General features: G+C 70.4%; 50 protein-coding genes and 1 pseudogene (2 of these 51 cut by a window edge). 23 read left to right on the forward strand and 28 right to left on the reverse strand.

Annotated elements, in window-relative coordinates:
- Positions 1–135: the 5' portion of a M64 family metallopeptidase gene (locus WMF45_RS18900; RefSeq protein WP_437718272.1), read on the reverse strand. Its footprint begins 1,290 nt before the window's first position; 135 of the gene's 1,425 nt are visible here — the first part of the coding sequence; the start codon lies at positions 133–135; the stop codon falls past the left edge of the window.
- A 142-nt stretch (positions 136–277) separates the two neighbouring features.
- On the opposite strand from WMF45_RS18900, the gene WMF45_RS18905 reads away from it, so the two are divergent.
- Positions 278–403, forward strand: a complete 126-nt coding sequence (locus tag WMF45_RS18905; protein WP_437718273.1) for a hypothetical protein — start codon at positions 278–280, stop codon at positions 401–403.
- 60 nt (positions 404–463) lie between these two features.
- Here the strand turns inward: WMF45_RS18905 and WMF45_RS18910 are convergent, their stop codons facing one another.
- Complete coding sequence (locus WMF45_RS18910) at positions 464–1,900, reverse strand: DUF1552 domain-containing protein (protein ID WP_437718274.1); 1,437 nt, start codon at positions 1,898–1,900, stop codon at positions 464–466.
- Positions 1,897–3,588 (reverse strand): DUF1592 domain-containing protein, encoded by a 1,692-nt coding sequence (locus tag WMF45_RS18915; RefSeq protein ID WP_437718275.1) that lies wholly within the window; start codon positions 3,586–3,588, stop codon positions 1,897–1,899. The genes WMF45_RS18910 and WMF45_RS18915 overlap by 4 nt, the downstream gene beginning before the upstream one ends.
- 876 nt (positions 3,589–4,464) lie before the next feature.
- Between WMF45_RS18915 and WMF45_RS18920 the strand changes: the two genes are divergently transcribed.
- Together WMF45_RS18920 and WMF45_RS18925 are read left to right on the forward strand one after the other, a co-directional pair.
- On the forward strand, positions 4,465–5,517 hold the full coding sequence (locus WMF45_RS18920; RefSeq protein WP_437718276.1) for a LacI family DNA-binding transcriptional regulator: 1,053 nt from the start codon (positions 4,465–4,467) through the stop codon (positions 5,515–5,517).
- 341 nt (positions 5,518–5,858) lie between these two features.
- A complete protein-coding gene (locus tag WMF45_RS18925) occupies positions 5,859–7,070 on the forward strand; it encodes an endo-1,4-beta-xylanase (protein WP_437718277.1) in 1,212 nt (403 codons plus the stop codon).
- A 235-nt stretch (positions 7,071–7,305) separates the two neighbouring features.
- Here the strand turns inward: WMF45_RS18925 and WMF45_RS18930 are convergent, their stop codons facing one another.
- Both WMF45_RS18930 and WMF45_RS18935 read right to left on the reverse strand, forming a co-directional pair.
- Positions 7,306–8,535 (reverse strand): vWA domain-containing protein, encoded by a 1,230-nt coding sequence (locus WMF45_RS18930; RefSeq protein ID WP_437718278.1) that lies wholly within the window; start codon positions 8,533–8,535, stop codon positions 7,306–7,308.
- A gap of 680 nt (positions 8,536–9,215) precedes the next feature.
- Positions 9,216–10,637, reverse strand: a complete 1,422-nt coding sequence (locus tag WMF45_RS18935) for an ADP-ribosylglycohydrolase family protein (protein WP_437718279.1) — start codon at positions 10,635–10,637, stop codon at positions 9,216–9,218.
- A 121-nt stretch (positions 10,638–10,758) separates the two neighbouring features.
- On the opposite strand from WMF45_RS18935, the gene WMF45_RS18940 reads away from it, so the two are divergent.
- The 4 genes from WMF45_RS18940 (at position 10,759) to WMF45_RS18955 (ending at position 17,265) form a co-directional block, all read left to right on the forward strand.
- Complete coding sequence (locus tag WMF45_RS18940) at positions 10,759–13,530, forward strand: DUF2961 domain-containing protein (RefSeq protein ID WP_437718280.1); 2,772 nt, start codon at positions 10,759–10,761, stop codon at positions 13,528–13,530.
- A gap of 240 nt (positions 13,531–13,770) precedes the next feature.
- Positions 13,771–14,793: an ABC transporter substrate-binding protein gene (locus WMF45_RS18945; protein ID WP_437718281.1), complete on the forward strand. Its 1,023-nt coding sequence runs from the start codon at positions 13,771–13,773 to the stop codon at positions 14,791–14,793.
- A 7-nt stretch (positions 14,794–14,800) separates the two neighbouring features.
- A complete protein-coding gene (locus WMF45_RS18950) occupies positions 14,801–16,327 on the forward strand; it encodes a sugar ABC transporter ATP-binding protein (RefSeq protein WP_437718282.1) in 1,527 nt (508 codons plus the stop codon).
- On the forward strand, positions 16,324–17,265 hold the full coding sequence (locus tag WMF45_RS18955) for an ABC transporter permease (protein ID WP_437718283.1): 942 nt from the start codon (positions 16,324–16,326) through the stop codon (positions 17,263–17,265). Before WMF45_RS18950 ends, WMF45_RS18955 begins: the two co-directional genes overlap by 4 nt.
- A 204-nt stretch (positions 17,266–17,469) precedes the next feature.
- Here WMF45_RS18955 and WMF45_RS18960 read toward each other — a convergent pair whose 3' ends face one another.
- Positions 17,470–17,922: a hypothetical protein gene (locus tag WMF45_RS18960; RefSeq protein ID WP_437718284.1), complete on the reverse strand. Its 453-nt coding sequence runs from the start codon at positions 17,920–17,922 to the stop codon at positions 17,470–17,472.
- 259 nt (positions 17,923–18,181) lie between these two features.
- Here WMF45_RS18960 and WMF45_RS18965 point away from each other — a divergent pair, with 259 nt between their 5' ends.
- The 3 genes from WMF45_RS18965 (at position 18,182) to WMF45_RS18975 (ending at position 23,736) form a co-directional block, all read left to right on the forward strand.
- The gene (locus WMF45_RS18965; protein ID WP_437718285.1) at positions 18,182–19,351 is read left to right on the forward strand and encodes a hypothetical protein; all 1,170 of its coding nucleotides are present in this window, start codon (positions 18,182–18,184) and stop codon (positions 19,349–19,351) included.
- Between the two features lie 139 nt (positions 19,352–19,490).
- A complete protein-coding gene (locus WMF45_RS18970) occupies positions 19,491–22,703 on the forward strand; it encodes a tetratricopeptide repeat protein (RefSeq protein ID WP_437718286.1) in 3,213 nt (1,070 codons plus the stop codon).
- A 91-nt stretch (positions 22,704–22,794) separates the two neighbouring features.
- Positions 22,795–23,736 carry a hypothetical protein gene (locus WMF45_RS18975; protein WP_437718287.1) on the forward strand — a complete coding sequence of 314 codons (942 nt, stop codon included), beginning with the start codon at positions 22,795–22,797 and terminating at the stop codon, positions 23,734–23,736.
- Positions 23,737–23,752: 16 nt separating this feature from the next.
- On the opposite strand, the gene WMF45_RS18980 is transcribed toward WMF45_RS18975, so the two are convergent.
- The 4 genes from WMF45_RS18980 to WMF45_RS18995 form a co-directional block, all read right to left on the reverse strand.
- Positions 23,753–24,337 (reverse strand): hypothetical protein, encoded by a 585-nt coding sequence (locus tag WMF45_RS18980; protein ID WP_437718288.1) that lies wholly within the window; start codon positions 24,335–24,337, stop codon positions 23,753–23,755.
- Positions 24,338–24,405: 68 nt separating this feature from the next.
- Entirely contained in the window at positions 24,406–25,416 is a 1,011-nt protein-coding gene (locus tag WMF45_RS18985; protein WP_437718289.1) for an anion permease, read from the reverse strand.
- Between the two features lie 10 nt (positions 25,417–25,426).
- Positions 25,427–26,077, reverse strand: a complete 651-nt coding sequence (locus tag WMF45_RS18990; RefSeq protein ID WP_437718290.1) for a DUF47 domain-containing protein — start codon at positions 26,075–26,077, stop codon at positions 25,427–25,429.
- A gap of 242 nt (positions 26,078–26,319) precedes the next feature.
- Positions 26,320–27,360, reverse strand: coding sequence for an AraC family transcriptional regulator (locus tag WMF45_RS18995; RefSeq protein ID WP_437718291.1), 1,041 nt, complete (start codon positions 27,358–27,360; stop codon positions 26,320–26,322).
- 276 nt (positions 27,361–27,636) lie between these two features.
- Here WMF45_RS18995 and WMF45_RS19000 point away from each other — a divergent pair, with 276 nt between their 5' ends.
- On the forward strand, positions 27,637–28,401 hold the full coding sequence (locus WMF45_RS19000; protein ID WP_437553398.1) for a zinc-dependent peptidase: 765 nt from the start codon (positions 27,637–27,639) through the stop codon (positions 28,399–28,401).
- Positions 28,402–28,484: 83 nt separating this feature from the next.
- A complete protein-coding gene (locus tag WMF45_RS19005) occupies positions 28,485–29,225 on the forward strand; it encodes a hypothetical protein (protein ID WP_437718292.1) in 741 nt (246 codons plus the stop codon).
- Between the two features lie 150 nt (positions 29,226–29,375).
- Here WMF45_RS19005 and WMF45_RS19010 read toward each other — a convergent pair whose 3' ends face one another.
- Genes WMF45_RS19010 through WMF45_RS19020 form a run of 3 tightly spaced genes read right to left on the reverse strand, consistent with a single transcriptional unit; the run spans position 29,376 to position 32,572 of the window.
- Entirely contained in the window at positions 29,376–29,969 is a 594-nt protein-coding gene (locus WMF45_RS19010) for a hypothetical protein (protein WP_437718293.1), read from the reverse strand.
- 9 nt (positions 29,970–29,978) lie between these two features.
- Positions 29,979–32,114: a molybdopterin cofactor-binding domain-containing protein gene (locus WMF45_RS19015; protein ID WP_437718294.1), complete on the reverse strand. Its 2,136-nt coding sequence runs from the start codon at positions 32,112–32,114 to the stop codon at positions 29,979–29,981.
- Positions 32,111–32,572: a (2Fe-2S)-binding protein gene (locus tag WMF45_RS19020; RefSeq protein WP_437718295.1), complete on the reverse strand. Its 462-nt coding sequence runs from the start codon at positions 32,570–32,572 to the stop codon at positions 32,111–32,113. The genes WMF45_RS19015 and WMF45_RS19020 overlap by 4 nt, the downstream gene beginning before the upstream one ends.
- A gap of 235 nt (positions 32,573–32,807) precedes the next feature.
- Between WMF45_RS19020 and WMF45_RS19025 the strand changes: the two genes are divergently transcribed.
- Entirely contained in the window at positions 32,808–34,472 is a 1,665-nt protein-coding gene (locus WMF45_RS19025) for an NTP transferase domain-containing protein (protein WP_437718296.1), read from the forward strand.
- Here the strand turns inward: WMF45_RS19025 and WMF45_RS19030 are convergent, their stop codons facing one another.
- On the reverse strand, positions 34,473–35,198 hold the full coding sequence (locus tag WMF45_RS19030; RefSeq protein ID WP_437718297.1) for a hypothetical protein: 726 nt from the start codon (positions 35,196–35,198) through the stop codon (positions 34,473–34,475).
- 369 nt (positions 35,199–35,567) lie between these two features.
- Here WMF45_RS19030 and WMF45_RS19035 point away from each other — a divergent pair, with 369 nt between their 5' ends.
- Positions 35,568–36,137: an SgcJ/EcaC family oxidoreductase gene (locus tag WMF45_RS19035; protein ID WP_437718298.1), complete on the forward strand. Its 570-nt coding sequence runs from the start codon at positions 35,568–35,570 to the stop codon at positions 36,135–36,137.
- A gap of 33 nt (positions 36,138–36,170) precedes the next feature.
- On the opposite strand, the gene WMF45_RS19040 is transcribed toward WMF45_RS19035, so the two are convergent.
- Together WMF45_RS19040 and WMF45_RS19045 are read right to left on the reverse strand one after the other, a co-directional pair.
- Complete coding sequence (locus WMF45_RS19040) at positions 36,171–37,415, reverse strand: glutathionylspermidine synthase family protein (RefSeq protein WP_437718299.1); 1,245 nt, start codon at positions 37,413–37,415, stop codon at positions 36,171–36,173.
- On the reverse strand, positions 37,412–38,263 hold the full coding sequence (locus tag WMF45_RS19045) for a DUF350 domain-containing protein (protein WP_437718300.1): 852 nt from the start codon (positions 38,261–38,263) through the stop codon (positions 37,412–37,414). Before WMF45_RS19045 ends, WMF45_RS19040 begins: the two co-directional genes overlap by 4 nt.
- Positions 38,264–38,422: 159 nt before the next feature.
- On the opposite strand from WMF45_RS19045, the gene WMF45_RS19050 reads away from it, so the two are divergent.
- The 3 genes from WMF45_RS19050 to WMF45_RS19060 are packed head-to-tail and all read left to right on the forward strand — an operon-like array spanning position 38,423 to position 41,276.
- On the forward strand, positions 38,423–39,346 hold the full coding sequence (locus WMF45_RS19050; protein WP_437718301.1) for a hypothetical protein: 924 nt from the start codon (positions 38,423–38,425) through the stop codon (positions 39,344–39,346).
- A 5-nt stretch (positions 39,347–39,351) separates the two neighbouring features.
- Positions 39,352–40,701, forward strand: coding sequence for a hypothetical protein (locus WMF45_RS19055; RefSeq protein WP_437719553.1), 1,350 nt, complete (start codon positions 39,352–39,354; stop codon positions 40,699–40,701).
- 2 nt (positions 40,702–40,703) lie between these two features.
- Positions 40,704–41,276 carry a hypothetical protein gene (locus tag WMF45_RS19060; RefSeq protein ID WP_437718302.1) on the forward strand — a complete coding sequence of 191 codons (573 nt, stop codon included), beginning with the start codon at positions 40,704–40,706 and terminating at the stop codon, positions 41,274–41,276.
- Between the two features lie 130 nt (positions 41,277–41,406).
- Here WMF45_RS19060 and WMF45_RS19065 read toward each other — a convergent pair whose 3' ends face one another.
- Both WMF45_RS19065 and WMF45_RS19070 read right to left on the reverse strand, forming a co-directional pair.
- Complete coding sequence (locus WMF45_RS19065) at positions 41,407–41,859, reverse strand: hypothetical protein (RefSeq protein WP_437718303.1); 453 nt, start codon at positions 41,857–41,859, stop codon at positions 41,407–41,409.
- Positions 41,860–41,870: 11 nt separating this feature from the next.
- Positions 41,871–42,671: a TPM domain-containing protein gene (locus WMF45_RS19070; protein WP_437718304.1), complete on the reverse strand. Its 801-nt coding sequence runs from the start codon at positions 42,669–42,671 to the stop codon at positions 41,871–41,873.
- Between the two features lie 139 nt (positions 42,672–42,810).
- On the opposite strand from WMF45_RS19070, the gene WMF45_RS19075 reads away from it, so the two are divergent.
- On the forward strand, positions 42,811–43,293 hold the full coding sequence (locus WMF45_RS19075; protein WP_437718305.1) for a hypothetical protein: 483 nt from the start codon (positions 42,811–42,813) through the stop codon (positions 43,291–43,293).
- Positions 43,294–43,349: 56 nt separating this feature from the next.
- Here WMF45_RS19075 and WMF45_RS19080 read toward each other — a convergent pair whose 3' ends face one another.
- On the reverse strand, positions 43,350–44,219 hold the full coding sequence (locus WMF45_RS19080) for a sterol desaturase family protein (RefSeq protein ID WP_437718306.1): 870 nt from the start codon (positions 44,217–44,219) through the stop codon (positions 43,350–43,352).
- A gap of 63 nt (positions 44,220–44,282) precedes the next feature.
- On the opposite strand from WMF45_RS19080, the gene WMF45_RS19085 reads away from it, so the two are divergent.
- The gene (locus tag WMF45_RS19085; RefSeq protein ID WP_437718307.1) at positions 44,283–44,939 is read left to right on the forward strand and encodes a TetR/AcrR family transcriptional regulator; all 657 of its coding nucleotides are present in this window, start codon (positions 44,283–44,285) and stop codon (positions 44,937–44,939) included.
- Positions 44,940–45,027: 88 nt separating this feature from the next.
- Here the strand turns inward: WMF45_RS19085 and WMF45_RS19090 are convergent, their stop codons facing one another.
- On the reverse strand, positions 45,028–45,174 hold the full coding sequence (locus WMF45_RS19090) for a hypothetical protein (protein WP_437718308.1): 147 nt from the start codon (positions 45,172–45,174) through the stop codon (positions 45,028–45,030).
- On the opposite strand from WMF45_RS19090, the gene WMF45_RS19095 reads away from it, so the two are divergent.
- On the forward strand, positions 45,167–45,565 hold the full coding sequence (locus tag WMF45_RS19095) for a LysR substrate-binding domain-containing protein (RefSeq protein WP_437718309.1): 399 nt from the start codon (positions 45,167–45,169) through the stop codon (positions 45,563–45,565). The two genes, WMF45_RS19090 and WMF45_RS19095, sit on opposite strands and share 8 nt — an antisense overlap.
- A 116-nt stretch (positions 45,566–45,681) precedes the next feature.
- Here the strand turns inward: WMF45_RS19095 and WMF45_RS19100 are convergent, their stop codons facing one another.
- The 4 genes and pseudogenes from WMF45_RS19100 to WMF45_RS19115 all read right to left on the reverse strand — a co-directional run bounded on the left by WMF45_RS19100 (position 45,682) and on the right by WMF45_RS19115 (position 48,925).
- Positions 45,682–46,527, reverse strand: coding sequence for a hypothetical protein (locus WMF45_RS19100; RefSeq protein ID WP_437718310.1), 846 nt, complete (start codon positions 46,525–46,527; stop codon positions 45,682–45,684).
- A gap of 423 nt (positions 46,528–46,950) precedes the next feature.
- Complete coding sequence (locus tag WMF45_RS19105) at positions 46,951–47,346, reverse strand: four-helix bundle copper-binding protein (protein WP_437718311.1); 396 nt, start codon at positions 47,344–47,346, stop codon at positions 46,951–46,953.
- Between the two features lie 417 nt (positions 47,347–47,763).
- Positions 47,764–47,967: pseudogene (locus WMF45_RS19110) on the reverse strand (cupredoxin domain-containing protein); the annotation flags it as partial.
- 181 nt (positions 47,968–48,148) lie between these two features.
- Positions 48,149–48,925 (reverse strand): hypothetical protein, encoded by a 777-nt coding sequence (locus WMF45_RS19115; protein ID WP_437718312.1) that lies wholly within the window; start codon positions 48,923–48,925, stop codon positions 48,149–48,151.
- A gap of 179 nt (positions 48,926–49,104) precedes the next feature.
- Between WMF45_RS19115 and minC the strand changes: the two genes are divergently transcribed.
- Positions 49,105–49,950 carry a septum site-determining protein MinC gene (gene minC, locus WMF45_RS19120; RefSeq protein WP_437718313.1) on the forward strand — a complete coding sequence of 282 codons (846 nt, stop codon included), beginning with the start codon at positions 49,105–49,107 and terminating at the stop codon, positions 49,948–49,950.
- Between the two features lie 169 nt (positions 49,951–50,119).
- Here minC and WMF45_RS19125 read toward each other — a convergent pair whose 3' ends face one another.
- Positions 50,120–51,859, reverse strand: a complete 1,740-nt coding sequence (locus WMF45_RS19125; protein WP_437719554.1) for an ABC transporter substrate-binding protein — start codon at positions 51,857–51,859, stop codon at positions 50,120–50,122.
- Positions 51,860–52,179: 320 nt separating this feature from the next.
- On the opposite strand from WMF45_RS19125, the gene WMF45_RS19130 reads away from it, so the two are divergent.
- A complete protein-coding gene (locus WMF45_RS19130; RefSeq protein WP_437718314.1) occupies positions 52,180–52,677 on the forward strand; it encodes a cyclase family protein in 498 nt (165 codons plus the stop codon).
- On the opposite strand, the gene WMF45_RS19135 is transcribed toward WMF45_RS19130, so the two are convergent.
- Entirely contained in the window at positions 52,581–53,546 is a 966-nt protein-coding gene (locus tag WMF45_RS19135; RefSeq protein ID WP_437718315.1) for a DUF4423 domain-containing protein, read from the reverse strand. The two genes, WMF45_RS19130 and WMF45_RS19135, sit on opposite strands and share 97 nt — an antisense overlap.
- 109 nt (positions 53,547–53,655) lie before the next feature.
- Here WMF45_RS19135 and WMF45_RS19140 point away from each other — a divergent pair, with 109 nt between their 5' ends.
- Positions 53,656–54,345, forward strand: a complete 690-nt coding sequence (locus WMF45_RS19140; protein WP_437718316.1) for a hypothetical protein — start codon at positions 53,656–53,658, stop codon at positions 54,343–54,345.
- Between the two features lie 378 nt (positions 54,346–54,723).
- On the opposite strand, the gene WMF45_RS19145 is transcribed toward WMF45_RS19140, so the two are convergent.
- Complete coding sequence (locus WMF45_RS19145) at positions 54,724–55,161, reverse strand: NADAR family protein (RefSeq protein WP_437718317.1); 438 nt, start codon at positions 55,159–55,161, stop codon at positions 54,724–54,726.
- A gap of 88 nt (positions 55,162–55,249) precedes the next feature.
- Positions 55,250–56,138, reverse strand: partial view of a sugar ABC transporter substrate-binding protein gene (locus WMF45_RS19150; protein WP_437718318.1) — the 3' portion only. It continues 275 nt past the right edge of the window; the window shows 889 of its 1,164 coding nt (coding positions 276–1,164); the start codon falls outside the window, past its right edge; its stop codon occupies positions 55,250–55,252.

Here is a 56,138-nt window from a genome sequence, read left to right on the forward strand (position 1 = left end):
GCCGCCGGACGAGGAGGTGCTGCCCTCCGACGGGCCCCCGCCGTCGGTCGTCGCCGCGGGGCTGTCCGGCGCCTCTCCGCAGGCGCAGAGCGCCACGACGCTCAAGAGGTGCAGGTGGAAGCTCGACTTCATCATGTTCACCTCACGACCTTTCGCAGGCGACGTCCACGCCGAGCTCCACCGTATCGCATCCCCGAGGCTCCCCACGCGTCAACCAAGCCCCTTCCGTCACGCAGGGCACGAAACCCGCCCCCTTCACCCACCATCGTTCACCAACGTGAACGTTTACGTTAACGTGGTCGTGGTCGTTAACGTGGTCGTGGTCGTTAACGTGGTCGTGGTCGTGGTCGTTCACGGCCAACCGTTGACGACCACGTTCACGTTCACGTTCACGTTCACGTGAACGTTGGGATGGGGGAGTGCTCTGCGCGAGGCTTGGTTGACGGCTACGTGGGGCCCACGGTCACCCGAACAGCCCCTCGATCGGGGTCGTGTGCAGGTCGTTGTCCCCCATCACGAGATCCGGGACCCCAAAGGAGCCCGCGATCGCCATCCACAGGTCGTTGGTGGAGCGGCCGCCGCGGTTGCCGTTGGTCCACACCTGCCCGCCGCGCAGCTTGGTGCCCTCGCCGCCGAACAGCACCCACGCCATCTTGTCCCAGTTGTGATGCCGCGTGCCGACCTCCGTGATGTACGGGACCAGCGTGGTGTCGAGCAGCGCCCCGCCGGCCACGTCCTTCGTCTCCGCGAGCTCCTTCAGGAAGCCGGCGACGTAGCCGGCGTAGAACTCTTCCACCCGCGTGAGGAACTCGAGGGTGTCGGGCGTATCGGGATCGTGGCTCGTGGTGTGGTGCACCTTGAAGATGGCGGAGTTGGGCGGCCACAGCTCGCCGAAGCTCACGTGGTTCGTGCCAGGGGACCACTGGAACGTGACCACGCGCGTCAGGTCGCAGCGGAACGCGGCCTTGATCACGGCGAAGTGCAGGGCGCCGATGCGCGCGTGCTTCACGTCGTCGCGCTCGTTCACGACGTGCGAGCTGCCGTAGGGATCGATGTGCCCGCTCACCTGGATGACCTCGGGCTCCTGCGGCACCCCGCAGGACGCGGGATCCCTCGGGTCGGCGTCGAACTCCTTCTCCACCTCCCGGATGGCGGCGGCGTGCCCCTCCAGCGCCTCTCGCTGCGAGCTCGGCGCGAGGCTCTGAAGGCGGTTCAGGTCCTTCAGCGCGAAGTCCAGCACGCTCTTCTTCTGCAGGCGCGCTCGCGCCAGGGCGTCCAGGTTGTCGTCCGTCGGGCCGCCCGGCATGAGCGTGCCGAACACCCGCCGGTACACCTCTTGCGGCTGGTAGTAGGGCTTCATCGGCGCGCGTGCGCCCGAGTAGGACATGTGGCGGGTCGACACCTCGGGCGTGTCGGCGCGGTTGTCGCAGGAGACCTGGAGGGACGCGATGGGCGTGCCCTGGAGCTCGGCCGCCTGCTTCACGAGCAGCTGGTCGATGCTGGGCGCCTCGGCCATCGGATCGTCGCCGCCGTTGCCCGGGTACAGCTGCTTGGTTCGCGTCCCCGTGCACATCAGCACCGTCCCGCGCTCGTGGCCGCCGCCGACAGACCCCTCGTGCGGCAGCTTCAAGTCGCGCATCACGACCATCCGAGACTTCATGGCCTCGAACGGGGTCAGGATGCGGGAGAGCGTGAAGTTGGTCCCGTTGCCTTGCGGCCAGTAGTTCTCGTACACGGTGCCCACCGGGCGCTGCACGATCAACAGGCGCCTCGGGGGCGCCGCGCCCTCGGCGGCCGACTCGAGGCCCTTGAGCACCGTCATGAGACCCGCGGCGGCGCCGATGCCTTGCAGGAAGCGGCGGCGAGACCATCCGTAAGAAAGGTTGTAGCCCACGGTCATTCCTCCCTGGCGCGCTCGGTCAGCGCGGGCGACGCCACGATGGCTTTCACGACGTTGGTCAGCGTCCGCTGGCCCTCAGGCAGCGCCTCGATCACGCGCTCGACCTGACAGTCACGGGTCTGGAGCGCCTCATCGTCCGTGCCGTAGGTCAACAGATGCCGGGTGATGCAGGCGGCGAACCCGTCGTTCTGCGCGACGGCCTCGGCGAACTCGACGGCGCTCGAGTAGCTCCCCGCGACCTCGGCGATGTTGCCCAGGTTGACGCGCGCGTCGATCGGCTCCCCGTCGAGGGTGTCGCGGTACCGGCCGACCGGATCGTAGTTCTCGAGCAGCAGGCCGAACGCGTCGAACTGGGCGTGGCACCCGGCGCAGGTGGAGTTCGCGGCGCGCGCGTCGGCGCGCTCGCGCTCGGTCATGTCGGCCTCGAGCAGCTCCTTGATGGCGTCCGAGAGCTCCTCCGGGGGCGACGGGATCTTCCCGAGGCAGAGCAGCGCGCCGCGCACGAAGAGCCCTCGCGCCACGACGCTCGTGTTGTCGGTCCGGGCCAGCGCCGCGAGCAGGCCGGGCTGCGTGAGGATCCCGGCGCGCTCGTCGGCCGGCAGCTCGACCTTCGTGAACTCCTCCGGGCTCGCGCCCGTGTGCTCCACGCCGTAGACCTCCGCGAGCACGCGGTTCACGAACGTCTCCCTCGTGGTCAGCAGGGCCGACACGTCGGCTTCGCGGCTCCACAGCAGGTCCTCCAGGAGCAGCTCGGTCTCGTGGAACATGCTCCCCTGGAGCGCGGGGGTGTACTCGGGGAAGAGCCCTGGATCCTTCTCCGTGCCGAAGAGGTTGCTGAGCCCCCACGCCGCGATCAGCGTGGTGTTCAGGCTGCTGCGCGTCTCGGGCTTCTCGAGCAGCCGCTCGGCCTGGCGCGTCAGCTCCTCCGGATCGTTCAGGGCGCCGGAGTCGGCGGCGGCGGCGAGCTCCGCGTCCGGCAGGCTGTCCGTCAAGAAGAACGAGAGCTCGCTCGCGACCTCGTGCGCGGCGAGCTTCACCACGTCACCGTCCGCGGCGCCGCCGAGCTCGGTGCGGTAGGAGAAGGAGGGGGACGCGATGAGCGCCTCGAGCGCGAGCGAGACGCCCCGCTCGTAGCTCTGCTCCTTCCCGAGCGCGTAGACCGACCACAGGTTGTCAAGCTCCGTCTGGTCCACGGGCCGGCGGAACGCCCGTTGCGCGAACTTCGTCAGGAACGTCTTGGCGCAGGCGTCGTCTCCGTCGGGGGCGCACCCCGTCACCTGCTCGAAGCGCCCCGAGATGCTCTCGGCCGCGTAGGCAGCCCTCGCGAGCCGCGTATGCACAAGGGAGGTCCCCACGACAAGGCCCTTCTTGGCAAACGGCTTCGTCCGCGCGTCCGGCGCCTGTTCCGCCTCGATGGCCTCGTCCCCCAGGAGATCCCGGATGGCGTTCATGAACTGCAGGTCGGCGAGCAGCACGACCCGCCGTTCGAGCCGCGGGTTGCACACGGCGTCTCCGCCGCCCGAGGAGCTCGTACCGCCGCCCGTCGGGTTCGCGCCGGCGCCCGAGCCCGAGGAGGAGCTCGAGTTGCCGGCGCCGATATCGCCCACGCACCCTGCGACGAGGAGCGAAGTGCACGCGGCCGCTCGCAGCAGCCGGGAGGCGACCCCGCTGTGAATGGATGTTTCCACCTCCCATCGATCACATGCGGTGTCAGGACCGCTATCGTGGGAAGATTTCATGGCTCCGGCTGCGCGACCTCGGCCATCGAGCCACCTCGGCGCTTTGCGGGGCGCGCGCCTCAAGGCGGCAGCCAATAAAGAAGATAATTTCACACGATCCCTCCTGTGAGTCCGCCCTGCTGTGTGAAAAAAGTGCCTTCGTGACGTCCGGGGCTTCGGTAGATGAGCTGGCGCCGCGCCGCGTAACACCTACACGAGCCGCCGCTGCCGCGCGGCCGACCCCAATGGGTCGGTGGCGCGGGAGGCGAGCGCACCGCGCAGCAGGTCAGACCCGCCGCCTCTCCTCGCGCTGACATCGATGACGACTGCCCCGGTGGGTATGACGTACGACGACGACCTGACCGGCGCAATGCCTAAGGATGTTTCCCAGATTGTGAACGTTCACATATCGAATGTCAACTAGAATCGACCGAAGCCCAACGATTTCTGAACCGGTTGAGTACGAGGGCCAGCGGCGCTCCTCCTAACTAAGCGCCGACCTCGAGGGGAGGAGAGGCCTGGCCGCGGACCTGGTCGACGTGGCCGACGTGGCCGACGTGGCCGACGTGGCCAGACCCGCCGGCAACCGTCGGCATGCCGTTCGCATAGGCCAAATGTGACAGCCGGCGTGAAATCTGCGGGATCGATCGCGGCTTCACCGGGAATGGCATCTACGACGAACGACCAGCGTCGGTGCCGCGCGCGATCCCGATGGCGACGATCCCCGGGCGCACCCGCCAAGTGACGCGAAAGCCGAGTGAAATGAAGAACTCCGACCAGTTTGTGAACGCTCACATTGAAGAACTCCGTTCCAATCGAGCGGCCCGCGACTATCCTCCCGCGCCGATGGCTGAGAAATCTCTTCCGGAGCGCCGCGTCAAAAGGGGCGGCGGGCGGCGGGCCGCGGTCATGGTCGACGTGGCCAAGCTCGCTGGCGTCTCGTATCAGACGGTCTCGCGGGTCCTGCACGACAGCCCGCACGTGCGCCGCGACACGAGGGAGCGGGTGCTGGATGCGATCCGCCAGCTCGACTACCGGCCCAGCTCGGTTGCGCAGGCGCTCGTCACCGGGCGGTCGCGGACGCTCGGTGTGGTCAGCTTCGACACGACGCTCTACGGTCCGGCGTCGACGCTCCTGGGGATCGAGGAGGCGGCGCACGACGCGGGTTATGGCGTGAGTATCTCCAGCCTGAAATCGTTCAGCCGCGCGCCGGTGCTCGAGGCCGTGCAGCGGCTGCGGGACCAGGGGGCCGACGGCATCGTCGTGATCGCCCCGCAGCGGTCGGCGGTGGACGCGCTGCGCCACGTCACCTCCGATGTGCCGGTGGTCGCGGTCGAGGGCGGTCCGGACGACTCGGTGCCGGTGGTCGCGGTCGACCAGCTCGGGGGCGCCGTGTCCGCGACCCGCCACCTCCTCGATCTGGGCCACAAGACCGTGTGGCACATCGCCGGCCCGACCGACTGGCTCGAGGCCGACCAGCGCATCGACGGCTGGCGCTCGGCGCTGCAGGCGGCCGGCGCCGAGATCCCGCCGCTCCTGCGGGGGGACTGGAGCGCGCGCTCCGGCTACGAGCTCGCCCCGCAACTGACGCGGACGCCGGGCGTCACCGCCGTGTTCGTCGCCAACGACCAGATGGCGCTCGGCCTCCTCCGCTTCCTTCACGAGAGCGGGCGCGAGACACCGCGGGACATCAGCGTCGTCGGCTTCGACGACATCCCGGAGGCGGCCTACTTCACGCCGCCGCTCACCACGGTGCGCCAGGACTTCTCCGAGCTCGGGCGCCGGTGCCTCCACGTCCTGCTCGGGCAGATCGAGAGCGGCCAGCGCTCGTGGTCGCGGGTCGTGGTCGAGACCGAGCTCGTCGTGCGCAAGAGCACGGCCGTCCCCCGGCGCCGGTGAGACCGTGCGCGCTCTACCGTACCGGCTCCGTGATGTGTTCACGGACCGGGACTTTAGCGGTTAAGCCAGGCGTGCCGAGCTGGGCTGCCGCTTGGATCGAAAAGTTACCTCGAAATTGCAACATGCGCTGTCGATGCAAGTTTCCTATCAACTAGGAACTTGAAATGTAGGAGGCTTCGCGCGCGTGTCGTGATCACTTCCAGATGTGGCGGGAATCATCCGTCGCGAGTTGCACGGCGTGCGTATCGCTGAGTGTGGGCGCCGCCGTTCGTGCCGCTGCCCCCCGGCTTTCTCGCCCCCAGCTTCATCAACGACAATCGTCCGACTTCTGGAAGTCCAACATGAACAAGAAGCGTTCTTCTCCATTGCTGTGCAGCACGGCGTGGATCGCGCTCGGAATGGCGACCCTCTTTGGATGTGGCGATGGGGGCGACGGGGTTGACGACGGTGTGGGCGGCTCGGGCGGGGCAGGGAGCACCGGAACCAGCGCCAGCACGAGCTCCAGCAACGGCACGAACAGCAGCTCCAGCGCCAGCACGACCGCCGGCGTCGGCCCCGCCACCAGCAGCGGCTCGGGCGATCCGGGGGCGACCAGCTCCAGCTCCAGCTCCGGCGCCGCGACCACGGGGGTCGGCGGCGGGGACGCTTCGACAAGCGCGTCGACCGGAGCCGGCGGAACCGAGCCCGAGGGGAAGTTCGTCGGCAACATCACGACGAGCGGCGCCGTGCGCGACGGCTTCGCGAAGTACTGGAACCAGATCACGCCCGAGAACGAGGGCAAGTGGGGCTCTGTCGAGAGCTCCCGCGGGAACAAGAACTGGAGCTCGCTCGACAGGACCTACAAGTACGCGCAGGACAACAAGATCATCTTCAAGCACCACGTCTTCGTGTGGGGCAGCCAGCAACCCTCCTGGGTCGGGAGCCTCTCGCCGGATGAGCAGAAGAAGGCCGTTCGGAGCTGGATGGAGGAGTTCTGCAAGCGCTACCCGGACACGAAGTACATCGACGTCGTCAACGAGCCGCCGCCCCACACCACGCCTTCGTACACGGCCGGCCTCGGCGGCAACGGCGCGAGCGGCTGGGACTGGATCGTCAACTCCTTCAAGTGGGCTCGCGAGTTCTGCCCGAACGCCGTTCTGATCCTCAACGACTACAACAACATCGAGTACGAGAACGAGCACAGGCACTTCAAGGATATCGCGAAGAAGGTGATCGAGGCGGGCGCCCCGGTCGACGCCCTCGGCGCGCAGGCGCACGACGCCTTCAAGATCAACACCAACACGGTCAAGGGGTACATCGACTCGCTCGCCGAGCTGGGCAAGCCCGTGTACATCACCGAGTACGACATCGGCGAAGCGGACGACAACCGGCAGAAGCAGATCATGGAGGAGCAGTTCACCATGTTCTGGAATCACCCCAAGATCCCGGGGATCACCCTGTGGGGTTACATCGTCGGCAAGACGTGGAGGAACGGCACCGGCCTCCAGCAGGAGAACGGCACCCTGCGGCCGGCGATGCAGTGGCTGATGGACTTCCTGGACCGTGGTGGCTGATGCGGAGCCGGCGCGCTGAGCTGGACGAGCTCCCTCGACCGGAGGAGCTCGGGCGCGCCCGCATCTCGTACGGAGGCCGGCGCGCTAACTCCAGGTCTGCGTCGGTCTCTCTGGCCTGAGCCGGGTTCACGATCCGATCCTGGATCGTGAACCCGCTCGCTGGCTGCGTATCGGAGGCGAGCAGCTGGCCGGCGCCCCCTCGTGAAGACCCGTGTCGGCCAGCGAGCGTCGTCGATCACTGGGGCACTTGGATCACGTCCTCGCAGGTGAAATCGACGCCCAGCGAGACCTCGACGTCGGCCTGGACCACGGCGCAGGTATCGTCGCAGAGGACGATCGCCGTCGGGTTCGCAGGTTCGTCGTAGCGCCATGTCCCCGCGGCCGCGCAGGCCTGGTCATACGTGAGGGTGGTCGGCGTGTTGCTCGTGGCGCTCGTGTAGGTCACGTTGACCTTTTGCTTGTCGAAGCTCCTCCCGTCGGGCGGCGGCGGGATCGGGATCGTGCACGAGACGGCGGCGCCGCGGATCTTCTCGATGGCCGTCTTGAACGCGGCGATCGTCTCGTCTGGGTTGCCGGTGTTCAGCATGGATGCCTCTCCCGTGCCGCCCGCCTCGGCGATCTGGTGCAGGTTGGTGAGGCTAGGCGGCGCGTCTGCTTCCCCCTGCGGACTGTCGACCCCGATCACGAAGGTCGGGATGTTGGCGGCGCGCGCCGCGTTGACCTGCGTCACGACGGCCTCGAGCGTGTCCGCCGCGCCCCCGCACAGCTGCGGATAGCCATCGGTCACGAGCACGATCGCATATTTCCCGGGGTTCTGCTGGCGCTGCGCTTCGATGAAGGCGACGGTGCCTTCGACCGCGAATGCCGTCGGCGTGGTGGTGCGCCACGTTCTCGAGCTGCTGATCTCCGGCTCGATGGCATCGATCGCCATGCCGAACGCCGGGGAGGGCAGCGGCGTCATCGGGACATGCGGGGTCAAGTAGATGTCGGCCTGGCACGCCTGACGCGCCGCTTGCGCGCCTGGGAAGAACGTGAGCGACGCCTGGAACCCGGCGGACGAGGGATCCACGAAGAACTGCTTCGTCGCGATCGCGACGGGATCCCACTTGAGATCCTTCCTGCGCCACTCCACGTCGCTCGCTGTCATGCTGGCCGATACGTCGAACGCGAACGCGAGGTACACCTGTTGAAATCCGGCCTGGGACGACTGGGTGGCGCACGCTTCGCCCGCGCCCGTCGAGCTCCCGTTGCTGCTTCCGGTCGCGCCGGAGCCCCCGCCCGAGCCCGCGCCGCTTCCGTTGCCGAAGGTGTCGTCATAGCCGGTGCTGGTGCTGGTGCTATTGCCGGAGCCAGAGCCGGAACCGGAGCCGGAGCCGGAGCCGGAGCCGGTGCTGCTCTGCGAGCCGGCGCTGTCCCCGTTGTCGTCGTTGGCCCCGCCGCACCCCGCGCCGATCAAAGCCACCATTGGCAATGCAATGGCTATCCTAGGCAATCTCATGAGCCGACTCCTTCTGGAACGCGTGCCAGCGCGGTCCGCGGGCACGAAGTTAGTTCGCGACGAGAGGTCTCCAGAGGCGGAATTTTCCAGTGCATGCCTCGCCGGAGCCCCGGGATCGATGACGAGTATAATCGATGACGCTGATCTTTGCGCGGGATACGGTCTGGCGGAGCTCCTTGCGGTAAACGTCTTCATCGTGCAGCGACGCTGCACGCGTTGGTCGTCAAGAGCAGCTCGCGTGCGCCGGTCGCTTTCTGGAAAATCGACCCCACGCAAAGATTCATCCACGTGTTGAATTGCCCCGGCGGCGCTGCGGCGCGCCGGGAGAGAACAGATGCGATTCGGGTTCGCAAAGTACACCGAGAATACCGAGGAGGTACCGATCGGAGAGGGCCTCTGGAAGACCGCTGGACCGATTAAGCTGCGCCGGTACCTCGTCGACACCGAGCAATGTGGAACGATGTCCGCGGCCAAGGCGTACTTCGACGTCTTCAGCGACAAGCCGGTGGAGCCGCCGTTCGGCGAGGGCTGCGAGCGCCTGGAAGGCGTCCAGGCGACCGCTCCGTGCCCCGTCGGGATCCCGGACGGCGTCACCATCGGCAACCGGCGCTACCTCGCGAATGGCCCGAGGCGCCTTGAGCGCCAGGTCATCTCACCGGGCGAGGAGCGCGGGGCCGCGGCTCGGAACCGGGTGCGGCGCGCGCGCCGGGTGCTGTGCCGTCGCGGCGGCGAGGCGGGACGACCCATCGGGTCGGCTCGACCTGGCCGCCTCCCTCCCGCACGGCGAGGTCGACCAGCGTGGCCATCCTCGTCGCTACATCCGTGAAGGTGTCCTCGGCCTCGCGATCCTGTGGAAGCCGGTCCGGTAGGGTGGGGCGCGTGCGGTGGATACGATATCGGTCGGACAGGCGCGCGCCGGGGAAGGCGCGGCGCAGTTCCTCCATCCCGCCGATGAGCGCAACGAGCGAGCCCATGGTCGCCGTGCCGTTGTCGGAGTCCCAGCCGGACAGGGTGCCGATCTGTACGGTGCGCCGGAAGCTCCCCTCACCGAACAGGAGGGCCAGCGTCGCGGTCGCCAGGTTGATCGCGGATTCCGTGAACCCCCGATAGACGAAGCCATGCGCCGAGGCCCGCTCCTGGTAGCGATCCGCAATGGCGTCGCGGGCGCGCTCCCAGTCGTCGCGATCGGCGGTCGAACGATAGGCGGACAGCACGAAGTCGATGACGTCGGCGGCCTTGGACTCCGCCGGCAGGTAGCTCCTGGCCTCACGGACGATGCGCACGATCTCCTGTCGCCGCGGCTTCTCCAGATCGACGGTCGCCGCGAGCGAGAAGAGGAGAACATGGAACTCTGCGGCGTGCGCGGCGTGATCGCGCGCGGTGGTCCGGATGGGGAGGTCGGCGATCCGCAGCGCCAGCTCCGGCATGCCGGGCGCGAGGGCGCCGAAGATCTCCGTGGTGAGCTGGGCGTCGATCTGGAGCGCGTCCGGGTTGAGCGCCGGATCGCTCGTCGCGGGGGGCAGCACGCCGCGCTCGAGGAGATCGCGCGCCCTCCGGTTGGAGACCCAGATGAAGTCGTTGATGTGCGCGCGCCATCCGTCCCGGATCCGCTCGGGGGAGAGGAAGAGCGTCCCCGCCTCGGTCATGAGGTGGAGGTAGACATACTCGATGTCGGTGTCATCGTCGGCCGGGCAGGGGTCGAGGAGGACGAAGTCGATCGGCGCCCCGTCGCGCCCCAGGGGCTTTCCCCAGTCAGCGTCGGTGAAGAAGGGGCGCTCGATGCGGACGCCCTCCGTGCGAAGCCCTGTCCAGTTGGCGATGCACGCGCCAATCCACATCGCGCGGAGCCGCTCGGCGTAGGCTGCGCGATCGAGCTGGAGCCGCTGCCTCGGGGACATTCCCGGGGCGTCCCGCTGCTCCACGGGAGCAGCGAGCGCGCGGCGCGGCGCGTCGCCGGCCCCCGCGAGCGGCGAGAGAGAGAGGAGCGCGAGCAGGAGGCCACGCGCGCATGCGCGGGGTCCGATGCTGGGCGAGCCTTCGACAGCGCGGCCATCGCGGCGGGTGCGCATGAATTACCCCCCTCGAGTGCGCGATCGGTGCGTCGCGCATGTCCTCGCTTCGCGGCGGTGCAAGCGTGGTGCCTCGCCGAGCCCGCTCCCCTGGCGTCGTTCGCGCCATTAGGTTCCGATCATGAACGCCGGAAGTCTCGATGGGCGCGGCGCGCGCGCGCTCCTGGACCGCCTTGTCTCGATCGCGGCCCGCCATGTCCTCGGCGCGTCCCTCGCCATTGCGCCCGGCGCCGCGTCCATCACGCCGGTGCTGGAGGATCTCCTCTCCTTTCATCCCGGGTGGATGACACGGAGCGTGACAACGCATGACCCCGCAGGGGGCAACGATGATGGATATCGCCCGGGGATCGCGCTCGAGGGGGACCACCGGGTCCTGTTCCATGCCCGCGGGGAGGGGAGAATCGCGCGGATCTGGATGACCGCCCCCCGCGCGGAGCTCGAGAGGCCGGACCAGGAGATCTGGATCGAGATCGACGGACACACCGCGTTCCGCGGGTCGCCCGGCGATTTCTTCGGGGGTAGGGGCCCCTGGAGATCACCTCTCGTGCTCGACGTGGACGCGAGCTCGGGCGCGTACACAAGCTACGTCCCCTTCGCCTGGTCGAGCGAGGCCAAGGTCCTTTTCCGGGGCGTTCCCATCTATTACCAGATCACCTACCGCGAGGGCCCCGGGGCCGCGTCGGGACCGACGCCCGAGGAGCTGTCGCGATTCATGACGGAGGACTGGACAGCCCCCCTGCCTGCCCCGTCGCGCCGGGAGAGCCTGAGCGCCAGCGCGCCGCTCGTCCTGGCGACTGGCCCCGCGACCGTATCAGGGATCGACGTTCACATCCCGGCGGGGGGCTTGAACGACCTGTCGGTGAGGATCGGCGGACAGCCGCCCATACCAGCGTCGTTCTTCTTCGGCCTCGCCAGCTCGGGCACCGACGCCGACGGCGGATGGACGACCTTCAGGAGCGCGCTGCACGCCGCCTGGACGCCAGACGCCGCAGGGGCGGGCAGGCTCGCGACGCGCCTGCCGATCCCGCTGGCCGAAGGCGAGGTGCTCTCGCTCGAGGCCGCGCCCGGGCAGGAGATCGCGGGTGTCGAGGCGGCCGTCGATCTCGCGCCCGCCCGCCGAGGCGTGCGGCTGATCGCGCAATACCGCGATCAGATGGCCCCCGGACGCGAGACGACGATGCCCCTCTTCGAGAGCGATGAGCCGCTCCAGCTCGTCGCGCTTCTCGAGGAGATCAGCGGCGGCCGGCCGAACGATCGGACGTACCTCGAGGGCGACGAGATGATCCGGACCGACGGGATGTCGCACCCGCTGCAGATAGGGACCGGCACCGAGGACTACTTCAATGGAGGCTTCTATTTCCTGGGCGCGCACCATAACCCCTTCAGCGGCCTGCTCCGCTTCCTCGTCGTGGATACCGAAGATGGATGGAAGAACGCCACGTTCGTCCATTCCCTGTACCGCCTGCACCTGGCCGATCCCATCGTGAGCCGCTCCGGTCTGCGCTTCGGCATCGAGGCCGGGCCGACCGGCGCCTACACGCCGCTGCGGGTGCGCTCGCTGGGCCTCTCCTACGCATTCTCGGAAGTTCAGGTGATCGGTGAGCAGGAGGTCCGTGCGGCCGGGCGGCGGCGGCTCGTGCATTCGGCCGTCGACGCCGAGCGGATCGAGCTCCGGCGGCGATCCTGGTCCAGCGAGGGCCGCGGGATCACCCGGATCGAGGTCGCATGCCCGTCCGATGCGCGCGGCCTGCTGCTGCTCCGCGCGTACTCCGCGGCGAACGCCCCGCAGACGGCGCGGGTGAGGCTCGACGGGCGAGAGGTCGGCGTGCTCCACGAGATGCAGGCGAACCCTGTCCGGTCGCTCGCCGAGGACGCGCTCTGGATCGACCTCCTCCCCGAACAGTGCGGCGCAGGCAGGCGCCCGGTCCTCGAGATCGACGCGACACACTCCCCGGCGCCCTGGAGCGAGCGGGGTTACACGCTGCGGTTCTTCTCCGGACCTCCCACGCCTCAGCTCACGCAGGGGCCCGCGGTGAAGATCTTCGATTCGGAGAGCCTCCCCGGAGGGCCGTTCTATGTGAACGATCACTCGATGATCCAGCTCGCCGACGGCCGCTGGATCCTCACCGGGATCTTTCACCTCGAGCCTTATCGACCGGACGCCGAGCGTGAGTTCGTCCTCGCCACCGCGCCTGGCCCCGGGCCGGTGAGCTGGGTGGAATCCGTCTCACCGAGCCTCACGCTGGCGCCGGTGCGCTTCTCGATTCGCGCCCTCTCCGACGAGCGCTGGATCTGGGCCCCGCACATCGTCAGGGACCGGGACGGAAGCCTGGTCATGATCTTTCACGTGGGCACGCACGATCCCGATCGATCCGGCTTCCGGATCGCGCGATCGCGCGACGGGTTTACCTGGAGCCGCGAGGGAGGGACGCTGTTCGAGGACATCTGCGTCGCCCGCGATCCGATGCTCGCCCGGCTCGGCGATCTGTGGGTGGTGTACTATACGCGCTGCGCGTCGATCGAGTCGCCCCTGAGCGGCGTCGCCTACCGCACGTCGCTGGATCTCTTCCACTGGAGCCCGCCGGCCATGGCGCTCACGCTCGGGCCGGAGACGGCGATGCGCAACAGCGGTTATACCGAGTCGCCGTTCGTGTTCGAGCGGAAAGGGTGGTTTTACCTGACGCTCACCAGCTATCCTGTCGACTACGACGCCACGTTCGTCTACCGCTCGCGCTCGCCGTTCGCGTTCCCGCCGCGCGCCGTCGCCAGGCTGCGCGCTCACGCGGCCGAGTGGGTCGCGGAGCGCGGCGATTTCACGTCGGGGCGCCTGTTCTTCACGCACGCAGGGGCCGGGAAGGGCGGCGTGTTTCTCCAGGAGCTCCTCGGCCTCTGAGGCGAAGGCGGCGCCGCCGAGCTGACTGAGCGGCGCCGTCCGACCCGGGTCGACCTGCGCGCGCGCTCGCCGGTTCGACCCGGGTGAATGACGAGCTGCAGGCGAGCGTGGCGCCGGGATGAGCTTGCCTGCGCCGGGTGCAGCCGAGGACTCCCATGGTGCTTGTCGGACGGATCTCCGCCGGCGACATGCTCGCCCGCGCGAGCGTGGCGGCGATCCGTCGACTATCCTCTCGCGCCCATGAGCGTCCATGTCGTCGTGTGCGCGTTCGCGATTGCCCTCCTCGCCGCGTGCTCCAAGACGTCGTCATCGGCGACGACGTCGACGGACGCGGGCGCGGGCGCGACGCGCGGCGCGCGCCTCCGCATCGCCGTCGTGCCGAAGGGCACGACACACGAGTTCTGGAAGAGCGTGCACGCAGGCGCGGTGAAGGCCTCGCGCGAGCTCGACGTCGACGTCGTGTGGAAAGGGCCGCTGCGGGAGGACGACCTCAAGGCGCAGGTCGATGTCGTCTCGAGCTTCGTCGCGCAGGGCGTGTCCGGCATCGTGCTCGCGCCGCTCGACGCCGCGGCGCTGAGGGCGCCGGTGAGGGCGGCGAGGCAGGCGAAGATCCCGGTGGTCGTGTTCGACTCCGATCTCGCCAGCGACGATCACGTGAGCTTCGTGGCGACCGACAACGAGGCGGCCGGGAGGCTCGCCGGTGAGCACCTCGGCAAGGCGATCGGCGAGAACGGCAAGGTCGTCGTGCTCCGTTACCAGGAGGGCTCGGCGAGCACGCAGCACCGCGAGAAGGGGTTCCTCGACGCGATCCGCGCGATTCCCGGCGTCACCGTCGCGAGCGAGAACCAGTATGGCGGCGCCACCACGGAGTCGGCGTTCCACAAGAGCGAGAGCCTGCTCCTCGCGCAGAGGGCGGAGGAAGGGGCCATCGCCGGGGTCTTCACGCCGAACGAGTCGACGACGTTCGGGATGCTCCAGGCGCTCCGCAAGACGAACGTCGCGAGGAAGGTGACGTTCGTCGGCTTCGACGCGTCGGAGAAGCTCCTCGGCGCGCTGCGCGAGGGCGACATCGAGGCGCTCGTCGTGCAGAACCCGTTCAACATGGGGTACGTCGCGGTCAAGACGATGGTGGCGCACCTCCACGGAGAGAAGGTCGAGGCGCGCATCGACACGGGCTCGCGCGTCGTCGCGAGGCAGGACCTCGACGACCCGGCGGTGCAGGAGATCGTGAGACCCGACCTCGCCAGGTGGCTCGGGGAGTGAGCGGCCCGTGGGCGGAGAGCGCGCGCCCCTCCTCGAGGTGACCGGCCTCGCGAAGGCGTTCGGCCCGAACCCGGTGCTGCGCGACGTCTCGCTGCGGGTAGCGCCCGCGAGCCTCCACGCGCTCCTCGGCGAGAACGGCGCGGGCAAGAGCACGCTGGCGCGCGTCCTGCTCGGCATGGAGCGCGCGGACGCAGGCGCGATCCTGCTCGGAGGCGCGCGGTACGCGCCGGCGTCGGCCGAGGAGGCGCGCCGCGCGGGCGTCGTCCTGGTGCCGCAGGAGCGGACGCTCTGCGCCCACCTCACGGTCGTCGACAACGTGGTGCTCGGGATCGAGCCGCTCGCGCGCGCGCGGCTAGGGCTAGGGATCCGGGATCGCTCGCGCGCGCGCGCCGTCGCGCGGGCGGCGATCGCGCTCGTCACCGCCGATCCGGGCCGCGTGCCGCTCGACGCGCGAGCCGGGGAGCTCGGCGTCGCCGATCAGCAGCTCGTCGAGATCGCGCGGGCGCTCGCGCAGGGCGGCCTCCGCGAGGACGGGCGGCTCGCGGCGCGGCTCCTCGTCCTCGACGAGCCGACGTCGAGCCTGGGCCAGTCGGACGCCGCGCGCCTGTTCGAGCGCGTCGGCGCCCTGCGAGGCGCCGGCCTCGCGGTGCTGCTCGTGACCCACTTCCTCTCTGACGTGCGCGCGCACGCCGATCGCTACACGGTGCTCCGCGACGGCCGCGTCGCGGGAGAGGGCGATCCGCGCGAGATCGAGCCGGCGCAGATCGTCCGCGAGATGCTGGGCCGCGCGCTCGATAACGCGCGCGCGAGCGCCGACACGCGCGTGACCGCGGTGTCCGAGGCGGCGCGCCCGGACGGCGGTGAGGTGGTGCTCGAGGCCGAAGGCATCTCCGGCGTGAAGCGGCCGAAGCGCGCGTCGCTGAGGCTGCGCCGGGGGGAGATCCTGGGCATCGCCGGCCTCGTGGGCTCGGGGCGGACGGAGCTGCTCCGCATCCTCGCGGGGCTCGATCCGAGGCGCGGCGGGACGGTCGCGCTGCGCGCTCCTCGCGGGATCGGCCTGCTGAGCGAGGATCGCGGCGGGGAAGGGTTGATGCTCGGCCGCTCGCTCGCCGAGAACGTCTGGCTCTCGCCGCGCGCCCCGCGCTTCGCCAGGCCGAGGTCGCTCCTCTCGGAGGGGGCGCGCTGGATCGAGAAGCTCGCGATCCGCGCACGCGGGCCGGAGCAGCGCGCCGGCGAGCTCTCGGGCGGCAACCAGCAGAAGGTCCAGATCGCGCGGCTGCTCCGCGAGGACTTCGACGTGCTCCTCGTCGACGAGCCGACGCGCGGCATCGACGTGGCGAGCAAGGCGCAGGTGCTGGCGCTGCTCCGCGATCTGGCGCGCGCCGGCAAGGCGATCGTGCTCGTGTCGAGCCAGCTCGACGAGCTCGTCACGACCTGCGATCGCATCGCGGTCCTCCGCAGGGGGACCCTCGACCCGCCGCGGCCCGCGTCGTCATGGACCGAGGCGTCGCTCCTCCTGGAGGTATCCTCGTGAAGAAGCGTCCGCCGTGGGTGGGGCCGCTCGTCGCGCTGCTGCTCGTCTATGCGCTCTTCGCGGCGCTGACGCCCGACACGTTCCTGCGCAGCCAGAACCTGCTCACGATGGCGCGGCAGACGGTGGTGGTCGGCATCTGCGCCGTCGGCATGACGCTCGTCATCGCGACCGGCGGGATCGACCTCTCCACGGGCTCGCTCGTCGCGTTCACGACGGTCGTGCTCGCGAAGCTCCTGCGCGCCGGGGTGCCGGCGCTCCCGGCGGCGCTCGTCGCCGCGGCGGCGGCGGGCCTCGTGGGCGCCCTCGTCGGGACGCTCGTGGGGCGGGCGCGGATGGTGCCCTTCGTGGTGACGCTGGGCACGATGAGCGCGCTGCGCGGCGCCGCGAAGGGGCTCGCGTCCGAGCAGAAGATCGACGCGGATCCGCGCGGTCTCGACGCGCTGCTGTCGTCCGATCTCACCGCGCCCGGGCTGTGGATGACGGCGGCGCTGGCGATCCTGGTCTTCGCCGTGCTCATGTTCACGCGCTTCGGGCGGCACGTGTTCGCGGTCGGCAGCAACGAGGCCGCGGCGCGCCTGTGCGGCATCGACACGGGGCGCGTGAAGATCGCGGTGTACACGCTGTCGAGCCTCCTCGCCGGCGTCGCGGGGGTGATGGAGTTCTCGACGCTGACGGTGGGTGACCCGACCGACTCGATCGGCCTGGAGCTCGAGGTCATCGCGGCGGTTGTCATCGGCGGCGCGCCGCTCTCGGGCGGCGAGGGGAGCGTCGCGGGGAGCGTGATCGGGGCGCTGCTCATCACGGTCATCCGGACCGGCGGCGTCCACCTCGGGCTGCCGAGCTGGGTTCAGGAGATCGCGACGGGCGCGATCATCGTGGTCGCCGTCGCGGTCGACCGGGTACGGCGCGAGCGCGGGGCGCGCGCCGCCGCGGGCTGACGCTGATTCGACGCGCGGCCGGTGTGTCGAGGCGTGTCCGATGCTCACGGATCCGAGGGAGCAAGCGGGCCAGGTCGGGCTCGCCTGGCGTCGTGGGCCGCGCACAGGCGGCCTCGGCGCCTGGATCAAGGGCAGGGGCTCGGGCTGCACATCGCTCACCGCGCGGCGGAGCTCCAGGGCTTCCGCCTCGGTTTGCGGCCGTCCTCAGGGGATCTGCACCTCGGTGGAGCCGATCTTCTTCGGATCGTTCGGATCGTTGATGTTGTCCCAGCGGCGGTACAGCTCGACGGCAAAGGCCCCCTTGCTCAGGCCCTTGATGGCCATGTCGATGTCATAGCGGCAGTCGCACCCGGCCACGGACCCGGGGTCCATGTCCACGGGTTGCACGAGCACATCCACCCTGCTGTCGGCGATCCGGACAAACCCTTCCACCTCCTGATCACATCGGAACTGCGCGGCGCGGTACTCGATGTGAACAGCGCCGCGCTCGGGCGTCGCCACGAGCGCCTCCTGCACCGTGTCTTCGGACACGCCCGCCTTGCACTCGCTCTGGGTGAGGCCCTCGATCGCCTCCGCATCCTCCCAGCCCTCGGGCAAGTCCGCCCCGCCACAGCCGACCACCAGGAGCGCCGCGACCATCCACGCCATGTTGTGCATCTCGTCCCTCCGATGAACTCTCATAGCAACGTGTGTGCCTGGTGTGTGCCCCCAACCTCACAGGGCGCAGCGGCTGATCGCGGGGGACATCCGTGTCGCGGGTGTGCCATGGGCTCTTCGGTCGCTGTGGGATCGATGAGCGGACCGCCGCACGACGGAGGTACTCTGCGATGATGCCGGCGACTGGCCACGCGAGGAGCGAGCGGCCCGAGAGGTGTCCACGCCGCTGAGCAAAACCTTTCGGATCGAGGAGGGCGTGATGCGGCGATCGCTGGGACTGATGATCGTGTGCTTGTCGATGGCGACCGGGGTTGCGGCTTGCGGGGACGACCAGCATGGGGGTGACGGGGGGACAGGCACGGGCGCCGCCGGAGCGACGAGCTCCTCGGGAGCCGGCCCGGGCTCGGGCGGCTCGACGCCGGAGCCCCCGGTGCATGAGGGCGACGGCCCCGCGGCAGGCAACCCGGAGGGGAGCTGCGCTGTCCCGGCCGAGGCCCGGGCCGCCGACACCTCGTCACCGACGACGGTGATCGGCGACGGGACGCCGGAGAGCTGCACCTCGGAGGCTGTCGTCAGCGCCGTCGCGGCCGGCGGCATCATCACATTCGACTGCGGCCCGGAGCCGATCACCATCACGCTCGAGGAGACGGCGAAGATCTTCAACGATACGGGCCCCGAGATCGTGATCGACGGCGGCGGGCTCGTGACCTTGAGCGGGGGCGGGCAGCGGCGGATCCTCTACATGAACACCTGCGACGAGGCGCAAGTCTGGACGACGCCGAACTGCGACAACCAGGATCACCCGCGCCTGACGGTCCAGAACCTCACGTTCTTCGGCGGCAACTCGACGAACGATGACGACGAGGGCGGCGGAGCCATCTTCGCGCAAGGCGGGCGCCTCAAGGTCGTCAATTCACGCTTCTTCAACAACACGTGTGATCCGACAGGCCCCGACATCGGCGGCGCCGGGATCCGGGCGTTCATGCAGTACAACGGCCTTCCGCTCCACGTGGTGAACAGCACCTTCGGCGGCGCCGAAGGCTACGGGAACGAGTGCGCGAACGGCGGCGGCATCAGCAGCATCGGCGTCTCCTGGACGGTCATCAACAGCCTGTTCTCCCACAACCGCGCGCTCGGCAACGGCGGCAACCCCGCGATGGCCGGGACCCCGGGCGGCGGCAGCGGCGGGGCCATCTACAACGACGGTGACACGATGACGCTCACGCTCTGCGGGACCCGGATCGAGCGAAACGAGGTGAACGCCCACGGGAGCGCGATCTTCTTCGTGAGCAACGATCACACCGGAAACATCGTCATCGACCGGTCGGTGATCACCAACAACATCGGCGGGTCGTGGTACCCGACCTATCCGCAGATCTCGAACCACGACGACACGCCGATCATGGTCACGGCGTCGACCATCGAGTGAGCGCGGCCGGTCGCGCGTGGCGCTGGCGCCGGTCACCGGGGTCGCCCGACGCTCCCCTGCGCGGTCGGGCGCCGCCGGACCTATTCAGCTCACCGCGAACTCCGTAAGCTCGCCAGCGCAGGCCGCAGCCCTGCGCGCAATGTCGGCACCCGTTCGTCTGTTCCTCTCCTCTGCCGCCGCGGACGCCGCGCTCTGTGCGGAGCTCGTGGCCCACCTGAAGCCCCTGGAACGGCAGAGGGTCGTCGAGGTCTGGCACGACGGCCGGGTCCACGCCGGCGGAGAGCCGGCGACCGAGGGGCTGGCGAGGCTCGAGGCGGCGGAGGTCGTGGTGCTGCTGGTGAGCCCTGCGTTCCTGGCGTCGGATCGCCACGTCCACGAAGAGGCCGCGCGAGCGCTGGCCCGGCGCGCTGCGGGCGAGGTCGAGGTCGTGCCGGTGCTCGTCCAGCACTGCACCTGGGAATGGACCGAATTCGGCAAGCTCATCCCGCTGCCCAGGCAAGCGCCGGTCGGCGCCTTTCCGGACCGGAATCAGGCCTGGACGGAGATCGCGCGGGGCCTGCGCGCGGTGGCCGAGGGCGTCGTCGCTCGGCGGCCTTCCGCCGGCGGCCGGCGCACGCTGGCAGCGGGGCTGCCGCGAGCCGAGCGGTGCATCGGCCGCGACGCCGTCGTCGAGACCCTCGGCGCGGCGCTCCTGCGTGAGCCGCCCGAGCGCATACTGCTCCTCGGACCAGCGGGGATCGGCAAGAGCACGGTCAGCCTGGCGGTCCTGCACCAGCCCTGGATCGTGGCCCATTACGGGGAGCGGCGCTTCTTCGTGCCGCTCGACGCCGCGCCGGACGCGGAGGCGGCTACCGCAGCGCTCGCCGCCGCGCTGCGCGTCGCCTCTGGACCGGATGTCTGGCAGCGAGCGCTGTCGTTTCTCGCCGCGGAGCCCGCGGTGCTCGTGCTCGACAACCTGGAGACCCCCTGGGACGGCGAGGATCAGGCCGGGACCGAAGCGCTGCTCGCGGAGCTCGCGGCGCTGCCGGAGCTGGCCCTCGTGGTGTCCGTGCGGGGCGCGGGCCGCCCCGGCCGGGTCGCTTGGGCCCCTCCGCTGGAGCTCCGGCCGCTCAACGCGGCCGAGGCCGAGGAGATGTTCTGCGCGATCGCGGGCGAGGTGCACCGGGGCAAGCCGGCGCTCTCGGCGCTCCTTTCGCTGCAGCAGGGTGTTCCGCTGGCGATCGCGTTGCTCGCGCACGCGGCCCAAGGCAACGACCTGATCAACCTGCAAGAGGAGTGGGAGGCGCGCCGGACGGCGGTGCTGGAGCGCGACAGCGGAGCGCGCAACCGGCTCCGGAGCTGGAAGGCCTCGCTGGAACTATCGCTCGGGTCTCCAAGGATGACGGCTGGGGCGGGCCGCCTGCTGTCGGTCCTCGCGTTGCTCCCGGACGGGATCGCGCAGCGGGATCTCGCGGCGCTGCAGCCAGGCGCGGGACCGGCAGCGGCGCGCGCGCTGGCGCAGGTGGGTCTGGCCTATTTCGAGGGCGGCCGGCTGAAGATGCTCTCGCCCGTGCGCGAGTACGTGAAGGAGGTAGTTCAGCCGTCCGTCGAGGATCTCGGGCGAGCGATGGAGCACTACGGCGAGCTGGCGCGCACGCTCGGTCCGGTGCCAGGGAGGACCAGCGGCGCGGAGGCCGCGGTGCGGCTCGCGGCGGAGACGGCGAACGTGGACGCGATGATCCGGTGCGGGCTCGAGCAGGCCGGTACGGAGCGATGGATGGATGCGGCGGTAGCATTGACCCGCTTCGCGCGTTTCTCCGGGAACACGGTGCCGTTGTCCCTCGGGCGAGCGCTCGAGGTGGCGCGGCGCGCCGGCGACAGGCGGCGAGAGGCGACATGCATCGAGAGCCTCGGGGACATCGCGCGGGCGCGCTCGCAGCACGAGGAGGCGAGGGCGCGCTACGAGCAGGCGCTGCCGCTCTACCGGCAGGTGGGGTATGTGCTCGGCGAGGCCAACTGCATCAAGAGCCTCGGGGACATCGCGCGGGCGCGCTCGCAGCACGAGGAGGCGAGGGCGCGCTATGACCAGGCGCTGCCGCTCTACCGGCAGGTGGGGCATGCGCTCGGCGAGGCCAACTGCATCCGGAGCCTCGGGGACATCGCGCGGGCGCGCTCGCAGCACGAGGAGGCGAGGGCGCGCTACGACCAGGCGCTGCCGCTCTACCGGCAGGTGGGGCATGTGCTCGGCGAGGCCAACTGCATCCAGAGCCTCGGACACATCGCGCTGGCGCGCTCGCAGCACGAGGAGGCGAGGGCGTACTACGACCAGGCGCTGCCGCTCTACGGCCAGGCCGGCAATCTGCTCGACCTGCTCGGCGAGGCCAACTGCATCCGGAGCCTCGGGGACATCGCGCTGGCGCGCTCGCAGCACGAGGAGGCGAGGGCGCGCTACGACCAGGCGCTGCCGCTCTATCAGAAGGTGGGCGATGTGCTCGGCGAGGCCAACTGCATCCAGGGCCTCGGGGACATCGCGCTGGCGCGCTCGCAGCACGAGGAGGCGAGGGCGCGCTACGACCAGGCGCTGCCGCTCTACCAGCAGGTGGGCGATGTGCTCGGCGAGGCCAACTGCATCAAGCGTCTCGGGGACATCGCGCTGGCGCGCTCGCAGCACGAGGAGGCGAGGGCGCGCTACGACCAGTCGCTGCCGCTCTACCAGCAGGTGGGCGCCGTGCTGAGCCAGGCCAACTGCATCAAGCGTCTCGGGGATATCGCGCTGGCGCGCTCGCAGCACGAGGAGGCGCGGGCGCGCTACGACGAGGCCCTGCCGCTCTACCGGCACGTGAGGAATGTGCTCGGTGAGGCCAACTGCATCCAGGGCCTCGGGGACATCGCGCTGGCGCGCTCGCGACATGAGGAGGCGAGGGCGCGCTACGACCAGGCGCTGCCGCTCTATCAGCAGGTGGGAAACGTGCGCGGCGAGGCGAACTGCATCATGAGCCTCGGCGCCGTCGCGCTGGCGCGCTCGCAGCACGAGGGGGCGAGGGCGCGCTACGACCAGGCGCTGCCGCTCTACCGGCAGATCGGCGATGTGCTCGGTGAGGCCAATTGCATCACGCGTCTTGGAGACATCGCCCTGGCTCGCAGCGATGCCAACGCTGCCCGCGCTCATTACAAGCAGTCGCTCGCCCTGTACCAGCGAATCCCGGATCCCTACTCGATCAGCGGGATCCTTCGTCACCTTGCCCTCATCTCGGCGTCTGACAGCGCCGGTCAGCCTCGGGATGTCGAAGCTGCGCGCAGCGGGTCGAGCAGCCTCGAACCGCTCGACTTCGACGTGGACGCAGACCGAACCTTGCCTGGTCACCTCGGATGAGCACCCGCGACGGCGGAGCGCGCGCCGAGGGCGGGCGCCCGGCCGTGACCTCATCCGGTCACACTCTGCCCCCGCCGCGCGATGAAGGGGGATGCCGAACCGCCGCTCACCCCCCGGACCGCATCACCTGCTCGCGCTCGCGCTGGCCGCCCCCGCCGCCCCCGCGCGCGCCGAGACCTGCGCCGCCACCGAGAGCCAGGCGCTCCCGGACGCGCTGCCGATGCGCGACTTCGCCGCCCGCCTCGGCGAGCGCATCGACGCGTGCGCCGCCGAGGCGCGGCGCCCCGACGCCGAGCGCTTCTGCGCGGAGCACGGGCTCGAGTGCGGCGGCGGGCGGGTCCGCGACTACGTGCGCGTCCGGACGCTCTTCGAGATGACGCGCGACGGCGGTCCGTTCCGGCTGCGCTGGAGCATCACCGATCGCAACCCGACCGCCTGGCACATCTGGGCCGCATGGAGGCAGAGCCCTCCGCTCGCGTCGTCGGCCGGGCCCTCGGCGACGGCGGAGTGCGACGAGCTCTCGGCGCTCTTCGCCGGGCTCGCGCGCCGGCTCGACGTCCGCGGGGTCGGCCTCTTCTGGCCGACGTGGAACCACACGATCGCCGCGTGGGACGTGGCCCCGTCCGTCCGCGTGCTGGTCCCGACGTCGCAGATCTTCCTCTCGTGCGACGCGACGTTCGACCAGACCACGTTCCTGCCGTCGAAGCAGCGTGTCGTCTACGAGCTCCGCCCGACCGACGCGCTCGACAGCGTGCCCGTGCCGCGGCCCCTGGCGACGTTCCTGCTCGATCAGGTGGCGCACTACGCGGGCGCGTCGCTCGACGTGCTCGCGATGATCCGGACGCACCGGGCGCTGCGCTACGGATCGAGCGTGCCCGCGTCCTGCGGTGAGGGCGCCGCCGCGGCTGCGAAGGCGCTCCGGGCGCGGCCGCTCTCGCCGGCAGACCGCCGGGCGCTCGCGCGCTACGGAGCGACGGAGCTGGGGCTCGCCGCGGCGTCGGCCGAGGCGGCGCTCGCGCAGATCGCGCGCTGACCGCGCCGCGCGGCGCTCAGTCCTCGCCCTGGACGCGATGGATGATGTACCTCGCGGCGAGCTTCCCGAGCTGGCTCGCGGCGGTCCGCGCGCGCCCTCCGCTCGATGGGTTGGTCAACGAGGCTGGCACCGCGGTGTCGATCAAGAACTCGTCGAACACGCCCCCGGCCGGATCGGTGAGCTGCACCATCGCCTTGAGGCGTGTCTTCTTGTTGATCACGACCGCGAAGACGCCGGGCTCGTAGAACGTCACGTTCGCGCGGAGAAAGAACGGCGCGTCGGCTGCGCTCCTCGCCCTGACGATGGCGACGCCCTCCGACGCCGCCGTCGCGATCAGCGCCTCGGTGAACTCCTCGTTCATCGCCGCCTTGTCCTCCTGCCAGCTCTGCTGCTGCTCGGCGTCTTTCTCCGCCATCCAGTCGGCCTCGGAGCCGTCGCCGACCTGGAGGCCGTAGAAGACGATCGGGACGACCGCGAAGCGCCGCTGGCTGTAAAACGGGTTCGGCACCGCTTCACGCATGGTCTTCCAGGGGTGCCCGCACGCGGCGAGCAGGGGAGCCAGGCAGAGCATGAAGATCCAGAGCGCATGGCGACGGTGCACGGAGGGCCTCCTTGGGAAGCGGTCAGCTGTCAGGGGTCAGCGGTCAGCGCGGCGCGGCGTGTCGACGCTCAACCGCCGAGGATCGACGAGAGCCCGAGGTAGCAGGCCCAGGCCACGACGGCGCTCACCGGGATCGTGAGCACCCACGCCCAGAGGATGCGCGTGGTCACGCCCCAGCGCACCGCGCTCACCCGCTGGCTCGCGCCCGCGCCCATGATGCAGCCGGTGATCACGTGGGTCGTCGACACAGGCATCCCCAGGAACGACGAGGTCAGGATGGTCGCTGCCGCGCTGGTCTCGGCGGCGAAGCCATGAATCGGCTTGAGGTCGATGATCTTGGTGCCCATGGTCTTGATGATCCGCACCCCGCCCGCCGCCGTGCCGAGGGCCATGGCGGTCGCGCAGGCGAAGACCACCCAGAGCGGCACGTGGAAGTCGCCGTGGCCCGCGGGGATCGCGCCGTACGCGACGAGCGCCATCGTGATGATGCCCATGGTCTTCTGGGCGTCGTTGCTCCCGTGCGAGAGCGCCATGAAGCCCGCGGAGACCATCTGCAGGATCCGGAAGCGCCGATTGACCACCGCCGGCCGGGTGCGCCGGACGATCCAGAAGATGGCGATCATCCCGAGGAAGGAGATCACGAAGCCCACGACGGGGCTGATGATCAGGCTCTTGACAACCTTCAAGAGCCCCGCCCCCTGCACGGCCGCGGTGCCCGCCCGCCCGGCGCCCGCGCCCACGAGCCCGCCAACGAGGGCGTGAGACGACGACGACGGGATACCGAAATACCAGGTGAAGAGGTTCCAGAAGATCGCGCCCACGAGGGCGCTGAGCACCACCACCTGGGTCACCGCCGAAGGGACGATAAGGCCTTTTCCGATGGTGCTCGCCACCGCGGTGCCGGTGAGCGCGCCCCCGAAATTGAACAGCGCCGCGAGCAGCACGGCGGTGCGGATGGGGAGGACTCCGGTGCTCACCACCGTGGCGATGGCGTTGGCCGTGTCGTGGAAGCCGTTGATGTAGTCGAAGACGAGCGCGACCACGATCACGAGGGTCAGCGTGACGAGGAGAGTGTTCATGGCGCGCCCCTCAGGCGTTCTTGATCACCAGCGCCTCCAGCGCGTTGGCGACGTCATCGCAGGCGTCCAGAGTGTTCTCGAGCCCCTCGAGGAACTCCTTGTGCTTGATGAGGTGGATGGCGTCCTTCTCGGTGTTGAAGAGCTCGACGATCGCCGAGCGGAATATCTGATCGCCGTCGTGCTCGAGCTTGGCGATGGCCTTGCAATGCCGGTTGATCTCCGACACCCGCTTCATCCCCCGGAGCAGCTTGACGGCGCTGTGAATCTCGGAGCACCCTTCCAGGATCTTGGCGGCGAGCACCTGGCTCGCCGGCGGGAGATCCTCCATGGCGTGGACCACGACCCGCATCATCGTGGAGTGGACGCGATCCGAGACGTTCTCGAGATCCGTCGCCAGGGCGTAGATGTCGGAGCGATCGAGCGGCGTGACAAACGTCTTGTTGAGAGCGTCGTAGACGTCGCGGATCACCGCGTCGGCTGCGTGCTCGACGTCGGTGATCCGCGAGACCAGGGCTTGCCTCTCGCTGGCGCTCCGGGCGCTGCAGCACTCCGAGAGGACGTTGGCGCTCTGCAGCGCGCAGTCGGCGCCCCGCTCGAGCAAGTCGAAGAAGTGCTCTTCACGAGGTAAGAGCGATTTGATGACCCGATCGAGCCACATCATGCACCTTTCTTGGCGGGCGGGCGCATCCTAGCACGAGCGCGTGACGCTCGATGGGGCGCTTCGCGCCGGGCAGCCGCCGCGGCGGCTGTGTAAGGTCTTATCGAAGCTCTGTGTAGGGGGGTAAGAAAAATTTACCCTCGTGTCCGTGGTCACGGGCGTCTCGAGGAGGAACGTCGGCGGTTGCGGTGGTTCGGGGCCTGCGCCGCCGGTGGGGCTCGACGCCGCGCCCACGCCGGAGCAGCTCAGCGGCGGCGGGACCACGCGCCGGGCGGCACGCCGGTCCAGCGCTTGAACGCGCGGGTGAACGCGGCGACGTCGGTGAACCCGACAGCGAACGCCGCCTCGGTCACGGTCGCGCGGTGCGCCGCGAGGAGCTCCTCGGCCATCGCGCGCCGCGCGTCGACGACGATCGCCTGGAAGCTCGTCCCGCGCTCGGACAGGCGGCGCTGGAGGCTGCGCGCGCTCTGGCCGACGGCGCGCGCGACGTGGTCGAGCGTGGCCTCGCCCTGCGGGATCGCCGTGCGCAGCTCGCGCCGCACGCGCGCGAGCACGTCCTCCTCGGCGCGCGGCAGCACGCGGTGCTCGCCCGCGGGCAGGCCGAGCGCGCGCTCGAGCTGCTGGGCGAGGAGCGCGTAGAGCATCGGATCGGTGGTGCTCATCCGCGCGTCGAGGAGCGCCCTCGGGTACTCGACCTCGGCGCGCGGCTCGCCGTAGCGGATGGGCGCGCGGAAGACGCTGCGCGCGAGCGCGCCGTCCGCGGGCGGCGGGCGCACGAGGCGGACGACCGTGGGCTCGCGGGGGGGCGTCGCGGCGCGCCGGAAGCGCAGGACGGTGGTCGCCGCGAGGTAGTCCCACACCGCGCTCGGGGCCGTGTGGCCGGGCGCGAGCGCGAAGCGGAACGTCACGTGGTCCGGCCCCTCCTCGAACGTGTGCGCGGCGGCGTCGTGGATGAGCCGCTGGAAGCGCAGGAACGCCCGCACCGCGCCGCGCACGTCGCCCGCGCTCGCGAACGTGTACTCGACGAGCGACTGAGGCGCGGCGTCGACGAGCACCGCGGCGCGCAGGCCGAACGACTCGTCCGCAGCCGAGAACGCGGCCCACGCGCGGCAGAGCTCGTCGTGCGTCACCCGCGCGTCGGGGCGGCCGAGCACCGCAGGGTCGACGCTGACGCGCGCGCACACCTCGGCCGGCGCGATGCCGTCGCGCTGCGAGGCGGTCACGACCGCGATGCCGAGCGCCTGCGCGAAGACCGTGGCCGGCTGGGTCGCGGGGCGCGGGGTCACGGAGGAGGAGCCCAGGGTTTCTGGGAGGGGCTGCGGCGTCAAGCGGCGTTCCGCCTGGCCCGCCCTTGGCTCACGGCTTGCACATTCTGCAGATCGAGATCGCGGGAGCGCACAGCGCAGCCGCGAATCACGCGTCGTGTCTCAGGGCGGCGCCGTGGCCCCTCGTTGCTGCCATGGCAGCAGCCGGTGGTGATCCGCTGCTGCGGCACGGGCACTCCGCGGGGGCCGCTCACCGCTCTTCCGACAGCGCCACGCGAGCGGGTAAGGTGGTCGTCGATGCTGGCCTTTCTCAGGAAGCGGCGGCGCGACGCCGTCCGACGCGAGCCCTTTCCGCCCGCGTGGCGCGAGATCCTCGACCGGAACGTGCCCTGCTTCGGCCGCCTTCCGGCCGAGGACCAGCAGGAGCTCCTCGGGCATATCCAGGTCTTTCTGGACGAGAAGCCGTTCGAGGGGTGCGGCGGCCTGGAGATCACCGACGAGATCCGGGTCACGGTGGCGGCGCAGGCGTGCCTCCTCCTCTTGCACCGCGAGACCGACTACTACCCTGAGCTCGAGGTCGTCCTCGTTTACCCGAGCACCTACGTGGCCCGCGGCCGGGAGGTGCGGGAGGGGGGCGTCGTCGTCGAGGGCGATCACGCGCGGCTCGGAGAGTCGTGGTCGCGGGGGTCGGTCGTGCTCGCGTGGGACGGCGTGCTCGCGGGCGCGGCGGACATGAGCGACGGTCACAACCTCGTGCTCCACGAGTTCGCGCACCAGCTCGACCAGGAGGAAGGCCCCGCCGACGGCGCGCCCGAGCTGCCCGAGCGCTCGATGTACGCGGCGTGGGCGCGCATCCTCGGCCGCGAGTACGAGCGCCTCCTCCGCGACGAGGCGAGCCTCAAGCGCACGGTGATCGACCCGTACGGCGCGACGAACCCGGCCGAGTTCTTCGCCGTCGTCACCGAGGCCTTCTTCGAGAAGCCACGGAAGCTCAGGGCGAAGCACCCGGAGCTCTACGAGCAGCTGAAGGCGTTCTACTGTCAGGACCCGGCCGGCCGGTAGCGGCGCCGCCCGCTCTCGGCGCCGCCGCCGCGCGCGGGCCGATCGCCCGAGCGCCGCCGGTCGTGGTATCTCCCGGCTCCCCGATGGCCCGAAAGCGCAAAGGCAGGTCCCGCAACGGCGGCGCGTCCTCCGCTCCTCGACCGGCGTCTCCCGCGTCGCCTGCGGCCGCCACGCTGCCCGCGAAGCGCGTGCGCTCCTTCCGCCTTCGCCTGGACATCACCGCCCTCGAGCTCGCTTGCGGTCACGACGGCCTCCTCCGCGGCGCGCCCGAGCCTGTTCTCCTCCTCGCCGCCTACCTCCTCGTTCCCCATGACCCGAGCGGCACGGCGGGGCTCACGCCTCCTCGTCCGCTGGGCCGCACCCTGGTCCGCTTCCGCCCGCCGGAGGGCCGCTTCCCCGCCGTCGTCACGCTGCGCGCACCGCTCTCGTTCAAGGCCCGCGCTCGCGCCCGCGAGGGCGACCGCGTCCTGCTTCTCGCCCTCGCCGTCGAGGAGGACGCCGGCAAGGAAGTCGAGCGGCTCTACGCCCACCTCACCGACGCAAAGCACCTTCGCCTCTGGGACCTCGACGCGCCCGTCCCCGCACCGCTGGCCCCGGCCGAGCTCATCGCTGCCCCGTACCTGCGGGAGAACGCGGCCCCGGTCCGCGTCGGCGTGCTCGACGACGGCGGCGATCTCCGCGACACCTGCCGCGAGGACGACTTCGTCGGCGCCTGCGCGGCCGTCGTCTCGACCGCTCGCCACGAGGACACGCTTCGCTTCCACTTCGTCTCGGCCGACGGCCGCAACGACTGGACCGCCGTGACCAGCGTCAGCGTCGACTGACGCCCGCCCTCGTCGGCAAGGGCGTCAAGGGCCAAGGGGCGTCGCGCGCCGCCGGCGCGCCGACACGGACCGAAGGCCGAGGCGGGACACGACCCCATGCGCCGCATCATAGAGCAGGCGCCGCCCGGCGGCGAAGCGCGTGGCCGTCGATCATCCACCCGGGCAGGGGGCGCCGGCGCGGGCCCAGGTCTCCCATGCAGCGACGAACTCGGCGTACGGCGTCGGGATGGGCGTGCGGCCAGCGCCAGGGTTCCAGCCCCAGGTCACGAGGGGATCCTCGAGGTGGACGCGCAATGCCGCCATGTCCTTGCCGCCATTGCGCTTCGGATCCTTGATCTGCTCGCACAGGGCGCCCGGGGCGACACCGACGAACACCATCGGCATCTCGGGCGGCGGCATGTGCCAGCCCTTCGAGACGCCCGGCGGCACGTGCGTGCCAAAGCTGTTCGGCGGGTTGGTCGGCCCGTGGCACGTCGTGCACTCCGCGCCTGGCATGCCGTGGCCCGTGGGGCCGCGCAGCACGAACTGCGTGTGCAGGCGGCCCTCGTCGCCCTGGAGCGGCACGTCGCCGGCTGGGTGACAGTTCTGACAGCGCGGGTGCTGGAGCACGCCGCGCACGGTCTCGAACGCGGCGAGGGCGGTCTCGCGGCTGACCGGCGACGGCGAGGGCGCCGGCGAGGCCCCGGGCGTCTGTCCCCCGCACGCGGCGAGGAGAGAGGCGAGGACAAGAGAGGATCGGATCATGGTCAGTTCCTACGCGAGGCGAAACGGAAGGGAGCGCAGCCGCTGCTTGGTCAGCGCGAACACTGCGTTTGCCACGGCCGGCGCGATCGGCGCGGTGGCGGGCTCCCCGATGCCGCCCATCTTGGCCTTGCTCGGGATGAGATGGACGGCGATGCGCGGCATGTCGAACATCCGGAGCATGGGATAGTCGTGGAAGTTGCTCTCCTGGACCTTCCCCTCGGCGATGTTGATCTTGCCGTAGAGCGCGGCCGTGAGGCCGAAGGCGACGCTGCCCTGGATCTGCGCCTCGATGCCGAGCGGGTTCACCGCCGTACCGCAATCGACGCTGCAGGTGACCGAGTGGACGCGGATGCGCCCCTTCTCGATCGAGACCTCGGCGACCTCGGCGATGATGGAGCCGAACGACTCGTGCATCGCGAGCCCCCGCGCCCGTCCCGGCGCGGGCGCGGTGCCCCAGCCGGCCTTCTCGGCGGCGACCTTCAGCGCGTTCGCGTGCCGCGGCTTGTCCTTGAGCAGCTCGAGGCGGTACGCGAGCGGATCCTGCCCCGCGGCGTGCGCCAGCTCGTCCACCATGCTCTCCACCGCGAAGGCGGTGTGGGTGTTGCCGACCGAGCGCCACCACAGCACGGTGACCGGCGTCCTCGGTGAGTGCAGCGACACGCGGAGCGCGGGTGTCCGCTCGACATAGGGCGACTCGGCGATCCCTTCCACCGAGGTCAAGTCGACGCCGTTCCTCGTGACGAACGACTCGAGCGGCGTGCCGGCGACGATCGACTGGCCCACGACCACCTGATCCCACGCCGCCGGCAGCCCGCGCGCGTCGACGCCGACCTGGATCCGGTGGACGAAGGCGGGGCGGTAAAAGCCGCCGCGCATGTCGTCCTCGCGCGTCCACACGACCTTCACCGGCACGCCGGCGGCCTTCGCGACGATCACGGCCTCCCCGACGAAATCGGCCATGGGGCTGGCGCGCCGCCCGAAGCCGCCGCCGAGGAAGGTCGTGTGGATCTGGACCTTGTCGGGCGTCGTGCCGAGGATCTTCGCCGCGGCCATCTGGTCGCCGGTCTGGAACTGCGTGCCGGTCCAGATCTCGCAGCGATCGCCGTCGATCTTGACCGTACAGTTGAGCGGCTCCATCGGCGCGTGCGCGAGGTAGGGCACGTCGTACTCCGCCTCGAGCCGGGATTTGGCCGCGGCGAGCGCGTCTTCCACCTTGCCGACGCTGGCGGCGACGGTGCCGGGCGTCCGCGCCTTCGCGTGGAACTCGGCGAGCAGCTTGGCGCTGTCGGCCCCGCCGCCCTCGGGCTGCGCCCACTCGGCGCGGAGCGCGTCGCGCCCGAGCTTGGCGGCCCAGAAATGCGCGGCGACGACGGCGACGCCGTTCGCGGTGGGGACGACCTTCTCGACGCCGGGCACCTTGAGGGCGTCGGCGGCGTCGAACTTGACGAGCTTGGCGCCGAACGCCGGCGGGCGGAGCACCACGGCGGTGCGGAGCCCGGGGAAGTGCACGTCGAGCCCGAACTGCGCCTTGCCCGTGATCTTCTCCGGCGTGTCGATGCGGCGCACGAGGGTGCCGATCAGCTTCCAGTCCTTGGGGTCCTTCAGCTTCACCTTCGCCGGCGGGGCGAGCTTCATCGCCTCCTCGGCGAGCTGGCCAAAGGTCAGCTTGTCCTTGCCGTGGGTGACGACGCCGTTCGCGGCCGTGCACGCCGCGGGCGAGACCTTCCACCGGGCGGCCGCCGCGCGCAGCAGCATGTCCTTCGCCATCGCGCCGACGGTGCGATAGCGCTCGAACTCGCTGTTCGTCGTCGTCGACCCCCCGGTCATCTGGAACTGCAACGCCGGATGGCCGTAGACCGGCGCGGCCGGCGCGTGCTCGGACCGCACCTTCGACCAGTCGCACTCGAGCTCCTCGGCGATCAGCATCGCGAGCCCGGTCCAGATGCCCTGGCCCATCTCGGAGTGCGCGAGCACCACGGTCACGGACTCGTCGGTGCCGACGCGGACGAACGCGTTCGGCGAGAGCGGCGGCGGCTGCGCCGCTTTCGGCGCGGCGCGGACCCCCTGCGGCACGTAGAAGCTGATCAGCAGCCCCGCCGCCGAGCCCGCGGTCGCTTGCAAAAAGTCACGCCGGGAGACGGTCACTTGCCACCTCGCTTGAGCCTCGACGCGAGGATCACCGCCTCGCGTACGCGAACGTACGTCCCGCAGCGACACACATTGCCGGACAGCGCAGCGTCGATGTCGGCGTCGCTCGGATCAGGCTTCTGCTCGAGCAAGGCGACCGCGGTCATGATCTGGCCGGACTGGCAGTACCCGCACTGGACGACGTCGGCCTGCGCCCAGGCCTGCTGCACCGCGTGCGACCCGTCGGGCGACAGGCCCTCGATCGTCGTCACCTTGCGCGTGCCGACGCTCGACACCGGCAGGACGCACGACCGCGCGGGTTTGCCGTCGATATGGACCGTGCAGGCGCCGCACTGGGCCATGCCACAGCCGTATTTTGTGCCGGTCAATCCCAGCAGATCGCGGAGCACCCAGAGCAGGGGCATCTCCGGACTGGCATCCACGTCACGAACAACGCCGTTGACATCGAGCTTCATGGCCGTTCACGCCATACTTTTGGGCCGGCGCGCCGTCAAGCGACTGCACATGTTCTTATCATTTCTTCACCATCGGCCATCGGCCCAGGGCTCGCCGGCGCTCTGTCACGCTCGCACCTTCGACCGCGAGCGGTCGAGCGGCGTGGAGGGCGAGCGGTCACCAGCGTCACCAGCGTCGCCATCGACGACGAACGCCCTGGCGGGCGCGTCACGAAGGGTGAATGATGCCGGGCGCATGAACGAGCTTGAGCGGATCGTGCGCGAAGCGGCGACATTGGTGGCAGAGCGGTCACCGTTTCTCCTCGCGACGGTCGTGCGGGTGTCGGGGTCGTCGTACCGGCGTCCCGGCGCGCGGATGCTGGTCTCCGGCGAACGCTGGGTATCCGGGTGTGTGAGCGGCGGCTGCCTCGAGGGCGACGTGATGCTCCGCGGAGAGCACCGGTGCCGCGATGGCGCCGTGGTGGTGACGTACGACTCGACCACCGAAGACGGGGAGACGTGGGGCGTGGGGCTCGGCTGCAACGGCGTCGTCGATGTCCTGCTCGAGCACGTCGCGGCCGGCGCGACCCACGACGCGCTCGCGTTCGCCGCCGCCTGCTTCGCCGAGGAGACCGCCGGCACGCTGGTCACGGTGATCCGCTCGACGGCCGGCGCGGTCCGGGTCGGCGCGCGCCTCGCGTTCGGTCCGCCGTGCGCGCTCGCGCACCCGGTGACCGATCCGGACGCGCGCTCCGCGATCGAGGCCGCGGCGCGGGGGCCGGCCGGCGTCGTGGAGCTCGACGGGCCGGGGATCTCCGTGCTCGTCGAGAAGATCGCGCCGTCGCCGCAGCTCTTCGTGCTCGGGGGCGGGCACGACGCGGTGTCCATCGTCACGCTCGCGACGTCGGTCGGGTTCCGGGTGACGGTCGCCGGTCCGACGATCCGCCAGGCGTCCCGGTTCCGCGCCGCGGATCGCGTCGTCTCGACGGGCGGCGACGCCGATCGCCTCCGCGCGCTCATCGACGCCGCGGCCGAGCCGTACGTCGTGATCATGCACCATCAGGTCACGCCGGATCGCGACGCGCTCGCCGTGGCCCTCGCGTCGCGCGCCCGCTACATCGGCGTGCTCGGGCCCGCGCGCCGCACGCGCGATCTCCTCGCCGAGATCGGCCACCGCGGCGACGATCCGCGGATCCACGCGCCGATCGGCCTGGATCTCGGCGCCGAGACGCCCGAGCAGATCGCGCTCTCGATCGTGGGCGAGCTCCAGGCCGTCGCGCGCCGGGCACAGGGGGGAAAGCTCCGCGCCCGCGCCCGGCCTCTGCACGCGCGCGTGGCGCTGGCCGTGCTCGCCGCCGGCGGCTCACGTCGCCTCGGTCGCCCCAAGCAGCTCGTCGAGCTCGACGGCGCGCCGCTCGTCCGGCGCGTGGCGACCACGTGCGTCGAGGCGCGTTCCGGGCCGGTCGGCGTCGTGCTCGGCGCCAGCGCCGGCGCGGTCGCGCGCGCGCTCGGCGATCTGGAGGTCGCGCACATCGCGAACGACGGCTGGGAAGAGGGCATCGCCTCCTCGGTCCGCGCCGCGGTCCGGTGGGCGGAGGCCTCGAAGGCCGACGCGCTCCTGATCGCGCTCGCGGATCAGCCCCTGCTCACGGTCGAGCACCTCACCGCGCTGCGGGACGCCTGGCTCGCGGGCGCGCCGATCGCCGCGTCGCGGTTCGGCGGCGTCGTCGGCGCACCGGCGGTGTTCGACCGATCTCGCTGGGACGCGCTCTCGCGCCTCCAGGGCGACCAGGGCGCCGCCCGCCTGCTGCGCGTCGAGGACGTCGCGGCGATCGACTGGGCGGGCGGGGCGATCGACGTCGATACGGCCGACGACGTGCGCGCGCTCGGCGGCCACGCGCCGGCGAACCCGCCGAGCTGATCACCAGCAGCTGTAGTCGTAAACCGTGCGCGACGTGTCCCCGAGGCGCTCGACCAGCAGATCGCCGTCGAAGACGTAGGTGAAGGCCGGGATCGATGCGCTGGGCGTGCCGTCGAGCGGGTTCACCCCCTGCTCCCGGCGGAGGAGACGACAACCCTCGTAGACGATCTCCGTCGTGATGGTCGGCAGATCATCCGAGAAGCGGTCGAACGTCAGCTGAGCGGGGCGCCCCTGGTCATCGCGGTCGTATCGGACGAAGTAGTCGTCGTTCCCGTAGGTGATCGCCCGCGCATCGTCGTTGTAGTCGATCTCGAGGACACGGGTGTCGGCCGCGCCGGTCCGGGTCATGCGGATCATGCGCTCGCCCTCGTAGTCGAAGGTGTGTGTGTGGGTTTCGCTGCCCAGCGTCTCGACCGCTCCGACGAGACGCTGGCCGTCGTATTCGTAAACGAACGATATCTCCTGTCCCGTGTCCGTCTCCGTGTCCGTCTGGGCGCACGGTCCGGGATGAGGCCCATACATCCACGGACCGAGCTCCGGCACGGGGACGCGGCCAACGAGCTCTGGACAGCCCGTCGCGCCGCCGCCCCCGCCTCCCTCACCCGACCCGCCGGCGCCGCCCGAGCCTGTCGAGGCCGCCGCGCCTGAAGCGCCGGCGCCCCCGCTCCCCGACGTCGACGTCCCGTCGGAGCCCTCGTCGTCACCGCAAGCCACGAGCGTGAGCAAGCAACTCGTGGCTATGTATCCGCACGTTCTGAAGGCAAATCGATGCATCTCTCTCCTCATCCGTCAACCTGGGTCGCCGGGCCGTCGCGCCCCGGTCGTAGGAATGCCAACCTGGGGCGGGTTCCTCAGGCATCCTGGGCAGTGCGCGGAGCGGACCCAGCGGACAACCAAACGTACCTATCCGCGGCTCCGCTGGCAACCGGCGATCCGGCCGAGCGCCGATCCTCGATGACGGTGCGAGCGGGTCAATGCCTGTTCCACGGGATCGAGGCAGCTCTACCGCCCGCGAGGACAGCGGGTTGACACGCAGCCAGGATCGAGCGCGCCGCCGGTTGACGTCCCGCGCCGGTTCGCAGTAAGTGGCGTCCCATGCATAGAGCCCTCGCCCTGGCTGCGCTCCCGCTCCTGGTCCTCGCGTGCGCCCCCGCGACGCCCCAGCCCGTTGCGCCGGCGGCGCCAGCGCCGGCCATCGCGGCGGCGCCGCCCGACGCCAGCGAGCAGCGGGCGCTGGGGGAGCAGCTCGTCGCCGCCTTCAACGACGCCTGGAACCGGCACGACATGGATGCGTTCGCCGCGCTTCAAGCGGAGGACGCCGATTTCGTGAACATCTTCGGGATGTGGTGGCACGGGCGGGAGGAGATCCGAGCGAATCACGTCGGCATTCACAAGACCGTCTTTGCAAAGAGCCGCCTCGCCAGCGTGCGTGTCGAGACACGCTTCGTCGCGCCGGAGCTCGCGGTCGTCCGCTGGGCATGGGAGCTGACGGGCGTCGTCACCCCGGATGGCCAGCCCGTGCCCGACATGCAGGGCATCCTTGTGCACGTGGCGCGGCGCGCGGGGGACCGGCTCCAGATCGTGACGACGCAGAACACGCAGGCCACGGCCGACGCGTTCCGCGCTGTGCGCGCCATGGATGCGCAGGCCCGACCCGCCCAGTAGCCGCCCGCGGGCGCGTCCGCCCCGCGAACGCGCCTACCGCACGAGCGCCGGCGCGCTCAGCGCGGCCACGTCCGTCATCCCGGCCTGGACGCGCGCGTAGATGCCGCACGCCTCGCCGGCGATAAGGTAGATCCCGTAGTTGACCGACTCGCGTCGCGCGTTCTCCAGGGCGGAGAAGTACCGCTGCGCGATCCACCGCCCCTCCCGGGCCTTGGCCAGGGACGCGCGCCAGACCTCGTCGGGGGTGTGGCGCCCGAGGATCACCTCTTCTCCCTCGGCGCCGTAATCGCTCTTGAGGACCCACTCCTCGCGCTGCGCGAGGAGCAGCTCGGGGTGCACCGTCTCCAGCCGCGACGTCACCGGGACATGACGCTGGATCACCGACTGCGCGTGCGGCGAGAAGCGATGGAGGTGCTCCCACATGAACGCCATCGAGCGCTTGTTCTGCGGCAGCACGGCGCCGAGCGGGTTCAGGACCGCGGCGCGCCCGTCGGCCGCGGCGGACAGCACGGCGCCGAGCGGGCCGGCGAGCGGCTCGGCGTCGGGGATCTGCTCGTCGGTCCACACGCTCGAGCGCTCTCCCCACCAGTCCGTCTTGTAATGGCGCAAGAGGACCGAGAAGGGGACGTCGAAGAGCGACAGGCCGCGATCGTCGTGGCCGAGGTTGTACGGCGAGCCGAGGAGCACGGAATACCCGCGCTCCGTGAGCCAGCGCTGGTAGAGGCGGATGACCGAGAGGTCCTCGGTGAACTCCGTCGGATAAACGAAGCCGAGGCGCCGCGTCGCGGCCTCGCCGAGGAGCGCGCGGGCGACCTCGTCCACCATCGCGCAGAACCGGGCGCCGAGCTCGCCGTTGGGGTCGCGCGCGCCCGGGTGGTCCGGCGCCGCGAGCGCGCTCAGCACGACCGCCTCCGCCTCGCCCGTCGGCGTGTCGCAGTTCAGCTCGGCGATCGCCGGGCCCTCGTCCGTCAGGAAGACGTCGGCGCGGGCGATGCCGTGCCACAGCGGCTGTGACGAGAGCCACATCGCCTTCTGACAGGGCGTCAGACAGAAGAAGTCGTCGAGCAGCGCCGGCTCGTCCGCGACGATCAGGCAAAGCTCGTTGTAGACGGCCGCGACCTCCTCGGCGGCGCGGTACAGGGCGCGCTGCTCGGCGGCCGTGACGAACACCGGCTCCTCGCGGAAGCGCGGGGCGCCGTCGAACCAGGGGTCGGTGATGAGGCCCGTGTCGACGATCTTCGCGGCGAAGGCGTCGTAGGCGCCGTCAGCGGAGGTCATAGGAGGCGCGCGATGGCGATCGCGGTCGCGAGGTAGGTGGTCGCCTCGAGCGCGCCGAGCCCCTCGTTGCGGTCGGCCGCGATGCCCGCGTCGAGGCGGCCGCCGCGCAGCGCGAGCGGCGCGCCGAGCAGCACGCTCTGCACAAGGAGCTGCCGCACGGGGTAGAGGGCGAACAGATAGAGCAGCACCCCGCCATAGCCCTTCAGCGAGATGAAGAGACCCTCGAAGTCGCCCTCCAGCGCCCGCGCGATGATGATCGCCACCGCGATCGAGGCGCCGGCGTAGCTCAGCGCGGCGGCGAGGTTCTCTCCCTGGATCTGCTCGGCGTCATCGTACGTGGTGAGCGCCCGGAACAGCGAGATGAACACGTGAAGCGTGATCTGCGCGAGGACGAAGAAGCCGAGGGAGATCGCGAGATCGCCGAGATCCTTGCCCGCGATCGCGCGCGAGGTGATGAGCCCGGTCGCCACGTAGTGCGCGCCCGCGGCGAGCCCCGCGGCCGCGTTGCCTCGCTCGATCTCGGCCGGGAGCCGCGCCCTGAGCAGAAGGCGGATCCCGAGCTGGCCGGTCGCGAGCACGAGGAGCAGGCCCACGACGGCGAACGCGCTCACCCAGAGGAGGTCGCGCGCGAAGGCCTCCCCCTCGAGGCAGTTCTTCACGGCGTTGGCGGCGACGAGGAACACCGCGAGGACCTGGCCCACCGTGAGCAGCCGGCGGGCGGCGTTGCTCTCGGTGAGATCGCGGGCGACCGTATGCGCCGGTGAGAAGACCCTCTGCCCGATGCGCAGCAGGGCGAGCAGAGCGAGCGTGGTGCCCAGCCCGAACCCCATGACGTAGGACAGATCCATGGGACGCACGCTACAGAACGCGCCGCGCCCTCACAAGCCCAAGCCTCGCGTCACGCCGCCGCGAGGGTCAGGCCTGTTTCGGGGTTTGCGGGGCGCCCCGGGCTTTGTGATATGGGTAGGCCTGCGGGGTGGTGACGCCCCGGCTCCGGCGGCGGACCCATGGTCGAACCTCCTTGTGACTCCGGCATCCAGGGCATCTTCGCGCGACCCTATATCGATCTCGAGCCGTACCTCGACCTCGCCCCGCTCGACGAGATGCACGAGGAGATCTGCCTCGGGCTCACGCAGGTGCCGATCGATTACACCGGCGGCAGCCACCGCACGATGGGCATCATGCCGCCGTCGCGCCTCGGCGAGGCGTTCGCCGACTACGGCGAGGTGATCCGCGGCCTCGGCGACGAGGAGTTCGCCACGTTCCAACGCCTCTCGGACGACCCTTCGTCCATCGATCGCGCCGCGCGCGCCGCGCTCGAGTTCGGCGAGGAGCGCGAGTTCCCGCTCTCCCGGCGGCAGATGCTGTGGCTCAAGTTCCGTCATGGGGTCTACTTCCCCTGGAAGGTCTATGTCGAGCTCATCCCGAACCGCTATTGGGGCGACAAGAGCCGGAGTGAAGGCAAGGACTTCACCCGCCTGGCGAAGTCGTTCTTCCCGAGGACGATCGCCTACGTGAAGCGCCTGCCGTTCTCGTCGATAGGGCGCTGCAACATCATGGGTCTCGAGGCCAACGATCACGGCACGGTGCACCACGACGGGGAGGGGAGAGCGCCGGACATCGAGCCCGACCACTTCATCACGCTCTGTCCCGCGGGCAACAAGCGCCTGTTCCTGTGGGACGAGCGGGCGCGGCGGAAGACGGCGGTCGCCGGCCGGGCCTACTGGTTCAACGATCACGATTACCACGGTGTCGAGGCGGACCCGTACTTCAGGTACTCGGTGCGCATCGACGGCACCTTCACGCCGGAGTTCATCGAGGCGCTCCGGCGCGACCAGGCCAGGGCGGCCGATGTCACGCCGCTCGCGCCGCCCGCGCCAACGGCGCAGGCCGAGCGCGCGCCGCAGGGCGCCGGGGAGGCCGCAGCGTGAGCCAGATGGACGAGCCGTTCGAGCGTGACGAGGTGCTCGACAAGCCCGGGATCATCGGGGCGCGCTGGTGGCACAAGGGCCTGGCCGACGCGCCGAAGGACGCGTCGCGGCGGAACGCGATCCTGGCCGCGCTCGGCGCGGTCGGGCTCGTCGGCGTGGCGGCCGCGATCGCCGTGGCCGCGGACGGGTGCTCGGACGATGAGACCGCGGTGCAGAGGAAGCGGGCGCTCGACATGCAGCGGACCTTCGGCTGGAGCTTCGGCGCCGCGCAGGAGAGCGTGACGTTCGACGGCGAGTCGAAGAAGCCGTTCGATCGGGCCGCGCTCGCGAGGATGTCCACCGACCTCAGGCCGGCGGACGAGGGCGCGCGCGCCTACTACGTGCCCGCGCTGTTCGAGTCGCCGTCGGCCGTGCCCACGCTCGTCGCCGAGGGGGATCCGGCGCCCATCACGCCGCTCGGCGACGTGCTCCGGCCGATCTTCACGCCGGCGATGGACCGCGCGTACCGGAGCGGCAAGGCGCTCGCGTCGCTCCTCCTCGCCGCCCGGACGGACAGCGGGCTGCCCCGCGACATCGCGGTCATCGTGGATCTCGATGGCCCCGAGTCGGTGGCCTTTGCCGCCGGCGCGGCGGAGGCGTTCGACCCGGTGTTCACGTTCGACAACTGGCCGCACCCGCGGGGCGTCGTCAAGGCGCACCTGACGCTCGCCGCGGCGGCGTACTACCAGCCGCTCTTCGCCCGCTCGGTTCCCGGCCCCCGCGCGACGATGTTCGTCCTCGATCGACAGCGGCTCTCGCCCTATTCGGACGACGCCACGCAGTTCGACAACCGGCATGTCGCGAGGCTGCCGTCCGCCGATGCGCTCTGGGACCGAGGGGTTCGCCATGTGCTCTATGTGGTGCCCACGGAGAGGGACACGACCGAGTCCGACGACCTGAACGACGACCTCGTTGCGTTCCGGTCGCGCCGGCTCGATGTCGGGTTGATGGCCGCGAACGTCTTTGCCGCCGACCCGGCGGAGCCGAAGCCCGCGAACGAGACCGAGGACTGGCCTCCTTACTACTATGGCGGCCGCGCCGCGTCGCACGGCTGGTTCTGGAACGACTATCCTTGGGGGTCGCCCCCTCGCCCGGCGCCGGTCGAGCCGAGCGCGCCGAGGCCGGGCAAATTGTACGTGCCGGCGCAGCGCGCGACGGCGTTCTCGAGCGGCACCGCGTCGAGCGGGGTGTCGCCGAGCCCGGACGGCTTCGGGACGGTGCCAGTCGTCGTGGCGCTCGGCACCGGCGTGATCCTCGGCGCGGCCCTCAGCCGGAGCGGCTCGTGGAACCGGGCTTCGGGCGGATACGGAGGCTGACCGTGGAGCACTCGATCTTCGCGATGGAGGTGTGCGCGCGCATGGACCCGGGGAGCACGCTGCAGCGCGCGCTGCACGATGCCGTCCAGGTCCAGTTCGAGAAGATGAGCCTGCAATACAAGTGGTACCAGTACCGCCGCGCGCAGCTGGCGCTGCTGTCCAATCTGAATGCCATCGAGAAGGGGTGCTGGGACTACTTCGATAACGACTCCCGGGCGCTCAACGATTACGGCATGTGGTCCCGCGGCATGATCACGGAGGAGGGCGCGCGCAAGGGGCCGTCGGGGACGCCGGACCCGTACCGCGGCCAGCCCCGCTACCTGACCTTCACGATGGCGTTCCTGCTGATCCAGGGCTCACCCACGGATCGGATGCTCCGCACGGTCTGCGACATCCCGAAGGACCGCCTGTGGCGCCGCGACGTGTTTGGCCACATCCTCCAGAACCTCGGCCACGTGAGCTTCGCCAGCGTGAAGTCGGATGTCATCTACCTGATCCCGCGGGACGAGGGCTGGGCGCTGACGGCCGACGATCTGACGGATCCCAAGTTCCACTACCTGCGGAAGCTCGTGTAAACCGAGGGAGACCGCATCGAGAAGGTCTGTCTACGAGGAGTCGAAGGGCGAGATGCCCGCCCGCCGGCGCGTGGGATTGGCCGGCAGAGGTGAGAGCAGCAGTCGGCCGCTGCCTTACCAGGCGTCGATCTCATTCGAGAGCGGCACGCGCGCCGGCGAGCTCCGCGTCGCGCTCGGGCGAGGGCGCCGCTCCCTCGTGGCGCGCGCGGGTGCGCTCCCGGCGCTCGACGACGTTCTCGACCTGCGCCCTCCTGCGTTCCACCTCGGCGCGCCCCTGCTCCAGCGAGGCGCGCGCCAAGAGGAGCAGGCCGCCGAGCACCAGGGCGATCGCCGAGAGGGCGGCGCCCGCCCAGCGGAGCCGCCGCCGGGCCGCGGCCCTCCGCGCCGCGAGTTCCTCCACCGCCCGGCGCACGTGGTGGGGTGGTATCTCGATCTCGGCGCCGACGCGCTCGAGATCCTCGATGCGGAGCCGATCCTTGTCCGCCTCGGCGAGGCGCGCGGCGAGCGCGATCACCTCGTCGACGTCCTCGTAATCGACCTTCCTCGCCTGCTCCGCTTCGAGCTCTGTCGCACGCTCGTTCATCGACGTTCCTCCTACCAGCTCGAGCTCGCGCCGCCGCCCCCGAATGATCCGCCACCGCCGCTGTAACCGCTGCTCGATGACGACGACGAGGAGGAGGACGAGGAGTACGAGGACGAGGAGTACGACGAGGTCGAGCTCGAGGCGGAAGACGAGCCCGGCGACGCGGCCCGGCCGCTGGCGGGCAGGAGCGTCATGGCCGGGAACAGGCCGAACAGGAAGCACATGAAGAGCGCCAGGTAGAGCGACACGTCCATGGAGCTGACGAGCCCGAACAGACCGGCGCCGAACGGGACGACGATGGCGATGGCGATCGCAGATAACCTCACGCGCCGCAGGAAGGGTTCCTCCGGCCCTCTCTTCAGAAACAGGCTCCGTCCGGCGACCAGGCCCATCAGCGTCGCGATGAGCATCACGCCGAGGAGCGGGCCTGCCTGCTTCGTCAGGTAGGTCGATGCGGCGGCCTGGGAGAGCGCCCCGTAAGCCGATACCGACGCGAACGCCGCGAGCCCCGGGACGACCTCGATGGGCACGCCGCCCGTGGTCCTGACGAGCAGGACGGCGATCTGCACGCCGGTCCTCTCGCGGTGCGCGAGGAGCTTGCGCGTGAGGTCGTCTCGCTCCTCCGGCGTGAGCACGCCCGCGTGGTCGTTCACCGGGGCCTGGATCGTCACGGCCGGCGCCGCGAGCGCATAGGATGCCGTGAAGAGGATCACAAGCACGCCGAGCGCTGTGGCGAGGAGGAGCCGCACACCGCGGCCACTCCCCACCACCGTTCCCAGCCCCGGCCGCCCTCCCGGTCGAATCGAGCTCATCCGGCCATGGAGTGCCCGGGTCGAGGGGAAAAGCAACGCCGAAGCCCGGATCGGACGCCACGGCATTGCGTCGTGACGCCGCCCATCTGCAAGGGGGAAACGATTCGGAGACACAGAAACAATCCTGAATGATTCCGGAATGTTGATGCTGTGTCCGGCAGCTGCGGCGGCAAGCGCGGGGAGGCCGGGGGAGCTGTACGCTCCATGGGCGCGCGCCCGTGCCGGTGGTGGCGGTCGCGAGCCGTTCCAGGTCGTGGCCCTGGCGACGCGGGCCGAGGTGATGCTCGCGCGCGGGAGGCCGTCCGAGGCGCTCGCCGAGGCGCGTGAAGCGATGGCGCTGCTCGCCTCGCTCGGCAAGGTCGAGGAAGGCGAGGAGCTCGCCCGCCTCGTGTACGCGCGGGCGCTCGAGGCGACAGGCGACCACCCGGCAGCGCGCGCCGCCGTTGCGGACGCGCGCGACCGCCTCCTCGCGACCGCGGCGCGGATCGACGATCTCCGCCGTCGCGACGGTTTCCTCCGGAACGTCTCCGAGAATGCGCAGACCTTGGAGCTCGCGCGGGCGTGGCTCGGGGCCTCTGCCATTGCCCCGACGTTCGCTGGAGACGGCCGGCTACCGGCCTAGAACCACGTCCCCCAGCGGCCGCTGGGGATGCGGCTGAGATCGGCGGCCGCCGACGGTCAGCGTCGGAACGGCAGGGCCAGCACCTTCCAGAACTGCTGCGAAGGCGGATAGTCCGCGGAGCGGTCGACGCCCAGGCGGCGCGGGCCCGCGTCCGGCCGGTACACGAACGTCCCGAAGACGAGATCCCACAGCGGAAGTACGGTCCCGAAGTTCCGGGCCTCGTCGACGTCGGCGCTGTGATGATAGCGGTGCAGCTCGGTGCCGATGAACACGTAATTCAGGAATCCGGCGCGGATGTCGACGTTGAAGTGCGAAATCATCGTCTGCAGATCGATGAGCAACATCACCGCGAAGACGGCCTGCGGCGACAGCCCCAAGATCAGCAGGGTCGACTGGATCAGCACCGCCGAGATGAGCGCGTTGAGGGGGTGAAACACGCCGTGCATCACCACGTAGACGCGATCCGGAAGGTGATGCGCCAGGTGGACCTTCCACAAGAAGCGCCCCAGGGCTCCGTTGCCTTCGTGGCTGAGCCGATGGAACCAGTACTGCAGCAGCTCGAAGACCACGAGGAAGACCCCCACGCTGAGGGGCACGGAGGCGCTGGCGAGCGGGCCCTGATGCCGCTCGCTGAGCCACAGGGCCAGGGTACCGAAGCCGGTCCGCACCACCGCGATGGTGACGCCGGAGGCCAGCAGGTACTTGAGGTCGCGCCAGAAGCTCTGGCGGGTCATGCCCCAGTCCGGCGACAGCGGCAGCAGGCGCTCGACGGTGATGAGAAAGACGATCAGGCCCAGGAGGTAGCCCCACAGGGTGCGGCTCAGGTCCCAGCCCTGCGTCACGGCGGCGTGGATGATGTACAAGGTCACCGCCAGCAGCAGCGGGTACAGCAGGCGGCTCGTCATCCAGATCAGCGTTCCTCGCATGCGATGGATGCTGAGGTCGGGCGCCTCTTCCACCCAGCGACACGGACCGCGGATTGAACGTTAATGAACAAGAGCTCGAAAAAGTCCGGAAACGAGGACAGGGACGGGGGCGGCGACAGGACGCGGGCTGCCGGCAAGATCGCGGACCGGCGCATGCAGGATCGGCGCGTTCAGAAGACCCGGAAGCTGCTCTCGGACGCGCTGGTCGCGCTGATCCTGGAGAAGGGCTATGACGAGGTCTCCATCCAGGACATCATCGATCGAGCCAACGTTGGGCGGTCCACGTTCTACTCGCACTACGAGAACAAGGAGCAGCTGCTGCTGTTCGGACACGAGCACCTGCGGCCGCTGTCCCTGCGAGATGCGGGACGTCCGCTCGACTTCCTGCCGTTTTACACCCACCTCGCCGAGATGCACGAGCTGGTGCGCAAGCTCCTGTCCGCGGAGAAGAGCGAGCGGGTGCTGACGCGCTCCCTGGAGGACATCCTTCAGGGCAGCATCGCCCGCCTGTACGCTCCGCGGATGGCGCCGGAGGAGGGGGCGCTGTTCATGCTCCGCTGCGAGGCGGCGGCGGCGGCGCTGGTGCGGTTGATGACGAGCTGGATCCACAAGGGAATGCCGTGCTCACCGGAGCGGATGGCGGAGGAGAGCACGGCGCTGCTGCAGCGGGTCCTCGCGGACGAGCCGGCCGCGGCGAGCGGACGGACGCGGAAGGAGTGAGGCGCAACCGCGCCAGCACGTCCGTGCGCGAGCATGCACCATCCGCCGGCCTTCTACACGGTGGACGGCGCCCGATGCTGCGCTCGGCTCAATCCTGCCAGTCGCCGAACATCTCGACGTAGCTCTTGCCGGTGACCCGAGCCCCTCGGTAGCTGCCGGTGAAGGCGGCCGTGGCTTCCAAACGACCGATGCCATGGATGACGAGCTCTTGCTCGACGGTGCCCGTGATGCGCACAGTGAGGCTCGTCCCCCGCGGTCCTCGGGAGGCTCGTGCTCGTGCCCGCGCTGCCGGGCTTTCTGGCGCAGCATCCGCGCATCGAGCTCGATCTGCGGCTGCCCGCGCAGAGAGCGGGGCGCTCCGGTTCGAGCCCACCGGCTCTCTCAGCGTCAACGACGGCGACGCGCTCAAGGCGCTGGCCGTGGCAGGCGCCGGGCTCGCCTGGGTCTTCGACTTCATGATCGCGCCCGAGCTCGCGTCGGGGGCGCTGGTCACCGCGCTCGATGAGTTCGCCGTGGACGAGCGTCCGATCCACGCGCTCTACCAACAGAGCCCGCGGCACGTCATCCCACGGGTGCGGGTCTTCCTGGACTTCGCCTCCACGCTGCTCGGATCACCACGTTCGTGAGTGGCCTGGCGAGCCCGACGCGAGCCTCGCCCGAGGCCAGCGCGAATGCATGCTCGTCTTGTCCATTCGCTAGCTGGAGACCGGCCGCCGGCGGTCACCCGTCGCGCAGGAGCTCATCAAGGCTCGCCATACAGCGTCGCCGCCCCTGCCATGTCGAGCCAGGTCAGCACGTAGTCTCCCCCGTTGGTGCCCTCGCACCGGCTCTCCGCGTTGTAGTGCATCACCGACCCCGGATCATACGGCGTGAGCGCCCGCCAACCGGGGCGTTCCGTGCAGGCGCCGTTGCCCTCCGGGCGGGCATGCTCGTGCCGGAAGCCGAGGACGTGCCCGAGCTCGTGCCGGAGGACCCCGGTCAGGGTCTTCGAGGTGGCCTGAGCGATGTTCTCCAGATCGATGAAAACCTGGTGATACCCCCGCGCGACCATGCTCGGAAGGAAAGCTCGCCCGTTGTACGTGGTGCCGCTGGCGGGGACTACCTCGAACAGCGCGGGATGCTCCTCGTCGTACTCGCAGGCCTCGTCGTGGTCGCGCTCGTAGACGAAGCGGACGGCGGCGGCGCTCGCCCAGGCGGACCCGGCCGACAGCGCCGCGGCGACCACCGCGTCATGATCGTCGCCGAAGCGCGGAGAGACGCAATACGTCAGGTTCATCTTCTGCTCGTCGCTCCAGCGGTCATCGCTCCCGTCGTCGCGCTTGTTGACGATGAGCGCCCCCGGCTGCTGGCGCTTGGCGGAGAGCTCCTTCAGGGTCACGTCGTCGTGAACGCCGATGTCGCCGTCGACGAGATAAGCGCCGTCGTTCGGATCACGCGGGAGGCTGGCCTTCCATTCATCGAAGCTCTGGTAAGTATCAGCGACGGGCTCGCCCGCATCGGACGACGGGTCGACGACGCAACCCGCCGCGAGGACGGAGGAGACGAACAAAAGGAGGAGAGAGCCGTGAACGGATGGAGGGATGAACATGGTGGGCTCCTTACTCGGGCCGATCCGAGCCAAAACCCCATGTCTGCGCAAGCGCCATGCCAGGGCTTCAAGGCCGCCGGGAGGACGGAAGTTCCCGCGCCAGGCTCGATCGCCCCGGTGAAGGAGCGAAGCGGCCGCCTCGTTGTGCGTTCCAGGGCCACAGACGATCCTCGTGCGGCATCGGTTCTCGTCCATCGAAGCGCGGCGCCAGGGATCGGCCAGCGTGTCGGCCGGGAAGTGGACGAGGCGGTAGACCAGGTGGGCGTCGAGGAAGCCACCGACGAGCACCCAAGCGAGCAGCCGGCCGGAGATGTCGACCTCGAGCCCCCTCGCGGACCGAGCGTCTCTTGAGGACCTGTACTCCCACGAAGATCCCGAACGCCTGCGCTAAAGTCGTTCCGCTCAGCGCCGCCCCGGCCGGTCTCAGGGCATGCTTTGCTGCCCCGCGCCGGCTGCCCCGGCCGGCCGCATCTGCGCGACCTGCTGACACGCGGCGGCGCAGCGGCGGCATTCGTCGGCGCAGGCCTTCATCTGCGCGTCACCCGTGAACCTGTCACAGCTCTGGGCGCAGAGCTCGCAGATGCTCGCGCACGCGGCCGTGACCTGGCTGTGTTGCGGCGAGCCGCGCATCAGGAACGTCGCGGTCGTCTCGCAGATCTTGGCGCAATCTTGCAGGAGCTGAATGTGGGAAGGCTCCGCGTGCGAGCCTCCCATATGGAGGCAGTGCTGGATCGTCTGGACGCAGATCGACTCGCAGCTCTGGGCGTGGCTGGCCGTGCTCACGAAAGCCGTGCTCAGAGTGAACCCCTTGTGGGCCATGTGTCCCTCCCTTGTTCCGATGATGCTTCTCGATGCCTCGTGAGCTCGTCTCGCGCGCGCACGGGACGAGCCCGATGGGCAGGGCGGGAGACTTGTCGAATTCACCAGGCTCGTCATGTCGGAGCGCTCCGCATTCGCGGCTCGGATGGAGGCTGAACCAGCGCCGACGCCGCGCGTGCGTCGCGCCATTCCGCTCGCCCATGCGTCGGGGCTGCTCGCAGGGCGATGCTTGGAACAGATCTGGGCGGATGGGATTCAAGAGGGGCGATGAAATCGATGTGACCCGTACGGTCACTTTCATCTATCCGAACGACCAGGCTGTCGCCATCCGCGGCCGGTGCGCCGGCGGCGAGCACGCGGCTCGCGCCCGCTAAAGGGCTCGCTCGCCGTGAGCCAGGGACCTCTTCCGTCCGCTGCTCACTTCTTCGGTGCGACGGCGATGGTGCCCTTGATCATCCCCATGCCGCACTCGAACTTCAGCTCACCTGCCTTCAGCTCGGGGAGGTCGATGGTCACCGGCTGTCCGGTCGGCAGCTCCTTGCGGATGCCGAGGCTCGGGAAGACGACCTCCCTGGTGCAGCCGCCGCTGTCGTGACGGACGAGCCTGAGCTGCAGCCGCTCCCCCGTCCGCGCCCGGGATGTGGATTACGGCGAGAGCGCTGGAGCTCGCTGCGCAACTGGCTGCGCGGCCGGCATGTCCGGGGCACCGAGGGAGGCTCGTGGCCCGACCTGGGTGACCAGCTGCCGCCGTCGACCCGCCGAGGGCCCCAGGCTCCAGTCCCGCCGGTGTGACGCAGTGGTCCTAGAACCACGTCTCCCAGCGGCCGCTGTCGATCTCGGCCGCGTGCACCGTCGCGGAAATGCGGTCGCGGTCGCCCGGGAACGGCTGTATCTGGTGCAGGCGGTAGCTGTCGATGACCAGCGCGCCGCCAGGGCTGTAGCCGGCGACGAGGCTCCGCGCGGAGAGCGCCTCGTCGCCCGGGTCGTCTCGCCCGTCGTAGAGGACATCCCACAGCTTGAGCCCCCCGTCCGCGTCGGGGAGCTCCAGCATCACGACGACGGTGATCGCGCGGAGCCGGCGGGCAAGGTGGTAGTCGGAGAGCCCCTCCGTATCGAAGTGGACGACGCCGCCCTCGCGCGCGACCTTCTCCCCCGCGGGGAAGATGTGGACGCCTGGCCCGCAGAAGCCGCGCCGGGGCTGCGCGAGCCCGCCGGTGAGCGCCGCGACGAGCTCGCGCATCCGGCGCTGGAGCCCGGGGAGGTGGCGCTCGACGCGGGCGTCGGAGGCCGCCGCGTCGGCGAAATAGACCCGGGAGCGCCCCTGCTCCAGGTGCGTATAGAAGGCGCGCCCGAGCGAGAACTGCTCGCCTCCGAAGTCGGAAGTCCACTCGGCGCGGGCCGCGCGGACGCCCGCGACGAGCGCGGCGCGCTCCGCCTCGGAGAACACGCGCGGGACCTCCAGCGCGAAGTGGCGATCGAGCGCGTCGACAGGCCGGGGCGTCTCGGGGGAGGGAGAGGCGGAGGACGAGGCGGGAGGGGGATCGAGCCGCAGTACGGAGGCGCGGCGCGCGGTCGGCATGGCCAAACCACCGTTAGCACCGCGCGAGGCGGCCAGCCAAGCAGCGGCGCGCCGGCCGCAGGCAGCGACGCGCCGGCGGCGTGGCGAGGCCCGGAACCCCAGCGGTTTTTCCCGCGCGAGCCGCCGGATCCGGGGTAGAGTGCCGCCGCGGAAGCACCTTTTTGCGAGCGAGGACAGCGATGGTGTCGGGCAGGCGAGGGGAGAAGCGGCAGGAGCAGCAGGCGTTTGCGCTCAAGGGCACGATGCCTGCCATCACGATGCTCTGTCTGAAGACGGCGGATGTCTCGGCCGTCGAGCGTCAGCTCGCCGACCACATCTCGCAGATGCCGCACTTCTTCCTGCACCTGCCGATCCTGCTCGATCTCGCGGAGCTCGGCGACGAGCCCGTCGACCTCGGCGCCCTCGCCGGGCTGCTGAGGAAGCACAACCTCGTGCCCATCGCCGTGCGCAACCCGACGGACGCCCAGCGCGAGCGGGCCGTCGCCGCCGGCCTCGGCGTGCTGCGGACGCCGCTCACGCGCTCGTCTCGCCAGGCCGCGCCGGCCGAGGGGAGCACCCCCACGCCGGGCCCCGTGGCGGTGGGGCCCGCGCCAGGCCGCGACGCGCCAGGGGCCGCCGCGGCGGAGCGCGGCGCGGCGGGGCCCGCCCGCCGCCCGAGGGACGCCGCCCCGGCGCCGGACACGGCCGGGGAGCCGCCGCCGGCGGGGCTCACCGTGCGGCAGCCGGTGCGCAGCGGACAGGTCATCTACGTGCCCCACGGCGACCTCGTGGTCCTCTCGCCGGTCAGCTCGGGCGCGGAGCTCATCGCGAACGACAACATCCATGTCTATGCGCCGCTCCGCGGCCGCGCCATGGCCGGCGCCCACAACAACGCGGACGCGAGCATCTTCTGCATGAGCCTGGAGGCGGAGTTCGTCTCCATCGCCGGCCGCTACCTGATGGCCGACGAGATCCCCGACGAGCACCGCGGCAAGCCCGCCCGCATCTCGGTACAGAACGACGGCCTCGTGGTCACACGCCTCTAGAGCGACGGTCACCCGCTTCGGATACGGGCCCATCTCGACGTTTTCGGTGCTCAGCGCACCGGAGTGCGCTTCCGCGCCGAAAACGCCGATCTGGACCCGTCTCCTGTGCGGGAGACCGCCGCTCTGCTCTGCATGGTGCAGAGGTGTGCGGAAACCGCCGCAGGGCGCGTCACCGCGGCCGGAGCTCGGTCAGGACGAGCAGGTACTCCGGCGGGTTGTTCGGCGTCAGCTTCGCGTACGGGTTCTCCATCGTCGGGAAGCCGGTGAACCGCTTCGTGCTGTATTCGCCCCACGACGGGTTGTTGAAGAGCGGGATCACCGGCGCGGCCTGCACGAAGATCATCTGCAGCCCGTCCAGGATGCGCTTCTGATCGGCAGGGGACGTCGCGGACTCGAACGCGTGGAACAGCACGTCGGCCTCCCTGGCGCCGAAACGGTGCCAGTTGCGCGGCGCCACCTCGCCGAGCGGCTTCACGAGATCTGCGCTCATCAGATCACGGTAGAAGTTGTACGGCGTGGGCTCGACGCTGGTCCAGCCCATCGACAGATCGAACAACCCCTTCTGAAGCGCCGAGTAAAACGCGCTGAAGTCGTAGGTCTTCATCGACGCGGCGATGCCCACGCTCTCCAGGTTCTGCGTGATGATCTGGACCGCGCGGACCCAGTCGGACCAGCCGCTGACGACGTTGATCTCGAAGCGCATCGGCTTGCCGAGCCTCGTCCGGATCCCGTCCGCGCCCCTCGGATAGCCCGCCTCGTCGAGGGTCTGGTTCGCCCGCTGCGGATCGAACTTCACCCAGTCGCCCGCCTCCACCGCCTTCTCGCTGCGAAACCGCTCGTAGGAGTCGTCCAGCCCCGTCGCGTCCGCGCCATGGGTGTAGTTGTCCGCGGCGAGCTTGACGATCTGGTCGCGGTCGATAGCCATGCTGATGGCCTTGCGCACGCGCACGTCGTCGAACGGCTTCTTCGTGGCGTTCGGGTACAGCGTGGCGGTGCCCCCGACGAGCGGAAACCAGTAATGATGATTGGCCGGATCCTTGGCGACGAAGACCCGCTCGATGTCCGGCACGAACGCGCCCGCCCAATCGACCTCGCCGTTGACGAGCGCCAGGGTGACCTGGTCGTTGCTCGGGTACGCCGGGAAGCGCAGCCCGTCGACCGCCGGCTTGCCCTCCTGCCAGTAACGCGGGTTCTTGCCGAGCTCGTACACCTGGTTCTGGAAGACCTTCACCTCGGTGAAGGGCCCTGTCGCCACGGGGTTCTCGTTCGCGAACGTGACCGGATCGACGACGTCCTTCCACACGTGCTCCGGCACGATCGGCTGGTGGCCGATGTAGCTGAGCCCGGGGACATACGGCCGCCGCAGCGTGAACTCGACGGTCGTGTCGTCGATCGCCGTCACGGCGCCGAGGAACCTCCACACCCCGGCGAGATCGAGCGCCGCGTGCTTCTTGATGAGCGCGAACGTGAACGCGACGTCCCTCGCCGTGAACGCCTGGCCATCCGACCACTTGACGCCGGAGCGGGTCGTGAAGGTGAGCTTCTTGTTCGCGTCGCTCCACGCGTAGCTCGTCGCGAGCCACGGCGTGTAGTCGCTCCGCATCGTGTTGTAGACGAGCATCGGCTCGTAGATGCCGGCGACCGTCGGGAAGCGCGAGCTCCCCTCGGGGAGCAGGGGGTTGAAGTTGCGCACCCAGGTGGCCTGCTGCTCCCTCGCGATCGTGACCATCGCGGCCCGCTTCGACGGGGGCTGCTGCGCGGAGGCGGCCGCCGCCTGCGCCGATCCCCCCGGCGTCGCCGCCCGCTCCGGAGCCGCGGATGTGTTCTCGGAGCCATTCTTCGAACGACAGCCCGCCGCGGCGCAGGTGGACAGCAGCAGCGCCGACAGGACGAACGCGCGGCGCGGCATGGTTCGACTCATCCCAGACATCCACCTCTCCACGCGGGCGATCTCGACCCCCCCGCGACGCTCCGTTCCCGTGACCACTCGAGCGACGACGCCCGGCCCTCGCCGAGGCACCCATGCACGACGCTCACCCCCGTGAAGCATCGGGCCAGGTGTCGCCGTGCTCGCACTCTATCGGCGCATGTGAGCGCATGTCAACTCGACCGGCTCGCGCCCGATTTCTGGATCTCCTCGCGCCCTCCCGCGAAACTGGCGGCGGCTCGGGGCCCCGACCGGGCGCACAGGAGACTCCGCCGCGCGGAGCCCCTTCCAAGGAGCCGACCGTGACCACCCCCGTCTCACGAACCTTCGTCGACCTGAGCCACGACGTCGAGCACGGCATGACGACGTACAAGGGTATTCCGGCGCCCGTCGTCTGCGATTTCCTCTCGCGCGAGCAGTCCCGCGGCGTTTACGCGGAAGGCGTCGAATTCCACATCGGCCGAATCGACATGGTCGCCAACACGGGCACCTACGTGGACAGCCCGTTTCATCGCTATGCGAACGGCAAGGATCTCGCCAGTTTGCCGCTCGAATCGCTGGCCGATCTGGAGAGCGTGGTGGTCGAGGCGCGGGGCCGGTCCGGGCGTTCGCCATCGTGTGAGCCGCGCAGGCCGCTCGGTGGAAGCGCGGTGAGTCGCGGGCTTGGCGTACCTGGCGCGGCGGCGCGGTGTCCGCAGCCGGCTCAGCCTCCGTCGAGCGGGAAGAGCTGCAGGTTCACGGCGACGACGCGCTCGGGCGGCCGCGACTCCGCGATCACGGCGCGCATGTTCTGGAAATAGCTCACGTGGAGCTCGGAGAGCTTCTCGAGATCGGCCGCGGAGACCGTGAAGACGTTGAACGAGAAGCGCCCCTCGGCCTTGCGCGTGAGCCGCGCCAGCCCGACGCCGGCCCAGAAGCACTTGAGCCGGTGCTCCGCGTCCGGATCCGGGCGCGTGTCCACCGTCCGGATCGGCGCGACGATCCACCGCCCGCGGCTCCTCCGGATCTGGCCGGCCTCCGCGAGCCGATCCAGGCAGCGCGCCTCGTCCTCGACGGGGAACCCGAGCCGCCGCGCGATCCACCCCGGCTCGTGGCGCGGCAGCGCCCGGTAGGCCGGCAGCTCCAGCGCGAGCAGGACGGCGGGGAGCAGCGGCTCCTCGTAGACGGCGCGGCGCTGGGCCTCGAGCGTTCGCCACGCCGCGCTCGCCGCCGGGAGCGCCGCCGGGTCGGCGAAGAGAGCGACGAAATCGAGCAGGCGCAGCGAGCAGGCCTCGACCATCCGCAGGAAGTCGGGCAGCCGCGGCTCGGCCTCGCCCGAGAGCCAGCGCGCGACCGCGTAGCGGCTCCTGCCCGCGCGCCGCGCCACGTCGACGATGGGCGACATGGAGCGCATCTCCGAGAGGAGCGCCGCGACGCCCTCGGCCGACGCGGGATCGGTGCGCGCGAGCCACGCGGGCAGCGAGGGGAAAAAGCGCCTCACCGCCGCCGCGACGTCGACCCCCGCGCGCCGCGCGGCGACGAGGAAGGTGGCCGCGGTCGGCCAGCGCCTTCCGGACTCCCACGTGTAGACGACGTTGGTGCGGAAGCCGAGCCGGCGGCTGAAGGCCAGCTGCGAGCGCCGGCCGCGCAGCGCGCGGATCAGCTCTTTTGCAATGGATTCATGGTCCACGTACCGCAGATTCGCACATGTAGAGGCCAGTTTGCCCTATGAAATGTGCGAAGCTGACCTGGCGTCGCGCCGACCGCGAACGCAAGGTACGCCGCAGGAGGTCGTGAACATGCGCGAGCGGCGTTGGCTTACTTGGGTGATCGTGGCGGCGACGAGCGTCGGGCCCTTCGGGTGCGTCGATGGCGTGAGCGGCGGGCCGCAGGGCGGCCAGATCGGCGGAGTCCACGTCGCGGAGGGCGGGTGCGACGAGGAGAAGGAGGACATCGGCGCAGACGACGTCTCGCCGCTGGGCTTCTCGGCGCGAGCGGCGCTCACGGCGATCTCCGGAGAGCGCTCCGTCCCGCTCACGTGGGCGAAGGGCGGCAGCACGACGGCGACCGTCTCCGTGGGCGAGCTCGTCGCCGCGCGCTTCGTGCGATCGACGGTGGCAGAGGGCGACTCGAGCGGCGCCGAGCCGGCGCTCGCCGTGGATTGCTCGGATCACCTGCAGATCGACGTCCCGCTGGCGTTCTCGACCGAGGACGGCGCGTTCGACGAGTCGTTCGCGGTCACGCTCAGGGCGCCGCGGGTCGACGCTGCCAGCTTCTTTTACAAGATCGATGTCCCCGCGCTCCAGGGCTCGTACGAGATCACCGAGGTCGATCCCGCGGAGTTCAAGGCGGTCACCGTGCACCTGAGCGGCGCCCTGAGCAGCGGCGCGGTCTCCGGCACGATCAGCGGGGTCGCCGAGAGCCACCCGACCGGGAGCGGGCCGGACGGGTCGGTCTCCGCGCAGCTGTTCGGCGTGGCGCAGTTCTGAGCGCGGCGCCGCGGCTGCACGACAGGCCTCTTCAGCGGAGCCTCGCTGTCCAGGGCGACGCCCGCCGGGCGCGGCCCCGGCGCGTTACTCGAGGATGAACCCGGGCCGGGTCTCGGCCCTCAGCTCGTTGCCGTCCTCGAGATCTTGCCGCAGGACGCGAGCGCGACAAGCCCGGCCACGGTGAGAAGTCTGGGAAACGCCAGGCGCATGGACAGGGGGGGTCTCCTCATGGACGTGCGCTGTGGTACACCCGACCGGCGCAGGCGTCTCCGCCAAAGCGCCCGAGCGGCCGGGAAGCGCGTGCCCCGGTGGCCACGCGTGTCCTGCTCATCGCCGGCGATCCTGGGGCGTCCGAGGAGAGAGGGCCGCCCTGACGCGTCAGCGGCGCAGCTGCGCGCGGACTTCCATCAGGATGATACCCAGCATGTTCCGCCCGCTTCCGTCGCCGCCGTCGGCCCAGTAGGCGTCGTTCGCTGTGTGCTCGACCAGCTCCGCGTCCCCGGTGTCGAGCAGGGCGCGCCGGAGATCCTCGTGCTGGGTGAACTTCGCCAGCACCACCTCGCGCATGACATCGTCTTTGACCTGCTCCCAGTCGGGGCGCAGCGGGCGGCTCCGCTGCCGGCCCATGCGGGCCGCGTCGCCGGGGCCGGGGGCGTTGCGGATCACCTCCTCGTGCTCGGTGCCGGGGAACTTCTGGGCCTGGAAGTAGTGCTCGCTCGTGGGCCACACCTTGCCTTTGAGCGTGACCGGGTGGCGCGAGAAGTTGGAGAAGAACCCGTGAGCGTCGCCGGAGCGATAGAAGCGGATGACGGTCATGAGCCCAGTCTACCCCACGGACCCCGCGGCGCCGGGGTGGAACCTCGCCGCGAGCCCGCCGCCGTCGCCCTCACGGTCCACCGCGCCGCTACTGGATCGAGCCGATCCGGTCGAGGAAGTCGTTGTAGGCGTCGACCCGATCCGCGGGGACCACGTCGACGCCGAGGTTGACCCGGTGCTCGGCGGGCATCTGGTTCTCGTCGATCATCAGCGGACTGAGGATCTGCTTCGTCGCTTCGAGGCCGAGGTGCTGGATCCCATAGAGAATGTAGGGCACGAGGTACCCCTCGTAGTACTGCCGCTGGACGACCGTCGCCTTGATGCGCTCTGTCTGCATGTATTCGACGGTCTTCGGATCGAAGTCGAACGCGACGATGGGGATCTCCGGCCTGCCGGCGGCCTCTGCGGCCAGCACGCAGCGATACGAGATGTTGAACACGCCGAGCATGCCCACGACGGGCGGGTCCGCGTTCAGGATCAGGGTCTTCATCTGTTCGACGTCAAAGCCTTCCTGGCCGTTGATGAAGACGGCCTGGACCACCTGCGTCGTGAGGCCGGCCGCCCCGAGCGCCTCCAGGGCGCCGAAGGTTCGCTGGGACCCGTCGTACCACTGCGTCGACGCGTCGCCGTGGACCACCACCGTGCCTGGCCCCTTCGGTAGCATCGTTATCAGGGTCTCCGCCGTCAACTTGCCGGCGGACTTCTGTATGGCCCCGACATAGAGCGTGCGCCCCGAGTCCTTCAGGTCGGTGTCGAACGTCACCACGTTGAGCTGCGCCGCCACGGCTAACTTGATGGAGGCCTCGTTGAAAGAATCGTAGGGCGACACGCCGATGCCCTGGGCGCCATCCTCTATCGCGTTCGCGATCTGTTGATTCTGGAGGTTCTGCGACTCCGTGCCGTCGGCCGCGTTCATCTGCGTGCTGGGGCCGAGCACGTTCCCCACGGCCTCGAGCTCCCCCATGGCTCGGTTCGCG

Origin of the sequence: Sorangium sp. So ce448 (genome assembly GCF_051520915.1) — a bacterium.
GTDB classification, from domain to species: Bacteria; Myxococcota_A; Polyangia; order Polyangiales; family Polyangiaceae; genus Sorangium; species Sorangium cellulosum_B.

Coding starts and splice junctions, on each gene's coding strand:
- WMF45_RS18910 (WP_437718274.1), bottom strand. CDS start 1,900: ATGACCGTGGGCTACAACCTTTCTTACGGATGGTCTCGCCGCCGCTTC.
- WMF45_RS18920 (WP_437718276.1), top strand. CDS start 4,465: ATGGCTGAGAAATCTCTTCCGGAGCGCCGCGTCAAAAGGGGCGGCGGG.
- WMF45_RS18925 (WP_437718277.1), top strand. CDS start 5,859: ATGAACAAGAAGCGTTCTTCTCCATTGCTGTGCAGCACGGCGTGGATC.
- WMF45_RS18930 (WP_437718278.1), bottom strand. CDS start 8,535: ATGGTGGCTTTGATCGGCGCGGGGTGCGGCGGGGCCAACGACGACAAC.
- WMF45_RS18935 (WP_437718279.1), bottom strand. CDS start 10,637: ATGCGCACCCGCCGCGATGGCCGCGCTGTCGAAGGCTCGCCCAGCATC.
- WMF45_RS18940 (WP_437718280.1), top strand. CDS start 10,759: ATGAACGCCGGAAGTCTCGATGGGCGCGGCGCGCGCGCGCTCCTGGAC.
- WMF45_RS18945 (WP_437718281.1), top strand. CDS start 13,771: ATGAGCGTCCATGTCGTCGTGTGCGCGTTCGCGATTGCCCTCCTCGCC.
- WMF45_RS18960 (WP_437718284.1), bottom strand. CDS start 17,922: ATGCACAACATGGCGTGGATGGTCGCGGCGCTCCTGGTGGTCGGCTGT.
- WMF45_RS18965 (WP_437718285.1), top strand. CDS start 18,182: ATGCGGCGATCGCTGGGACTGATGATCGTGTGCTTGTCGATGGCGACC.
- WMF45_RS18970 (WP_437718286.1), top strand. CDS start 19,491: ATGTCGGCACCCGTTCGTCTGTTCCTCTCCTCTGCCGCCGCGGACGCC.
- WMF45_RS18975 (WP_437718287.1), top strand. CDS start 22,795: ATGCCGAACCGCCGCTCACCCCCCGGACCGCATCACCTGCTCGCGCTC.
- WMF45_RS18985 (WP_437718289.1), bottom strand. CDS start 25,416: ATGAACACTCTCCTCGTCACGCTGACCCTCGTGATCGTGGTCGCGCTC.
- WMF45_RS18990 (WP_437718290.1), bottom strand. CDS start 26,077: ATGATGTGGCTCGATCGGGTCATCAAATCGCTCTTACCTCGTGAAGAG.
- WMF45_RS19000 (WP_437553398.1), top strand. CDS start 27,637: ATGCTGGCCTTTCTCAGGAAGCGGCGGCGCGACGCCGTCCGACGCGAG.
- WMF45_RS19005 (WP_437718292.1), top strand. CDS start 28,485: ATGGCCCGAAAGCGCAAAGGCAGGTCCCGCAACGGCGGCGCGTCCTCC.
- WMF45_RS19010 (WP_437718293.1), bottom strand. CDS start 29,969: ATGATCCGATCCTCTCTTGTCCTCGCCTCTCTCCTCGCCGCGTGCGGG.
- WMF45_RS19020 (WP_437718295.1), bottom strand. CDS start 32,572: ATGAAGCTCGATGTCAACGGCGTTGTTCGTGACGTGGATGCCAGTCCG.
- WMF45_RS19025 (WP_437718296.1), top strand. CDS start 32,808: ATGAACGAGCTTGAGCGGATCGTGCGCGAAGCGGCGACATTGGTGGCA.
- WMF45_RS19035 (WP_437718298.1), top strand. CDS start 35,568: ATGCATAGAGCCCTCGCCCTGGCTGCGCTCCCGCTCCTGGTCCTCGCG.
- WMF45_RS19040 (WP_437718299.1), bottom strand. CDS start 37,415: ATGACCTCCGCTGACGGCGCCTACGACGCCTTCGCCGCGAAGATCGTC.
- WMF45_RS19045 (WP_437718300.1), bottom strand. CDS start 38,263: ATGGATCTGTCCTACGTCATGGGGTTCGGGCTGGGCACCACGCTCGCT.
- WMF45_RS19050 (WP_437718301.1), top strand. CDS start 38,423: ATGGTCGAACCTCCTTGTGACTCCGGCATCCAGGGCATCTTCGCGCGA.
- WMF45_RS19055 (WP_437719553.1), top strand. CDS start 39,352: ATGGACGAGCCGTTCGAGCGTGACGAGGTGCTCGACAAGCCCGGGATC.
- WMF45_RS19065 (WP_437718303.1), bottom strand. CDS start 41,859: ATGAACGAGCGTGCGACAGAGCTCGAAGCGGAGCAGGCGAGGAAGGTC.
- WMF45_RS19070 (WP_437718304.1), bottom strand. CDS start 42,671: ATGAGCTCGATTCGACCGGGAGGGCGGCCGGGGCTGGGAACGGTGGTG.
- WMF45_RS19075 (WP_437718305.1), top strand. CDS start 42,811: ATGTTGATGCTGTGTCCGGCAGCTGCGGCGGCAAGCGCGGGGAGGCCG.
- WMF45_RS19080 (WP_437718306.1), bottom strand. CDS start 44,219: ATGCGAGGAACGCTGATCTGGATGACGAGCCGCCTGCTGTACCCGCTG.
- WMF45_RS19085 (WP_437718307.1), top strand. CDS start 44,283: ATGAACAAGAGCTCGAAAAAGTCCGGAAACGAGGACAGGGACGGGGGC.
- WMF45_RS19095 (WP_437718309.1), top strand. CDS start 45,167: ATGCGCACAGTGAGGCTCGTCCCCCGCGGTCCTCGGGAGGCTCGTGCT.
- WMF45_RS19100 (WP_437718310.1), bottom strand. CDS start 46,527: ATGTTCATCCCTCCATCCGTTCACGGCTCTCTCCTCCTTTTGTTCGTC.
- WMF45_RS19105 (WP_437718311.1), bottom strand. CDS start 47,346: ATGGCCCACAAGGGGTTCACTCTGAGCACGGCTTTCGTGAGCACGGCC.
- WMF45_RS19115 (WP_437718312.1), bottom strand. CDS start 48,925: ATGCCGACCGCGCGCCGCGCCTCCGTACTGCGGCTCGATCCCCCTCCC.
- minC (WP_437718313.1), top strand. CDS start 49,105: ATGGTGTCGGGCAGGCGAGGGGAGAAGCGGCAGGAGCAGCAGGCGTTT.
- WMF45_RS19125 (WP_437719554.1), bottom strand. CDS start 51,859: ATGCCGCGCCGCGCGTTCGTCCTGTCGGCGCTGCTGCTGTCCACCTGC.
- WMF45_RS19140 (WP_437718316.1), top strand. CDS start 53,656: ATGCGCGAGCGGCGTTGGCTTACTTGGGTGATCGTGGCGGCGACGAGC.
- WMF45_RS19145 (WP_437718317.1), bottom strand. CDS start 55,161: ATGACCGTCATCCGCTTCTATCGCTCCGGCGACGCTCACGGGTTCTTC.